The organism is Streptomyces griseus (genome assembly GCF_900460065.1).
Classification (GTDB): Bacteria; Actinomycetota; Actinomycetes; order Streptomycetales; family Streptomycetaceae; genus Streptomyces; species Streptomyces griseus.
Genome location: NZ_UAVD01000033.1, coordinates 113,293 through 170,483, shown reverse-complemented (window position 1 = coordinate 170,483; position 57,191 = coordinate 113,293). Strand labels below are relative to the sequence as shown.

At 73.1% G+C, this 57,191-nt stretch carries 45 protein-coding genes and 2 pseudogenes (2 of these 47 only partly in view); 24 read left to right on the top strand and 23 right to left on the bottom strand.

The annotated features are described in order from the left end of the window. The 7 genes and pseudogenes from DTB53_RS25100 to DTB53_RS25075 all read right to left on the bottom strand — a co-directional run. Window positions 1–1,185, bottom strand: partial view of an NADP-dependent succinic semialdehyde dehydrogenase gene (locus tag DTB53_RS25100; RefSeq protein WP_003971080.1) — the 5' portion only. It extends 228 nt beyond the left edge of the window; the window shows 1,185 of its 1,413 coding nt (coding positions 1–1,185); the start codon lies at window positions 1,183–1,185; its stop codon lies beyond the left edge, outside the window. Window positions 1,186–1,343: 158 nt separating this feature from the next. Beyond that, window positions 1,344–1,802: an ATP-binding protein gene (locus DTB53_RS25095; RefSeq protein ID WP_012382193.1), complete on the bottom strand. Its 459-nt coding sequence runs from the start codon at window positions 1,800–1,802 to the stop codon at window positions 1,344–1,346. A 207-nt stretch (window positions 1,803–2,009) separates the two neighbouring features. Beyond that, window positions 2,010–2,894: pseudogene (locus tag DTB53_RS38130) on the bottom strand (xanthine dehydrogenase family protein molybdopterin-binding subunit); the annotation flags it as partial. Between the two features lie 96 nt (window positions 2,895–2,990). Next, window positions 2,991–4,109: pseudogene (locus tag DTB53_RS38125) on the bottom strand (xanthine dehydrogenase family protein molybdopterin-binding subunit); the annotation flags it as partial. Between the two features lie 151 nt (window positions 4,110–4,260). Then, window positions 4,261–5,262: an FAD binding domain-containing protein gene (locus DTB53_RS25085; RefSeq protein WP_012382191.1), complete on the bottom strand. Its 1,002-nt coding sequence runs from the start codon at window positions 5,260–5,262 to the stop codon at window positions 4,261–4,263. Continuing rightward, entirely contained in the window at window positions 5,259–5,828 is a 570-nt protein-coding gene (locus DTB53_RS25080) for a 2Fe-2S iron-sulfur cluster-binding protein (RefSeq protein ID WP_012382190.1), read from the bottom strand. The genes DTB53_RS25085 and DTB53_RS25080 overlap by 4 nt, the downstream gene beginning before the upstream one ends. A gap of 60 nt (window positions 5,829–5,888) precedes the next feature. Further along, window positions 5,889–6,278, bottom strand: a complete 390-nt coding sequence (locus DTB53_RS25075; protein ID WP_012382189.1) for a hypothetical protein — start codon at window positions 6,276–6,278, stop codon at window positions 5,889–5,891. A 229-nt stretch (window positions 6,279–6,507) separates the two neighbouring features. On the opposite strand from DTB53_RS25075, the gene DTB53_RS25070 reads away from it, so the two are divergent. Together DTB53_RS25070 and DTB53_RS25065 are read left to right on the top strand one after the other, a co-directional pair. Then, window positions 6,508–6,849 (top strand): DUF6479 family protein, encoded by a 342-nt coding sequence (locus DTB53_RS25070; protein ID WP_012382188.1) that lies wholly within the window; start codon window positions 6,508–6,510, stop codon window positions 6,847–6,849. Between the two features lie 97 nt (window positions 6,850–6,946). Next, entirely contained in the window at window positions 6,947–7,759 is an 813-nt protein-coding gene (locus DTB53_RS25065; RefSeq protein ID WP_003971073.1) for a VOC family protein, read from the top strand. A gap of 6 nt (window positions 7,760–7,765) precedes the next feature. Here the strand turns inward: DTB53_RS25065 and DTB53_RS25060 are convergent, their stop codons facing one another. Then, entirely contained in the window at window positions 7,766–8,308 is a 543-nt protein-coding gene (locus DTB53_RS25060) for a DUF6328 family protein (protein ID WP_012382187.1), read from the bottom strand. Between the two features lie 206 nt (window positions 8,309–8,514). On the opposite strand from DTB53_RS25060, the gene DTB53_RS25055 reads away from it, so the two are divergent. Further along, window positions 8,515–8,895 (top strand): VOC family protein, encoded by a 381-nt coding sequence (locus DTB53_RS25055; RefSeq protein ID WP_003971071.1) that lies wholly within the window; start codon window positions 8,515–8,517, stop codon window positions 8,893–8,895. Window positions 8,896–8,971: 76 nt separating this feature from the next. On the opposite strand, the gene DTB53_RS25050 is transcribed toward DTB53_RS25055, so the two are convergent. After that, window positions 8,972–9,469, bottom strand: coding sequence for a GNAT family N-acetyltransferase (locus DTB53_RS25050; RefSeq protein ID WP_012382186.1), 498 nt, complete (start codon window positions 9,467–9,469; stop codon window positions 8,972–8,974). 30 nt (window positions 9,470–9,499) lie between these two features. Next, window positions 9,500–9,904, bottom strand: a complete 405-nt coding sequence (locus DTB53_RS25045) for a DnaJ family domain-containing protein (protein ID WP_012382185.1) — start codon at window positions 9,902–9,904, stop codon at window positions 9,500–9,502. Between the two features lie 218 nt (window positions 9,905–10,122). On the opposite strand from DTB53_RS25045, the gene DTB53_RS25040 reads away from it, so the two are divergent. Together DTB53_RS25040 and DTB53_RS25035 are read left to right on the top strand one after the other, a co-directional pair. After that, window positions 10,123–10,701 (top strand): hypothetical protein, encoded by a 579-nt coding sequence (locus DTB53_RS25040; protein WP_003971068.1) that lies wholly within the window; start codon window positions 10,123–10,125, stop codon window positions 10,699–10,701. Beyond that, window positions 10,698–11,234, top strand: coding sequence for a hypothetical protein (locus DTB53_RS25035; RefSeq protein ID WP_012382184.1), 537 nt, complete (start codon window positions 10,698–10,700; stop codon window positions 11,232–11,234). The genes DTB53_RS25040 and DTB53_RS25035 overlap by 4 nt, the downstream gene beginning before the upstream one ends. Before the next feature lie 130 nt (window positions 11,235–11,364). On the opposite strand, the gene DTB53_RS25030 is transcribed toward DTB53_RS25035, so the two are convergent. Both DTB53_RS25030 and DTB53_RS25025 read right to left on the bottom strand, forming a co-directional pair. Then, entirely contained in the window at window positions 11,365–12,162 is a 798-nt protein-coding gene (locus DTB53_RS25030) for a tyrosine-protein phosphatase (protein WP_012382183.1), read from the bottom strand. A 122-nt stretch (window positions 12,163–12,284) separates the two neighbouring features. After that, the gene (locus tag DTB53_RS25025; protein ID WP_012382182.1) at window positions 12,285–12,803 is read right to left on the bottom strand and encodes a DUF6325 family protein; all 519 of its coding nucleotides are present in this window, start codon (window positions 12,801–12,803) and stop codon (window positions 12,285–12,287) included. A gap of 268 nt (window positions 12,804–13,071) precedes the next feature. Between DTB53_RS25025 and DTB53_RS25020 the strand changes: the two genes are divergently transcribed. The 3 genes from DTB53_RS25020 to meaB are packed head-to-tail and all read left to right on the top strand — an operon-like array spanning window position 13,072 to window position 18,209. Next, window positions 13,072–14,934, top strand: a complete 1,863-nt coding sequence (locus tag DTB53_RS25020) for a methylmalonyl-CoA mutase family protein (protein ID WP_012382181.1) — start codon at window positions 13,072–13,074, stop codon at window positions 14,932–14,934. Continuing rightward, window positions 14,934–17,159, top strand: a complete 2,226-nt coding sequence (gene scpA, locus DTB53_RS25015) for a methylmalonyl-CoA mutase (RefSeq protein ID WP_003971063.1) — start codon at window positions 14,934–14,936, stop codon at window positions 17,157–17,159. Before DTB53_RS25020 ends, scpA begins: the two co-directional genes overlap by 1 nt. Window positions 17,160–17,171: 12 nt before the next feature. Next, the gene (gene meaB / locus DTB53_RS25010) at window positions 17,172–18,209 is read left to right on the top strand and encodes a methylmalonyl Co-A mutase-associated GTPase MeaB (protein WP_012382179.1); all 1,038 of its coding nucleotides are present in this window, start codon (window positions 17,172–17,174) and stop codon (window positions 18,207–18,209) included. Window positions 18,210–18,377: 168 nt separating this feature from the next. On the opposite strand, the gene DTB53_RS25005 is transcribed toward meaB, so the two are convergent. Both DTB53_RS25005 and DTB53_RS25000 read right to left on the bottom strand, forming a co-directional pair. Then, complete coding sequence (locus tag DTB53_RS25005) at window positions 18,378–19,037, bottom strand: MSMEG_1061 family FMN-dependent PPOX-type flavoprotein (RefSeq protein ID WP_012382178.1); 660 nt, start codon at window positions 19,035–19,037, stop codon at window positions 18,378–18,380. A gap of 56 nt (window positions 19,038–19,093) precedes the next feature. Then, window positions 19,094–19,885 (bottom strand): ABC transporter ATP-binding protein, encoded by a 792-nt coding sequence (locus DTB53_RS25000; RefSeq protein WP_012382177.1) that lies wholly within the window; start codon window positions 19,883–19,885, stop codon window positions 19,094–19,096. A 149-nt stretch (window positions 19,886–20,034) separates the two neighbouring features. Here DTB53_RS25000 and DTB53_RS24995 point away from each other — a divergent pair, with 149 nt between their 5' ends. Then, a complete protein-coding gene (locus tag DTB53_RS24995) occupies window positions 20,035–21,042 on the top strand; it encodes an ABC transporter substrate-binding protein (protein WP_012382176.1) in 1,008 nt (335 codons plus the stop codon). A gap of 73 nt (window positions 21,043–21,115) precedes the next feature. On the opposite strand, the gene DTB53_RS24990 is transcribed toward DTB53_RS24995, so the two are convergent. Then, window positions 21,116–22,309 (bottom strand): M20 family metallopeptidase, encoded by a 1,194-nt coding sequence (locus tag DTB53_RS24990; protein ID WP_012382175.1) that lies wholly within the window; start codon window positions 22,307–22,309, stop codon window positions 21,116–21,118. Window positions 22,310–22,446: 137 nt separating this feature from the next. Between DTB53_RS24990 and DTB53_RS24985 the strand changes: the two genes are divergently transcribed. From DTB53_RS24985 to DTB53_RS24975, 3 genes are read left to right on the top strand one after another with little or no spacing between them, the layout of a single operon-like run. Beyond that, the gene (locus tag DTB53_RS24985; RefSeq protein WP_012382174.1) at window positions 22,447–29,775 is read left to right on the top strand and encodes a non-ribosomal peptide synthetase; all 7,329 of its coding nucleotides are present in this window, start codon (window positions 22,447–22,449) and stop codon (window positions 29,773–29,775) included. 5 nt (window positions 29,776–29,780) lie between these two features. Continuing rightward, window positions 29,781–29,984 carry an MbtH family protein gene (locus DTB53_RS24980; protein WP_012382173.1) on the top strand — a complete coding sequence of 68 codons (204 nt, stop codon included), beginning with the start codon at window positions 29,781–29,783 and terminating at the stop codon, window positions 29,982–29,984. Beyond that, window positions 29,981–31,447 carry a DHA2 family efflux MFS transporter permease subunit gene (locus tag DTB53_RS24975; RefSeq protein WP_012382172.1) on the top strand — a complete coding sequence of 489 codons (1,467 nt, stop codon included), beginning with the start codon at window positions 29,981–29,983 and terminating at the stop codon, window positions 31,445–31,447. Before DTB53_RS24980 ends, DTB53_RS24975 begins: the two co-directional genes overlap by 4 nt. A 91-nt stretch (window positions 31,448–31,538) precedes the next feature. Here DTB53_RS24975 and fes read toward each other — a convergent pair whose 3' ends face one another. Beyond that, window positions 31,539–32,822 (bottom strand): enterochelin esterase, encoded by a 1,284-nt coding sequence (gene fes / locus DTB53_RS24970; RefSeq protein ID WP_012382171.1) that lies wholly within the window; start codon window positions 32,820–32,822, stop codon window positions 31,539–31,541. Window positions 32,823–32,836: 14 nt separating this feature from the next. Beyond that, the gene (fhuB, locus tag DTB53_RS24965; RefSeq protein WP_106431738.1) at window positions 32,837–35,197 is read right to left on the bottom strand and encodes a Fe(3+)-hydroxamate ABC transporter permease FhuB; all 2,361 of its coding nucleotides are present in this window, start codon (window positions 35,195–35,197) and stop codon (window positions 32,837–32,839) included. Between the two features lie 99 nt (window positions 35,198–35,296). Between fhuB and dhbA the strand changes: the two genes are divergently transcribed. The 6 genes from dhbA (at window position 35,297) to rho (ending at window position 41,474) form a co-directional block, all read left to right on the top strand. After that, window positions 35,297–36,127: a 2,3-dihydro-2,3-dihydroxybenzoate dehydrogenase gene (gene dhbA / locus DTB53_RS24960; RefSeq protein ID WP_012382169.1), complete on the top strand. Its 831-nt coding sequence runs from the start codon at window positions 35,297–35,299 to the stop codon at window positions 36,125–36,127. An 85-nt stretch (window positions 36,128–36,212) separates the two neighbouring features. Beyond that, window positions 36,213–37,418 carry an isochorismate synthase DhbC gene (dhbC, locus tag DTB53_RS24955; protein WP_012382168.1) on the top strand — a complete coding sequence of 402 codons (1,206 nt, stop codon included), beginning with the start codon at window positions 36,213–36,215 and terminating at the stop codon, window positions 37,416–37,418. Then, window positions 37,415–39,052: a (2,3-dihydroxybenzoyl)adenylate synthase gene (locus DTB53_RS24950; protein WP_012382167.1), complete on the top strand. Its 1,638-nt coding sequence runs from the start codon at window positions 37,415–37,417 to the stop codon at window positions 39,050–39,052. The genes dhbC and DTB53_RS24950 overlap by 4 nt, the downstream gene beginning before the upstream one ends. A 29-nt stretch (window positions 39,053–39,081) precedes the next feature. Beyond that, entirely contained in the window at window positions 39,082–39,714 is a 633-nt protein-coding gene (locus DTB53_RS24945) for an isochorismatase family protein (protein WP_012382166.1), read from the top strand. Between the two features lie 5 nt (window positions 39,715–39,719). Further along, window positions 39,720–39,950 (top strand): phosphopantetheine-binding protein, encoded by a 231-nt coding sequence (locus tag DTB53_RS24940; protein ID WP_003971048.1) that lies wholly within the window; start codon window positions 39,720–39,722, stop codon window positions 39,948–39,950. Between the two features lie 384 nt (window positions 39,951–40,334). After that, window positions 40,335–41,474, top strand: a complete 1,140-nt coding sequence (gene rho, locus DTB53_RS24935) for a transcription termination factor Rho (RefSeq protein WP_003971047.1) — start codon at window positions 40,335–40,337, stop codon at window positions 41,472–41,474. Window positions 41,475–41,515: 41 nt separating this feature from the next. On the opposite strand, the gene pgm is transcribed toward rho, so the two are convergent. Beyond that, window positions 41,516–43,159: a phosphoglucomutase (alpha-D-glucose-1,6-bisphosphate-dependent) gene (gene pgm / locus DTB53_RS24930; protein WP_012382164.1), complete on the bottom strand. Its 1,644-nt coding sequence runs from the start codon at window positions 43,157–43,159 to the stop codon at window positions 41,516–41,518. Window positions 43,160–43,376: 217 nt separating this feature from the next. After that, window positions 43,377–44,444 carry a chitinase gene (locus DTB53_RS24925; RefSeq protein WP_012382163.1) on the bottom strand — a complete coding sequence of 356 codons (1,068 nt, stop codon included), beginning with the start codon at window positions 44,442–44,444 and terminating at the stop codon, window positions 43,377–43,379. A gap of 511 nt (window positions 44,445–44,955) precedes the next feature. On the opposite strand from DTB53_RS24925, the gene DTB53_RS24920 reads away from it, so the two are divergent. Further along, window positions 44,956–45,504, top strand: coding sequence for a hypothetical protein (locus tag DTB53_RS24920; protein WP_012382162.1), 549 nt, complete (start codon window positions 44,956–44,958; stop codon window positions 45,502–45,504). 34 nt (window positions 45,505–45,538) lie between these two features. Here the strand turns inward: DTB53_RS24920 and DTB53_RS24915 are convergent, their stop codons facing one another. Continuing rightward, window positions 45,539–45,982, bottom strand: coding sequence for a hypothetical protein (locus DTB53_RS24915; protein WP_012382161.1), 444 nt, complete (start codon window positions 45,980–45,982; stop codon window positions 45,539–45,541). Window positions 45,983–46,294: 312 nt separating this feature from the next. On the opposite strand from DTB53_RS24915, the gene DTB53_RS24910 reads away from it, so the two are divergent. Next, window positions 46,295–47,248 carry a DUF3048 domain-containing protein gene (locus DTB53_RS24910; RefSeq protein ID WP_012382160.1) on the top strand — a complete coding sequence of 318 codons (954 nt, stop codon included), beginning with the start codon at window positions 46,295–46,297 and terminating at the stop codon, window positions 47,246–47,248. 92 nt (window positions 47,249–47,340) lie between these two features. Here the strand turns inward: DTB53_RS24910 and DTB53_RS24905 are convergent, their stop codons facing one another. Next, the gene (locus tag DTB53_RS24905; RefSeq protein WP_003971041.1) at window positions 47,341–49,077 is read right to left on the bottom strand and encodes a discoidin domain-containing protein; all 1,737 of its coding nucleotides are present in this window, start codon (window positions 49,075–49,077) and stop codon (window positions 47,341–47,343) included. Window positions 49,078–49,425: 348 nt separating this feature from the next. On the opposite strand from DTB53_RS24905, the gene DTB53_RS24900 reads away from it, so the two are divergent. Continuing rightward, entirely contained in the window at window positions 49,426–51,615 is a 2,190-nt protein-coding gene (locus DTB53_RS24900; RefSeq protein ID WP_012382159.1) for a discoidin domain-containing protein, read from the top strand. Between the two features lie 174 nt (window positions 51,616–51,789). Here DTB53_RS24900 and eno read toward each other — a convergent pair whose 3' ends face one another. Further along, window positions 51,790–53,094 carry a phosphopyruvate hydratase gene (gene eno, locus DTB53_RS24895; RefSeq protein ID WP_012382158.1) on the bottom strand — a complete coding sequence of 435 codons (1,305 nt, stop codon included), beginning with the start codon at window positions 53,092–53,094 and terminating at the stop codon, window positions 51,790–51,792. Between the two features lie 214 nt (window positions 53,095–53,308). Here eno and DTB53_RS24890 point away from each other — a divergent pair, with 214 nt between their 5' ends. The 3 genes from DTB53_RS24890 (at window position 53,309) to DTB53_RS24880 (ending at window position 55,579) form a co-directional block, all read left to right on the top strand. After that, window positions 53,309–53,731 carry a MarR family winged helix-turn-helix transcriptional regulator gene (locus DTB53_RS24890; protein ID WP_012382157.1) on the top strand — a complete coding sequence of 141 codons (423 nt, stop codon included), beginning with the start codon at window positions 53,309–53,311 and terminating at the stop codon, window positions 53,729–53,731. A 98-nt stretch (window positions 53,732–53,829) separates the two neighbouring features. After that, window positions 53,830–54,357 (top strand): DinB family protein, encoded by a 528-nt coding sequence (locus DTB53_RS24885; RefSeq protein ID WP_042497784.1) that lies wholly within the window; start codon window positions 53,830–53,832, stop codon window positions 54,355–54,357. A 112-nt stretch (window positions 54,358–54,469) separates the two neighbouring features. Beyond that, a complete protein-coding gene (locus tag DTB53_RS24880) occupies window positions 54,470–55,579 on the top strand; it encodes an alpha/beta hydrolase-fold protein (RefSeq protein ID WP_012382155.1) in 1,110 nt (369 codons plus the stop codon). Between the two features lie 51 nt (window positions 55,580–55,630). Here the strand turns inward: DTB53_RS24880 and DTB53_RS24875 are convergent, their stop codons facing one another. Then, window positions 55,631–57,191, bottom strand: the 3' portion of a protein-coding gene (locus tag DTB53_RS24875; protein WP_012382154.1) for an ABC transporter ATP-binding protein. Its footprint extends 140 nt past the window's final position; the window shows 1,561 of its 1,701 coding nt (coding positions 141–1,701); its start codon lies off the right edge, out of view; the stop codon is at window positions 55,631–55,633.

Sequence of the window (57,191 nt, the reverse complement as noted above, 5' to 3'; positions counted from 1 at the left end):
GGTGTCGTTGGCCAGGTGGATCGCCTCGTCGAGGTCGGCGACCCGGTAGAGGGTGGCGACCGGGCCGAAGGTCTCCTCGCGGTGGACGCGCATGGCGGTGGTGACGGAGGCGAGGACGGTGGGCTCGTAGAACCAGCCGTTCTCCAGGCCGCCGCCGAGCTTGTCGGGGCGGCGTCCGCCGCACAGTGCCTCGGCCCCGCGCCCGAGGGCGTCGTCGACGAGTTCCTCCAGGTCGGTGCGGCCCTGTTCGCTGGAGAGCGGTCCGATGTCGGTGCCCTCCTCCAGCGGGTCGCCGACGGTCAGGGCGCGCATGCCCGCGGTGAAGCGCTCGGCGAACGCGTCATAGACGTCGGCGTGCACGATGAAGCGCTTGGCGGCGATGCAGGACTGGCCGTTGTTCTGGACGCGGGCGGTGACGGCGGTGGCGGCGGCCTTCGCCACGTCGGCCGAGGGCAGGACCAGGTAGGGGTCGCTGCCGCCGAGTTCCAGCACGGTCTTCTTGATCTCGTCGCCCGCGGTGGCGGCGACGGCACGGCCGGCGGGTTCGCTGCCGGTGAGGGTGGCGGCGGCGACGCGCGGGTCGCGGAGGACCGCCTCTACGGCGCCCGATCCGATCAGGAGGGTACGGAAGCAGCCGGCGGGGAAACCCGCGCGGTGGAAGAGGTCTTCCAGGTAGAGGGCGGTCTGGGGCACGTTCGACGCGTGCTTGAGAAGTCCGACGTTGCCCGCCATCAGGGCGGGTGCGGCGAAGCGCACCACCTGCCAGAGCGGGAAGTTCCACGGCATCACGGCGAGGACGACGCCGAGCGGGCGGTAGCGGACCAGCGCGCGGGAGGCGCCGGAGTCCCGCGCGTCGTCGGGGTCCGGGTGTTCGTCGGCGAGCAGCCCCTCGGCGCGGTCGGCGTACCAGCGCATCGCCTTCGCGCACTTGGCGGCCTCCGCGCGGGCGGCCGTGACGGGTTTGCCCATCTCGAGGGTCATCGTGCGGGCGATGGCGTCGCGGTCCTCGTCGAGGAGGTCGGCGGCCCGGTTCAGCCAGGCGGCCCGCTGTTCGAAGGGGGTGGTGCGGTACTGGCGGAAGGTCTCCGCGGCGGCGGCGATCCTGCGTTCGGTCTCGTCCTCGCCGAGGGCGTCGAAAGACCTGATCAGTTCGCCGTTCGCGGGGTTGACCGTCGCGATGGGCATGGCAGTGGCCTCCTTGCATGGGTACTCCGACCGTGCCGCGCCGCACCGGTCCGTGCGACGTGGCTCCCCCTCCCCCGCGCGTACCCGGCCTGCGCGGATCATGCGTGCCGGGGCACGTTCCGCGTCGGCCGGGGTTCGCTGTCCGCCCTGCGGGGCGGTTACACGAGCGCCACCCGGGGAGCGCGGCGGGCGGTGCGGACGCCGGGCAGCGGGGCGTTGGGGAGCAGGCCCGCGGGCAGCGGCGCCTCGGCGTAGCGGGTGAACCAGACCACCTTGCCGTCCGTGGTCCGGCAGGTGCCCCAGCTGTCGCTCAGGGCCATGACCCGGCTCAGCCCGCCGCCGGCCGGCAGCAGCCGGGGCATCCGGGAACTGCCGTCCGCGACGGAGGCGGTCACGTGCCGCCCGGTCCAGCGGAGTTCGAGGAGACAGGTGTCGCCGTCGCCGACATGCCGGTGGACGTTGGTCAGGAGCTCGTCCAGGGCCCGGCACACCGGCCGGACGTGCAGGTCGAGACTCCAGTGACGAAGGTGCGCGGCGACGATCCGCCGCACCTGGGAAACGCGCTCTGCCGACACCTGCAGTTCGACCGAGTAGTGCCGGTCGAGTGGAACGGTCATCGTCGAGGCTCCTCACCACGAGGCCCACGCGCCTTCACCCCGTCGTACTTTCACCCCGTCGTACGAGCGACCCCCGGACACGGATCGTGAGCACTGATCACTTCTGGGTCACTCATCAGGGTGCGCCGGGTACGCCGGACGCGCAACAGCTGGCCCTTCCTTGCTGGTGGGAGAGGTGTCCGGGCGCGGTGTCCGGGCGCCGGTGGGTCACAGCAGGTAGGGCAGCAAGGTGTCCGGGGTGAGGGGCAGTTCGCGCAGCCGGGCGCCGGTGGCGTGGCGGACCGCGTTGCCGATGGCGGCGGCGGTGCCGACGATCCCGATCTCGCCGATGCCCTTGCTGCCCATCGGGTTGAGGTGGCGGTCGTCCTCCTCGATCCAGTGGGCCTGGATGTCGGCGGTGTCGGCGCAGACGGGCACGTGGTAGGAGGCGAGGTCCTTGGCGGTGAAGTCGCCGAAGGCGGGGTCGATGCCGCAGCCCTCGGTGAGGGCCATGCCGATGCCCATCACCATGCCGCCGGTGAACTGCGAGCGGGCGGTGCGCGCGTTGAGGATCCGCCCGGCGGCGTACACGCCGAGCAGTCTGCGGACGCGCACCTCGCCGGTGACGGCGTCGACGGCGGTCTCGGCGAAGTGCGCGCCGAAGGCGTGCCGGGCGTACGGGGGCTCCTCGGCGGTCTCCTGCTCGGTGTCGGCGGTGGCGGTGATCCCCTCGGCGGGGAGCGGCCCGGACTGCTCGGCGAGGCGGGCGGCGAGGTCGGCGGCGGCCTTGTGCACGGCCCAGCCCCAGGAGGCGGTGCCGGAGGAGCCGCCGGCCAGCGGGGCGGCGGGCAGGTCGGTGGAGCCGATGTCGACCTGGACGGCCTCCGGGGCGACGCCGAGCGCGTCGGCGGCGATCTGGGCCAGGACGGTGCGGGCCCCGGTGCCGATGTCGGTGGCGTTGACCCGGATGCGCAGGGCGCCGTCCGGGGCGGCGTGGGCAGTCGCCGTGGACCGGGAGACGAGGACGGGGTACGTCGCCGAGGCCACGCCCGTACCGATGAGCCAGCGGCCCTCCTGGCGGGCGGCGGGGCGGGGGTCGCGGTCGTGCCAGCCGAACCGGGCCGCACCGTCGCGCAGACAGGCGGCGAGGCCGCGGCTGCTGAAGGGGAGACCGCTGTCAGGTTCGGTCTCCGGTTCGTTGCGCAGCCTCAGCTCCACGGGGTCCAGGCCGAGCGCGGAGGCCAGTTCGTCCATGGCGGACTCCAGGGCGTACATCCCGGAGGCCTCCCCCGGGGCGCGCATCCAGGAAGGGCTGGGGACGTCGAGGGCGACCACCCGGTGGCCGGTGCGGCTGTTCGGCGAGGCGTACATGACGCGGGCGGGCACGGCGGCCTGCTCGACGAACTCCTTCACGGTGGAGGTCTGGGTGACCACCTCGTGGCTGACGGCGGTGAGCACGCCGTCGAGGTCCGCGCCGAGCCGGACTCGCTGGATCGTGGGGGCGCGGTGTCCGACGACCTCGGGGAGCTGGGCCCTGGGGAGGACGAGCTTGACGGGACGTCCGGTGTGCCGGGCGGCCATGGCGGCCAGAATCCCCTGGGGGCGGGTGGTGCCCTTCGAGCCGAAGCCCCCGCCGACGTGCTCGGAGACCACGGTGACCGCGTCCGGGGCCAGGCCGAAGGCCTGGGCCAGGCTCTCGCGGACCTTGGTGGAGCCCTGGCTGGAGTCGTGGACGGTGAGGCGCCCCTCGGCCCACACGGCGGTGGCGGCGTGCGGCTCCATGGGGTGGTTGTGCAGCGCGCCCATCCGGTATGTGGCGTCGATCTGGACGGGCGAAGCGGCCAGGGCCCGTTCGGCGTCGCCGCGGACCCGGACGGCGGGTGCGCCGGCGTTGGCCTCCTCGGGTGTGTAGAGGCCGGGGTGGTCGTCGGTGAGGGTCACGTCGTGCTCGTCGCGCGCGTACTCGACGTGGAGCTCCCCGGCCCCTGTCCGGGCGGCCTCCAGGGACTCCGCGATGACGAGGGCGATCGGCCAGCCGTGGTGCGGGACCCGGTCGTCCTGGAGCACGGCGAGGATCGGGTCGTCGGGCTCCTGGAGGCGAGGCGCGTTGTCGTGGGTGAGGACGGTGTGGACGCCGGGTACGGCGAGGGCGTCGACGGCCCGTACGGCGGTGACGCGTCCGGCCGCGACGGCGGCCGGGACGGTCCAGGCGTACAGGCAGCCGGAGGGCGCGCGGTCGGCCGCGTAGCGGGCGGTGCCGGTGACCTTCTCCCGGGCCTCTCTGCGGACGACGGGCGCACCGGGGAACTGCGGGGCTTGCGTGGTCATGGCGGGGATCCTCGGGGGTCGTTGGTGCGGGAGGGCGGCCGGTGTCCGCGGGGCAGCCGGGACGGCGAGGTCATCCGGTCCGGACGGGGGCGGCCCGCCCGGACCGGGCTCAGGGGGACGGCGGGGGGCGGCGTCGGCGGAGACCGCCGGGTCAGCCGGTCCGGGTCGGCTGCCGCTCGGTGAGTTCGCCGAGCACGTCGAGGGCGAGGCGACGGGCGAGGTCCACCTTGAACGCGTTGTCGCGCAGCGGACGCGCCTCGGCGAGCTCGGCGATCAGGGCGTGCTGGAAGGCGGCGGGGGTGGCCGGGGCGTCGCGCAGTTCGGCCTCGGCCCTGCGGGCTCGCCACGGCCGGTGGGCGACACCGCCGAACGCGAGCGTGACGTGTTCCACCCGTCCGGCCGCCACCCGGAGCGTGGCGGCGACGGAGACGAGCGCGAAGGCGAAACTGGCGCGGTCGCGGGCCTTGCGGTAGCGGGAGGCGGCCCCGGGCGCGGGCGGCGGGAGCACCACCTCGGTGATCAGTTCGCCAGGCCGGATCACGGTGTCCTGGTCGGGGTTCTCCCCCGGCAGGCGGTGGAACTCGGTGAGGGGGACGGCCCGTTCGCCCTCGGGCCCCAGGAGCACCACGGTGGCGTCGAGCGCGGCCAGCGCCACGGCCATGTCGGACGGGTTGGTGGCCACGCACTCCGGTGAGTGCCCGAGGATCGCGAGGTCGCGGTGGGTGCCCGCGCGTGCGGGGCAGCCGGAGCCGGGGAGCCGTTTGTTGCAGGGCTTGGAGACGTCCTGGAAGTAGCGGCACCGGGTGCGCTGGAGCAGGTTGCCGCCGGTGGTGGCGGAGTTGCGGAGTTGTCCGGAGGCCCCGGCCAGCAGCGCCTGGGACAGCACGGGATAGCGCTCCGTCACCTCGGGGTGGGCGGCCAGGTCGCTGTTGCGCACGGTGGCGCCGATGCCCAGGCCGCCGTCGGCCGTCCGGGTCACACGGTCCAGCGGCAGCCCGGAGACGTCGACGAGGACCCGGGGCGTCTCCACGCCGAGTTTCATCAGGTCCACCAGGTTGGTGCCGCCGCCGAGGAAACGGGCGCCGGCGCCCTCGGCGCACAGCCGGACGGCCTCGTCGGTGGAGGCGGGGCGCACATAGCCGAACGGTTTCACTCGATCACGTCCTCGATGGCTTCGACGATCCGGGGGTAGGCCCCGCACCGGCAGAGGTTGCCGCTCATCCGCTCGCGGATCTCGTCCGCGTCGAGCGCGACGGGACCGGCCGGTCCGGCGGCGGTGTCCGGTCCGGTGACGTGCGAGGGGTGTCCGTCGGCGGCCTCGCGGAGCATGCCCACGGCCGAGCAGATCTGGCCCGGGGTGCAGAAGCCGCACTGGAGGGCGTCCCGCTCGACGAACGCCCGCTGCACCGGGTGCAGGCTCTCGCCGTCGGCGAGCCCCTCCACGGTGGTGATCGTGGCGCCGTCCTGGGCTACGGCGAGCAGCAGGCAGCTGTTGACCCGCCGCCCGTCGACGAGGACCGTGCAGGCCCCGCACTGGCCGTGGTCGCAGCCCTTCTTGGCCCCGGTGAGCTCGAAGCTCTCCCGCAGCGTCTCCAGGACCGTGGTGCGGTGGTCGACGGTCAGGGTCGTCGGATCACCGTTGACGTGCAGGGTCACGGTGGAGTGTTCGTCGACGACCGGTTCCGGTTCGAGGTCGGCCCCCAGAGCAAGGGAATCCATGCGCGCGCCTTTCGCTTCGCCGCGGGGTGGGTCACCCCGGTCGTGGTGTCGTCCGTGCCGTCAGCGGCTCTCCAGCCGCAGCCTGACCTCCTGCTCCTGGTCTCCGGCGGCCGTGCCGACGACGCTCACCGCGAAGGCGCCGGCGAGGTGGGTCCGCAGCCGGTCGACGGCCCGGTAGCCGCCCTGGGCCTCCACCGTGACCGGTTCGGTGAGGCGGGCCGGGGTGGCGGCCGCCCGCGGTTGCGACACGTCCACGGTGGTGACCCAGACGGTCGGGCGGGGGCCCGAGGCCCGCACGGGGGTCTCGCCCATCGGGTGGTCCGAGGCGAAGGCGGTGGCGAGCACGTCGAACACGGTCCGCGCGTCCCGTGAGTCGCAGCGGCTGAGCGAGACCACCACCTCCCGGTCCGCCGGATGATCCTCGCCGCTCTGTTCGGGGGTGCTGTTCACCGTGACTCCTTCCGCTGACGTGCCGGCCCTGGGGACCACTCCAGGCTGACCCCGCGTCCGGCCGACGGCGACACGGGAAGCGTCGAAAAGAGGGCTTGGGCTCCCGGAGGACGGGCAGGAGGGCGGTCCTGACCCACGGTCTTGAAACGCGTTTCCCCTGAGATACCCATAAAACATGAATTGCTGTGAATAGCTGACTGATGCCCTTCTCCCGGGGTATGCGCATTGCATGGATGTTCAGAACGCAGTCAACGCGGCCGAGGTGTCGGCCGGGGTCCCGCACGCGGCGAGTTCGGGGGCCCTCGGGGCCGTCCTGCCCATCGTGGCGCTGGCCGTCGTCGCCCTGCTGATCGGCGGCTTCATCCTCAGCAAGCGCAAGCACGACGCCGAGCCACCGCCGCCCCGGCCCGAGGAGCAGCCTCAGAAGCCGGAGGGGCGCACCCACGTCGAACAGCACGACCCGCACGCCTCCGACCGGTTCCCCGCGGACGGCCACGCCCTGTCCCCGTACGAGCTCAAGGACCACGGCAACGGTCCGCTGCCGCCCGACGAGGAGCAGCCGCGCGGCTGACCGGGCCCGCGTTGCGGGACCGGGCGGGCCGGTCAAGGCTGGGTGCTGGACCGCAGCGGCCGGGCAGGACGCCGCTCCCCGAGGAAGGCAGTGGACCATGACCGGAAGCGACCCCCGTACGGCCTCCTCGGCGGCGCCCCTGACGGGGCCGGCCGCACCGTGCTGGGTCACCCTCATGACGCGGCAGCGGGAGGCCGCCGAGCGGTTCTACTCCCAGGTCCTGGGCTGGTCGTTCCGCCCCGGCCGCCTCGGCTCCGACTTCTCGGTCGCCTACCGCGGCCAGGTCCCGGTGGCCGGCCTCTTCGCCGTCTCCTCGGCGTTCCAGGTCGCGGTGGCCTGGACGCCGTACTTCGCGGTGGAGGACGCGAACGTGGCCGCCGCCCGGGTCCGGGAGCGCAGCGGGACCGTGGCCGTGGGCCCGCTGACGCTCGGCAAGGGGCGCGGGGTGCTGGCCTCGGACCGCGACGGGGCGGCCTTCGGCCTGTGGGAGCGCACCGAACCCTCCACGTCGCCACCGGCCCCCGACGACCACGCGCACTCCTGGCTGCGCCTGCGGACCCGGAACGCCTTCGACGCGGCGATCTTCTACGGCGAGGTGCTCGACTGGGCCAGCGGGCGGCCGGGGAGCTGCGAGGTCGCGTACGAGGGCGAGGAGGTCATCGTGCGGTGCGGGGGCCATCCGCTGGCCCGGATCAGCTCCGGGGCCGTCGAGGCCGCGGCCGACCCGCTGGTGCGCCCGCACTGGCAGGTCCAGTTCCCGGTGGCGGACCTGGCGGCGACGGTCTCCGCGGCCGGGCGGCACGGCGGCTCCCTCGTCGAGGAGCGCACCGGCTTCGGGGGCACCGAGGTCACCCTGCGGGATCCGGACGGCGCGCTGTTCGCGGTGACCGACGTGCGCAGCCCCGCCTGACCCGTCTCAGGCGGCGCCGCTCCCCCGGCCGGACGGCTTCCCCCCTCGCTCGTCCCCGGTGTCCCGTCCGCCGGAGCGCCCCCGGGCCAGGGCCCACACCGGGAAGACGAACCAGCAGGCGACGAACCACAGGGCCATCCCGCCGACCAGCCACAGGGCCGTCTCGTTGTGCAGGGCCACGCGAAGGATCAGCAGCAGCGTCGAGCACATGGTGCAGAAGAGGAGCACCAGGCCGAGGACGGTCATCCGGGAGGCCCAGATCACCGTCTCGGGCTTCATCCGGCGGCCGGTCAGCAGCCGGTGGTACGAGACGGGGCCGATGAGCGCGGCGGCGGTGGCGGAGCCCAGCATCACGGTCACCACATAGATGTCCCGGTCGATGTCCCCCAGGTCCTCGAACCGCGACTGGAAGACCACCGCGAGCAGGAAGCCGAACAGGATCTGCACTCCGGTCTGGGCGACGCGCAGTTCCTGGAGGAGTTCGGACCACTGTCGGTCGGCCCGCTCCTCATGGGTCTCCTCCCGGCCTCTGCCCCGGGGCTCCGTCATCGGTGTTCTCCTCGTCTCGACCCGACCGGGCGCTAGACACACGTTCGATCCGGGACTACAAGTGCCCCGGCGGCACGGGGGCATTCCGAACACGCTCGACCTGGCCGCGTGGCACGCCTAGGATCACCGCAAGGCATCGCGCGTCGGTCACCGGCCGGGTGAGGCGTGGAGGTAGCCCGTGAGATGCCCGTTGGAGGCATTCCACCGTGTCAGTCGAGTTGAACCACACCATCGTCCATTGCAAGGACAATCGCGCGTCCGCCGAATTCTTCGCGGATCTGCTGGATCTGACGGTCGGCGAGGAGTGGGGGCCGTTCATTCCGGTCGTCCTCGCGAACAACGTCACGCTGGATTTCGCGACGATTCCCGCCGCTTCGATCACTCCGCAGCACTACGCCTTCCTCATCTCGGAGGCGGAGTTCGACGTCGCTTTCGCGAGGATCCAGGCCCTGGGGATCGATTTCTTCGCCGATCCCCATCAGAGGATTCCCGGGGAGATCAACCACAACGACGGCGGACGGGGCGTGTACTTCCCCGATCCGAGCGGCCATGGCATGGAGCTGATCACCCGCCCGTACGGCGGCTGACCGACCCCTGAGGCACCCCGTACCGGAGCCCGGCCGCGCACCGCTGCCGGGCTCCGGTCATGACCGGCGGGACGCCTCAGCCGATGCGGAGGAGAAGCTCGGGGCGATCCCACATCACGCTCGGGGGGTCGGCACGCACCGTGCCGACGGCTTCGGCGCCGATGCTCCGGTAGAAGCCCTCGGCGGGCGGGTGGGAGACGATCCGGACGCTCGTGACCCCGGCGATCTCGGCCTCCTCGCGCAGATGGGCGGCGAGTCGTCGGCCGACGCCGAGCCCCTGGGCCGAGTCGGCGACGAACATCAGGTCCAGTTCCGGCGGGTCGAGGAGCAGCGCGTAGAAGCCGAGGATCCGGCCCGTACCGCCGTCCTCGGCGACGAAGACCCGGTGTGCCTCGATGTAGTCCGGCCCGACCCGGTAGCCCTCGACCATCGGGGCGTACGGACCCTCGTACGCGCCCGAGGTGCGTACGAGCCGGGTCAGCCGTCCGGCGTCGCCCGCCGCGGCCCGGCGGACCGTCACGTCGGCACGCCGCGGGGCCCGCCCGCGCCGCCGTCCCGCCCCGCCTGATCCCATGCGACGAGTATGCGGCACCGGGTGGCGGCTTCAGGCCGGGTGGCGCTCCTCGCGCCAGCGGCGGACGGTCCCGTCCACGTCGAAGGGGGTCAGCCGCAGCGGCGGCCCCTCGGGAGGCCTGCGGATCGCCCGCTCGATCTTCTCGTTCACCTCGGTCAGGATGCGCCGCACCTCGGACTCGGTGCGGGCCGCGGCCACCGCGGCGGGGACGTCCTCCGCCTCTTTGCGCAGGGCCAGCGCGGGCGGCAGCATCGACACGCCCTCCCGCTGCATCTTCTGCTTGATCCACCAGGCGTCGTCGTACGGGCGTTCAAGGCCGGCGATCGGCTTGCCGAAGCCCGGGAGCGCGGAGAAGTCGCCGCGTTGCTCCGCCTCGTGGATCTGCCGGTCGACCCAGGACTCGAAACTGACTCCCGGTGGTTTGCGCTCCGTCATCGCACACCCCTCCGACCTGCCGCGGATCCGACGCCTTCACCCTACAGGGGGCGCCGCCCGGAGCCCTTCCGGCGGAGACCGCTGCCTCGAACGGGAATCCGGGGGTACACGACCTCCTGTGCATCGCCCGGCGGTCGGCCGGGCTCGGACCGAGAGGGGTTGACCACTGTGCGACAGCAGAGCTGTGTACCGGCCGATGAGCGTCGGGGGAGGTAGCCATGACGACAGCGATCATCATCATCGCCGTGGTCGCCGTGGCGGCCGTCGCCGCGTTCTTCCTCCTGCGTGGACGTACGGCCGGCGGCAGGGGACTGCGCGGCCGCTTCGGGCCGGAGTACGACCGTGTGGTCGCCCGGCACGGCGGGGACACCGCGGCGGCCGAGCAGGAGCTCGGCGAGCGGGTGAAGCGGCACGGGCACCTCGACGTGCGCCCGCTGACCGAGGAGGCGCGCGCACGGTACGCCGCCCGCTGGGCGAGCGCCCAGGAGCTGTTCGTGGAATCGCCGGAGCGGTCGCTCACCGAAGCCGACGCGCTGCTGGCCGATCTGTCGCGCGAGCGCGGCTTCCCGGGCGGCGAGGACTTCCGGGACCGTACGGACGCGATCTCCGTGCACCACGCCGCGCACGTCGACGGCTACCGCCGGGTGCACGCCGCCCGTCGCGGTGATGTGAGCACCGAGGAGATGCGGGAGGCACTGGTCGAGGCCCGCGGTCTCTTCGACGTCCTCCTCGCGGACGGTTCGTCGGGGCATGAGCACAGCAACAGCCATCTGGTGAAGGGACGCGGTACATCATGACGCGGACGCCGAACGGAACGTCGGATCTGCCCGAGGGCGCGGGCCCCATCGACACGGGTACGCCCGTGAGGGGCCCGGGCAAGCCGGTGACGGCTCCGAGGACGGTCACGGGCGAGGAGCCGGCCGGCCCCACCGGGGCGGACCCCCGTACCGTCCCCGGTCCCGGCCCCGGGGTCTCGGAACACCCGGGTCACGCGGTTCCCCCGGCCGGACCGGACACCGGCACGGGGCCGGCCGAGAACGGCCCGCACCCCGGCGGGCCGCTGTTCGCCCCCGAGGAGCGGGAGGCGTACGCCGCCCGGATCCAGCAGGCGGTGACCGGCTTCGTGGAGGACCCGCAGCGGGCGGTGCGGGAGGCCGACGCCACCTTCGACGAGGTCGTCGCGAGCCTCGGGACCCTGTTGGAGGAGCGCGGACGGCGCCTGCGCGCGGGGAAGGACGGGAGCGGCCCCGCCACCGGCGCGGAGACCGAGGATCTGCGGATCGCCCTCCAGCACTACCGCGACCTGACCGAACGCCTCGTGCGCCTGTAGTCGGGGCCGCTCCGGCAGGTCGAAAGGCGGCCGGTCCGGCCAAGGAGATCCCCTTGGCCGGACCGGCCGCCTTTCCGTGTGCCCGGCACCGCGTCGCCGGCCGTGCCCCCGGCCTCGCGCGCCGGCCCGATCAGCCCCGGATCACCAGGCCGTCGCGCAGCCGCTCCAGTACGGCGTCGGGTACGCGCAGCCCGTCGCGCACATAGCCGTCGAGGCCGCCCCAGCGTTCGTCCATCGCGTCGAGGGCCACATCCAGGTAGCGGGGGCGGACTTCGACGATCGCCGCGGCGACGGCGGGGTCGCCGCCACCGTCCAGGAACTTCGCCACGTCGGGGGCGAAGGCGGCCCGTACCGCGGGATTGACCGCGAGGAAGTCCGACCGCACGGTCGCGCGGGCCGCCCCCAGGAGCATCAGCAGGACGGCCGCCGCCCAGCCGGTACGGTCCTTGCCCGCCGTGCAGTGGAAGATCACCGGGCGCGCACCGGGGTCGGCGGCCGTCTCCAGGAAGGCCCGGTAGGCGGCCGCCGCGCCGGGCGAGAGGACCATCTTCCGGTAGGTCTCGGCGAACAGCTCCTCGGCCCTGCCGCCCCCCAGCGCCCGTTCCGCCGCCATCGGGTCGGCGAGCAGGGACCGCAGTCGGGCGGGCGCCACACCCGGGTGGTCGCCGAGCACGTCGGCGACGAAGAGGCGGGCCCGGTCCGGCAGCCGGTCCGGGGCCCACCGGCGTTCGTCGGCGGTGCGCAGGTCCACGACGGTGCGGATGCCGAGCGCGGACACCGCGCGGTCGTTCGCCGGGTCGAGCCCGCTCAGCTGACCCGAGCGGAACAGGACGCCCTGCCGCACCCGGCGGTCACGGCCCAGGGCGATACCGCCCAGGTCGCGCAGATTGACAACGGTGGCGGCCGGAACGGTCCGGGCGGTCTGCACGATGAACTGCCTCTTTCCCCGATGAATTCCAGGAGTTCCACATATCAGGATCAACGTCGTATGCAGCAAGGAAAGCGCCACCGGAGTACGCCGGGCGGCGCCCGGGGGGCGTCGGCCGGACGTCAGTCCGACAGGAGCCTCGTCTTCTGCTCCACGAACTCGGCCTCGGTGAGGACGTCCCGCCTCCACAGTTCGGCGAGCCGCTCCAGCCGGGTGATGATGTCGTCCCCCGCGACCTCCCGGTCACCGGACGCACCGGCCCCGAGGCGCTCATGCGCGACGAACACGCCGCCGGCCTCGCGGGCCGTCCGGGCGAGCGGCGTGGTCCACAGGTCCTCCCTGACGACGATCGCCACGACATCGCCCGCGGGCACTCCCCGGTCCAGCCGTTCGACGTCCTCCACGTCCAGGACCGCGGCCGCCCCGCCCTCCGCCGTATCAGCGGGAACCACTCCCTCGGGGTCCAGTTCCCGCAGGTCCACCGGGGCCAGCGCACCGTCCCCGGCCCTGCGCACGAAGGCCAGATCGCCCGCCCGTACCGCTCCTGACGACACGGCCTCGGCGAGCACGGGGGCGACCTCCCCGGTGAAACGACTGCCCGGGAAGGCGATGACGAGGTACTCCACAGGTCCGACGGCCACGGTCGCGTCCTCTCCGTGTCCCGGCGGCCACGGGGGGCGCCGGGGTGGATACGGCATTCCAGGGATGACATAAAAAATCAGGAAACTTCGCACATAATATGCATCACTGTCCCGATTCATCCCGATGTCGACCACCGTCGTGTTGCCGCCGCCCGCCCGCCACGCCGACTATGCGACCGTATGTAACGGATCAAGTACCTGAACGAGAGGGCAAGGTCACAGCATGCGCCCCTGCTGCTGGTTCGGCGCACTGCCCTAGCATCTGACCATGACGGTCCAGCCTGCTGACGGGCTCTCTCCCACCGCCGCGTTTCCCGACCCTTCCCACGACCAGTGGCAGACCCTCGTAGAGGGCGTACTGCGCAAGTCGGGCAAGGAAGTCTCGGGCTCGGCCGCCGAGGAAGCGCTGTCCACCACACTGGAGGACGGGCTCACCACCCGCCCCCTCTACACCGCGCAAGACGAGACGCCGGACACCGGCTTTCCCGGCTTCGCCCCGTTCACCCGGGGCAGCAGGGCCGAGGGGAACGCGGCAGGCGGCTGGGACGTGCGCCAACGCCACACCCTGACCGACCCCGTCCGGCTCAACGAGGCCCTGCTCGGCGATCTGGAGAACGGCGTCACCTCCCTCTGGCTCACCGTGGGCGGCCCCGCGGGCGTCCCCGTCGACGGGCTCGCCCGGGCGCTGGAGGGCGTGTACCTCGACCTCGCGCCCCTCGCCGTCGACGCTCCGGCGGACCTGGACGCCGCCGCGACGGAGCTGCTGCGGCTGTACGGGGAACGCGGCGTCGCGAAGAGCGAGGCGCGCGGCACACTGGGGGCCGACCCGCTCGGCCACGAGGCCAGGACCGGTGTAGCGGCCGACCTCTCCCCCGCCGTGCGCTGGGCGCGGGTGTGCGACGCGGACTACCCGGGCATCCGGGCCATCGCCGTGGACGCGCTGCCGTACCACGAGGCGGGCGGATCGGCCGGCGAGGAGCTGGGGCTCTCCCTGGCCACCGGCGTCGCCTACCTCCGGGCTCTCACCGATGCCGGGATGAGCGTGGAAGCGGCCTGCGGGCAGCTGGAGTTCCGTTACGCGGCCACCGCCGACCAGTTCCTGACCATCGCCAAGCTGCGCGCGGCCCGCCGGCTGTGGGCACGGGTCGCCGAGGCCTCCGGGGCCCCCGCCGCCGGATCCCAGCGGCAGCACGCCGTCAGTTCGCCGGTGATGATGACGCGCCGCGACCCGTGGGTGAACATGCTGCGCACCACGCTCGCCACGCTGGGCGCGGGGGTGGGCGGCGCGGACTCCGTGACCGTGCTGCCGTTCGACCACGCGCTGGGCCTGCCGGACGCGTTCGCGCGGCGGATCGCCCGCAACACCTCGACGATCCTCATGGAGGAGTCGCACCTGGCCCGGGTCATCGACCCGGCGGGCGGCTCCTGGTACGTGGAACGGCTGACCGATGAACTCGCCGCGGCCGCCTGGGCGTTCTTCCAGGAAACCGAGCGGGCCGGCGGTCTGCCCGGGGCCCTGCGCTCCGGGACGGTCGCGGAACGGCTCGCCGCCACCTGGGCGACGCGCAGCGCAAAGCTGGCCCGTCGCAAGGAACCGATCACCGGGGTGAGCGAGTTCCCGATGCCCGGCGAGCGGCCGGTGGAGCGCGAGCCCGCGCCCGACGCGTACGCGGGCGCCCCGGGCGGATTGCCCCGGGTCCGGCGCGACGAGGCGTTCGAGGCGCTGCGCGCCCGCTCCGACGCACACCTCGCGGCGACCGGGAGCCGCCCGAAGGTCTTCGTCGCGGCGCTCGGTCCGGCCGCCGCGCACACCGCGCGGGTCTCCTTCGCCGTCAACCTCTTCGGGGCGGGCGGGATCGAGGCGGTCCACGATCCGGTGACGGTGGACGCGGACACCGCCGCCGGCGCGCTGACCGCCTCCGGGGCGACGGTCGCCGTCCTGTGCTCGTCGGACGCGCTGTACGCCGAGCAGGCGCAGCAGGTGGCCGGTGCGCTGAAGTCGGCGGGCGCTGCGCGGGTGTTCCTCGCGGGGCGCCCCGGCGAGTACCCCGATGTCGACGCCCATGTCTTCGCCGGCTGCGACGCGGTCGCCGTTCTCACCTCCGTACTCGACCGCATGGGAGTGGCGTGATGCCCACATCGCCCACGGACCGGAAACCCTCCGTCCCCGACTTCTCCGACGTGCCGCTCACCGCGGCCGCACCGCCCGCCGGCTCCGCCGAGGAGTGGCAGGCCGCCGTGACGAAGGCCGCCGACGGCGCCGGGGCTCCCCTCTGGGAGACGCCCGAGGGGATCACGGTCAAGCCGCTCTACACCGGTGAGGACCTGGAGGGCCTGGACGCGCTGCACTCGTATCCGGGGATCGCCCCGTATCTGCGCGGGCCCTACCCGACGATGTACGTCAACCAGCCCTGGACGATCCGTCAGTACGCCGGTTTCTCCACGGCCGAGGAGTCCAACGCCTTCTACCGGCGCAACCTCGCGGCCGGCCAGAAGGGGCTGTCGGTCGCCTTCGACCTGCCCACCCACCGGGGTTACGACAGCGACCACCCGCGGGTGACCGGTGACGTCGGCATGGCCGGGGTGGCGATCGACTCGATCTACGACATGCGCCAGTTGTTCGACGGCATTCCGCTGGACCGGATGTCGGTGTCGATGACGATGAACGGCGCGGTGCTCCCCGTGCTGGCGCTGTACATCGTGGCGGCGGAGGAACAGGGCGTGCCGCCCGAGAAGCTGGCCGGGACCATTCAGAACGACATTCTGAAGGAGTTCATGGTCCGCAACACCTACATCTATCCGCCGTCGCCCTCGATGCGGATCATCTCCGACATCTTCGCGTTCACCTCGCAGAAGATGCCGCGCTACAACTCCATCTCGATCTCCGGATACCACATCCAGGAGGCCGGGGCGACGGCCGATCTGGAACTGGCGTACACGCTCGCCGACGGGGTGGAGTACCTGCGCGCCGGGCGGGAGGCGGGCCTGGACGTCGACGCCTTCGCGCCGCGCCTGTCGTTCTTCTGGGCGATCGGGATGAACTTCTTCATGGAGGTCGCCAAGTTGCGGGCGGCCCGGCTCCTGTGGGCCCGGCTGGTGAGGCAGTTCGACCCGAAGAACCCCAAGTCGCTCTCCCTGCGCACCCATTCGCAGACCTCGGGCTGGTCGCTGACCGCGCAGGACGTGTTCAACAACGTGACGCGCACGTGTGTGGAGGCGATGGCCGCGACACAGGGGCACACCCAGTCGCTTCACACCAACGCGCTGGACGAGGCGTTGGCGCTGCCCACCGACTTCTCGGCGCGGATCGCCCGCAACACGCAGCTCCTGCTCCAGCAGGAGTCCGGCACCTGCCGGGTCATCGACCCGTGGGGCGGCAGCGCGTACGTGGAGAAGCTGACGCGGGACCTCGCGGAGCGCGCCTGGCAGCACATCGAGGAGGTCGAGGCGGCCGGTGGGATGGCGAAGGCCATCGACGCGGGCATCCCCAAGCTCCGGGTGGAGGAGGCCGCCGCGCGGACGCAGGCGCGGATCGACTCCGGGCGGCAGCCGGTGATCGGGGTGAACAAGTACCGGGTGGAGACCGACGAGGAGATCGACGTCCTCAAGGTCGACAACTCCTCCGTGCGCACCCAGCAGATCGAGAAGCTGCGCCGGCTGCGCGAGGAGCGCGACGAGGTGGCGTGCCAGGAGGCGCTGCGCGCCCTGACGGCCGCCGCCGAGCGTGACCCGGGCCCGGGCCTGGAGGGCAATCTGCTGGCGCTGGCGGTCGACGCGGCGCGGGCGATGGCCACGGTCGGGGAGATCTCGGACGCGCTGGAGAAGGTGTACGGGCGGCACGCCGGGCAGATCCGTACGATCTCCGGTGTGTACCGCAAAGAGGCAGGAGAGTCCCCTTCGGTGGACCGCACCCGCGCACTGGTCGACGCCTTCGAGGAGGCGGAGGGCCGCCGTCCGCGCATCCTCGTCGCCAAGATGGGGCAGGACGGGCACGACCGGGGCCAGAAGGTGATCGCCACGGCCTTCGCCGACCTGGGCTTCGACGTGGACGTCGGCCCGCTGTTCCAGACGCCGGGCGAGGTGGCGCGCCAGGCCGTCGAGGCCGACGTGCACATCGTGGGCGTCTCCTCGCTCGCGGCCGGACACCTCACGCTCGTGCCCGCGCTGCGCGAGGAGCTGGCCGCCGAGGGGCGCGAGGACATCATGATCGTGGTGGGCGGGGTGATTCCGCCGCAGGACGTCGAGGCGCTGCACGAGGCGGGCGCCGCCTCGGTCTTCCCGCCGGGGACGGTGATCCCGGACGCGGCACACGACCTGGTGACGCGGCTCGGCGCGTCGCTCGGCCACGAGCTGTGAGCCGCTGACCGGATGGCCGCGAAGATCGACATCGACGGTTATGTGCGGGGAGTGCTCGACGGGAAGCGTGCGTTCGTGGCGCGCGCGATCACGCTCGTCGAGTCGACGCGAGCCGAACACCGGGTGCTGGCACAGCAGTTGCTGAGTCGACTGCTGCCGCACGCCGGGGCGGCCCGGCGGATCGGGATCAGCGGGGTGCCCGGCGTGGGCAAGTCCACGTTCATCGACGCGCTCGGCACGATGCTCACGGGGCTCGGGCACCGGGTGGCGGTGCTGGCGGTCGACCCGTCCTCCAGCCGTACGGGCGGCTCCATCCTGGGCGACAAGACCCGGATGGAGCGCCTCGCGGTGGACCCGGCCGCCTTCGTCCGCCCCTCCCCCACGGCGGGCACGCTGGGCGGGGTGGCGAAGGCGACCCGGGAGTCCATCGTCGTGATGGAGGCGGCGGGCTACGACGTGGTGCTGGTGGAGACGGTGGGCGTCGGGCAGTCGGAGACGGCGGTGGCCAACATGGTCGACACGTTCCTGCTGCTGACGCTGGCCCGTACCGGCGACCAGTTGCAGGGCATCAAGAAGGGCGTCCTGGAACTGGCCGACGCCATCGCGGTCAACAAGGCCGACGGCCCGCACGAGCGGGACGCCCGCTCGGCCGCGCGCGAACTGGCGGGCGCGCTGCGGCTGATGCATCCGGCGGACGCGGCCTGGACGCCCCCGGTGCTCACGTGCAGTGCGCGGGAGTCGAGCGGCCTCGACACCCTGTGGGAGCGGCTGGAGCAGCACCGGACGCTCCTGGAGTCGACCGGCCGGCTCGCGGCCAAGCGCCGCGACCAGCAGGTGGACTGGACGTGGGCGATGGTCCGCGACGACCTGCTGGACAGTCTGCACAGCCACCCGGCGGTGCGGAAGCTCGCACCCGAACTCGAACAGCGGGTCCGGGAGGGCACGTTGACGGCGACGCTGGCCGCCGAGGAGATCCTCGGGGTGTTCCGCGGGGGCGAGTCCCACGGGGCCGGAGCAGGTCACGGCGGCGTCGCGGAGGGACCCGGCTGAGGCCGTCGCCGTCGCCCGCCGGGGCGGCGCGCGGTGAGGCCCCGTCCCACGACGGGGCCTCGGCCTGTTTCGGACGCCGCCCGCCCCCTCCGCCTGCCGCCCCCTTCCCCCGTCGAATCCGCGTGCCGGACCGGGGCGGCTTCCGCCTCCGGGGGTCGGGCCGATCTCCTACTCGTACCGGTATTTCAGCGACTCCGCCTCGTTCCGCTCGATGTCGGCGATCGTCAGGTGCGGCATTCTCAGCTGGGCCAGCGTCACCTCGGCCGAGGTCGGCTGGGCGTCCGCGGGCAACCACTGCTCCGGTTTCCAGGCCCCGGCGCGCATCAGCGACTTGGGGCAGTGCGGGTAGACCTCGTCGATCCCCACCACCAGCGCGCTGACCGGCGGCTTCCCCACGGCGGTCAGCTGGGAGAGGAGCTCCGGGCGGGTGGAGACGCAGGCCCGGCCGTTCACCCTGAGCGTCGTCGTCCGTCCCGGGACGAGGAACAGCAGCCCGGCCCGTCCGGTGGCGATGACGTTCTGCAGGGTGTCCAGGCGCTTGTTGCCGGTCGCGTCCGGAATCGCCACGGTCCGGGAGTCCAGGACGCTCACGAACCCGGCGGGGCCCCCGCGCGGGGAGACGTCGCAGTTCCCCCCGGCGTCCACGCTGGAGATCAGGACCAGCGACGAGCAGGCGATCAACCGCCGCGCCTGATCGGTTAGTTCGGTCATCTGCTTGCGCAGGGCCGCGTCGCTCGGGAGCGCGTACGCCCGGCGCAACGCCTCCTGGTCCGAAACCGCGTCGCTACGGAGCGAGTCGAAGGCGCTGCCGGCCGGTGTCGTCGTCATGCCCCGACCCTAACGACCCGGCCCCGGCACACGGCGGACGGGAGGCCCCGGGCGGCTCAGGCGCCGGCGACCGGCACGCGGACGGTCGGTACGACGACGGGGGCCCCGTCGGAGGTCGCGGTGAGGATCTCCGCCTCGACGCCGTAGAGCTCCCGGACCAGTGCGGTGTCCACGGTCTCGCGGGGCGGACCCGAGGCGACGATCCGTCCGTCGCGCATGGCGACCAGGAGGTCGGCGTACCGTGCGGCGGCGGCGAGGTCGTGGAGCACCATCACGATGGTGCGGCCCTGCGCGGCGACTTCGCGCACCAGGTCCAGGACCTCCACGGCGTGGCCGATGTCGAGGGCGCTGGTGGGCTCGTCGAGGAGGACGACGGGGGTCTCCTGGGCGAGGGACATGGCGAGCCAGCAGCGCTGGCGCTGGCCGCCGGAGAGCTGGTCGAGCCGGCGGCCGGCCAGGGCGGCCGTGCCGGTGGCCTCCAGGGCACGGGTGACCGCGCGCTCGTCCTCCCGCGACCACTGGCGGAACAGCCCCTGGTGGGGGTGGCGTCCGTACCGTACGAGTCCGGCGACGGTGACCGCCTCCGGCGCCTGCGGGGCCTGGGGCAGCAGGGCGATGCGGTGGGCGGCGTCGCGCTGCCGCAGCTGCCAGACGTCGGCGTCGCCGACGAACACCCGGCCGGAGCGGGGCTGGTGGAGGCGGGCCATGCAACGCAGGAGAGTCGATTTGCCGCACCCGTTGGGGCCGACGACCGCCACGACCTGCCCGGAGGGGACCGTCAGGTCGACCTGGTCCACGGCGGTATGACCGGTGTATCCAGCGCTGAGCTGTTCGACACGGATTTGCACGAGGACCGGCCTTTCCGAAGGACTTGGGCATCCCTTTGCCCAATGCCGCTAAAGTAAGGCTAACCTTAGCTCGCTCACGAGCCGACGGCCGCGCCCCCGTGACCGTACGGCCGTCACCGCTTCATGTCCCGTTGAACCCGGAGCCCTTGATGATCCTGCACCACCGCCCCACCCGTACCGCCGCCCGAAGAGCGGCGCGCGCCGTCGCCACGCTCGGCGCCGCCGCCCTGCTCCTGACGGCCTGCGGAACGGACTCAGACTCGGGCAAGTCCTCCGGGGACAAGGCCGGAAAGGCGGACAGCGCCTCCTCCGCGACCCGCACGGTCAAGGACGCCACCGGCAAGGCGGTGGAGATACCGGCGGAGCCGAAGCGCATCGTCACCCTGACCCAGGAAGACCTCGACGCGGTGCTGGCGTTGGACATCAAGCCGGTCGGCATCACCAACGGCCAGGGCCTCGACAAGCCGCCCGCCTACCTCGCCGACAAGGTCGAGGGCATCGACGTGGTGGGCAATCTGCTCCAGCCGGTCATGGACAAGGTCGTCGCCGCCAAGCCCGACCTGATCCTCGCCGGTGACATGCAGGACGAGCAGGTGCTGAAGCAGCTGCGGGAGATCACCCCGGCCACCCTGGTGACGATGGCGCCGACCGACGACTGGAAGCTGTTCTTCCGGGGTGTCGGCAACGCCGTCAACAAGCTGGACGACGCCAACGAGTTCATCTCCGGCCACGAGGCCTCCGCCAAGGCCGCCGGCGACAAGCTCGGCGCGAACAAGGGCGCCGAGGTCTCGATCGTCCGCTGGAACCCGGACGGGCCGAGCTGGATGGAGAACAAGCAGTTCGCCAGCGGCGTCGCCCTGGAGATGGGGCTGAAGCGGCCGGCCTCCCAGAACAAGGACGGCAACGCGCACACGCCGTCGCTGAGCCTGGAGAAGATCAACGAGATCGACGGCGACTGGCTGTTCCTTTCGACGCTGACCTCGGACGGCGAGAAGGCGCTCAAGGACGTCCAGTCCAAGCCCGCCTACAAGGAGCTGGGCGCCGTCAAGGACGGCCACGCGGTGACCGTCGACGGCTCGGTGTGGTCCACCCGGGGCGGCCCGCTCGCGGCGGACGTCGTCCTCGCCGACTACGTCAAGGCGCTCTCGGCCGAGTGACCTCCGCGTGACGGCAGCGCTGTGCGGCCCGGACCGGGAGCTCCCGGTCCGGGCCGCACAGCGTGGGTCGCGCTCAGATCCTGGCGGCGGCGAAGTCGGCGGCCGTCCACGCCATGCCCACCGCCCCGTCCAGCAGGGCCTGTTCGGCCGCCGGGGAGACCGCCGCCTCGGCGAACGCCGCCTCGTGCGGGCCGCAGGCGCCCCCGCTGATGTCGAGCACCGGGTGGATGGACGGCACCACGTGCGAGACGTTGCCCATGTCGGTGCAGGCGAACGGCGGGCGCTCGACCGGTTCGGCGCGGCCCAGCTCGCGGGCGTTGGCCCCCCAGAGCCGGATCAGCTCCGGGTCGCCCCGGAAGTCGAGGTAGTCCGGCTCGGGCCGCTCCAGGGTCACTTCGCAGCCGGTGGCGAGCGCCCCGGCGCGGAAGCAGTCCTCGACCCGCTGGCGAAGCTCACGCAGGTCCTCGGCGGCCAGCGCCCGTATCTCGTACGTGGCGGTGGCCCGGTCGGGTATCGCGTTGGGCGCGGTGCCGGCCGCGGTGGTGATGCCGTGCACCCGCCACTGCGGGGGCAGCTGCTGGCGCAGGAGGCCCAGGGCGACCTGGGCGACGGTCAGCGCGTCGGCGGCGTTGCGGCCCTCCTGCGGGTTGAGGCTGGGGTGGGCGGCGCGGCCGGTGTAGACGACGTCGAGGGTGCCGAGCGCGAAGGAGCGGAAGTCGGCCATCTCGAAGGGGCAGGGGTGCACCATCATCGCGGCGTCGACCCCGTCGAACGCGCCGGCCTCCAGCAGCAGCGCCTTGCCCGCGCCCCGCTCCTCCGCGGGCGTGCCGATGACCCGGACGGTCAGGCCCAGTTCGTCCGCGTGGGGAGCGAGACCGAGGGCAGCGCCGACGCCGGCCGCGGCGATGAGGTTGTGCCCGCAGGCGTGTCCCAGTTCCGGCAGGGCGTCGTACTCGCAGGCGATGGCCACGGTGACGGGGCCGGAGCCGATCGTGGCGCGGAACGCCGTGTCCAGGCCGTGGGCGGGTGCGGTGACCTCGAAGCCGTGGGCGGCGAGGAGTCCGTGACAGAGCGCGGCGGACCGGTGTTCCTCGAACGCGGTCTCGGGTTCGGCGTGCAGACGCCGGCTCAGGTCGAGCAGGGCCGGGGCGCTGCTGACGACCGCCTCCCGCACGGCGGCCCTGAGGGCACGGAACCGCTCGTCGGCCGCCTCGTCGGCCCGTGTCCCGGGGCGCGTCTCGGGGGGTGGGGCCGGGGGGACGGTCATGGGGCTCTCCTTGCGTTCGGGACCGCCCGGGGCGGTCGCCTGCACTGTCGGAAATAGGTTAACTTAGCCTTACCTAAGTGTGCGCCGAGAGCCCGTGGGCCCGGTGTCCGTTGTCCTTCAGGGGAGTCGTCACACACATGCATGAGCGTCCGAACCGCCCGATCAGCCCCTCGGCAGCGCACTCCGGCAGCGCCCCCTCCCCGGGACTCCCCCTTCTGACCGCCCAGTCGGGCATCTACTACGCGCACCAACTGGCCCCCGACAGCGCCGAGCTGAACACGGCGGACTGCGTGGAGATCGACGGGCCGCTGGACGCGGGTCTGTTCGTGGAGGCCCTGAGACGGGCGGTGGGCGAGGCGGAGACCCTCGCCCTGCGCGTGTCCGAGTCCGACGGCGTACCCGTGCAGCGGATCGCGCCCGGGGGCGAACCCCTGGTGCACTGTCTGGAGTTGACGGAGGACCGGGCCGGGGCGTGGATGCGGGAGGACCTGGCCCGGCCGGTGGACCTGGGCGCCGACGGCGCGCTGATGACGCAGGCCCTGATCCGGGTCGGCGAGGGGCGCCACCGGTGGTACCAGCGCGTGCACCACATAGCCGTCGACGCCTACGCGCTGTCCCTCGTCCGGCAGCGCGTCGCCGAGCTCTACCGGGCGCTGGTGGCCGGATTCCCCCTGCCCGAGGGCCGGTTCGCACCGCTGAGCGAGCTGACCGCGCAGGAGGCCGCCTATCTGGCCGGGGAGGAGTACGCGGCGGACCGGGTCTTCTGGGCCGGGCGCACGGCGGGCTCCTCCGCCACCGCCCTCCCCCGCTCCTCCGCCCCCTCGAACGCTCCGCACGACGGCCCGCTCCATCGGACCGTCGACCTGCCCGCCGAAGCCCTGGAGCGGCTGTCCTCGGCGGCGCGAGCGGCGAGGGCGACCTGGGCCGAACTGGTGGTGGCCGCGACCGCCGGTCATCTGCACCGGCTCACCGGCTCCGAGGACGTCGTGCTGGGTCTGCCGCTGACCAACCGACGGGGGCCCTCGGCCCTGCGGACCCCGGCCATGACCGTGAACGTGCTGCCCCTGCGGATCGGTGTGCGCCCGGGCGACACCGGAGCCGAACTGCTGCGCCGCGTGGTGCTGGAGATCCGCGAGGTCCGCCGCCACCAGCGCTATCCGCAGGCCGACCTGCGCCGCGACCTGGCCCTGGAGTCGGCCGACGTCCCGCTGACCGGCCCGATGGTCAACGTCAGGCCGTTCGACGACGCGCTGGACTTCGCCGGGGCCACGGGCACCGTGCGCAATCTCGCCGCCGGACCGGTGGAGGGCCTCGCGGTCGGCGCGGCCCCCGGCCCGGGCGGAGGCCTGCGGCTCACTCTGGACGCCGACCCCGCGGCGTACGGGCCGGAGGACCTCGCCGCCCACGAGGACACCTGGCTGCGCTATCTGGACGGCCTGACCGAACTGCTGCTGACCGATCCGGCGCGGCCGATCGGCACCCTGGACCTGCTCTCCGGCGACCAGGTGGCCGAGGCCGTGGCGCACGGCCGTTCCGAGCCCGCGGCCCCGCTCACCCTCCCCCGGTCCTTCACCGCGCAGGCGGCCCGGACACCGGAGGCCGTCGCCGTGCGCTCCACGGTGGCCGGCACCTTCCGGGGGGCGTCCGATACGGACACGGGAACCGGGGGAGCCGCCGTCGGACCCGGGGCCCGGCTCACCTTCGCCGAGTTGGACGCCGCCTCCGACCGCCTGGCCCATCTGCTGGCCGGCGTCGGCGCTCCCGCACCGGCCGGGGGGAGCCGCGGCACGGTGGCGCTGGCGCTGCCCCGGACCGCCGACATGGTCGTCGCGCTGCTGGCCGTGCTGAAGGCGGGCCTGGTCTGCCAGCCGCTGGACCTCGGCCACCCCGCCGCCCGGACGCTGGCCGTTCTGGAGGACGCGCGCCCGCTGCGCGTGATCGGCACGGCGGAGACGCTCGCCGCGCTGCCCCGTCACGGGCTGCGGACGGTCCCTCTCGACGCACCCGCCACGGCCGACGCCCTGGCCGCCTGCCCCGTCGGGCCGCCGTCCGCCGGGCCCGCTCTCGGCGACCCCGCGTATCTCATCCACACCTCCGGTTCGACGGGCCGCCCCAAGGGCGTCCTCGTCGGCCACGCCTCGCTCGCCAACCTCTGCGCCGGGCACGGCACGGACCACATCGCGCCGGCCGTGGCACGGACCGGCCGGGAGCGTCTGCGGGTCGCGCACAGCGCCTCGTTCGCCTTCGACGCGTCCTGGGACCCGCTGCTGTGGATGGTCCACGGGCACGAACTGCATCTGCTGGACGACGCCGCCTACCGCGACCCGGCGGCCCTCACCGCGTACGTCGACGCGCACCGGGTCGACTATCTCGATGTCACCCCCTCCTATGCCGAAGCGCTGCTCGCCGAAGGACTGCTGGACGAGGGCCGCCACCACCCGGCCCACCTCGTGGTCGGCGGGGAGACCGTCCCCCCGGCCCTGTGGGAGCGGCTGACCGAGGCGGCGGCCGTCCACCCGGTCAACCTCTACGGGCCGACGGAGACGACGGTCGACGCCTACTACTGGGTGCCGGGGGAGACGGCCGCCCGGCCCGACGGCCGCCCCGTGCGCGGCTCACGCGTCTACGTCCTGGACTCCTCCCTCCGCCCCGTGCCCGCCGGTGTGACGGGTGAGCTGTATGTGGCGGGGGCCTGCCTGGCCCTCGGCTATCCGGGCCGCCCCGACCTGAGCGCGGAGCGGTTCGTCGCGGATCCGTTCGGCGCGGTGAACGGCGAGCCCGGGAGCCGCATGTACCGGACCGGCGACCTGGTGCGCCGGCGCGCCGACCACACGCTGGAGTTCCTGGGCCGCAGCGACGACCAGGTGAAGATCCGTGGCTTCCGCATCGAACTCGGGGAGATCCAGGCCCGGCTGGCCGCCCACCCGCGGGTCGCGGCTGCCGCCGTCATCGCCCGCGACAGCGGTCACGGCGTGCGGCTGCTGGCCTACGCCGTACCGGCCAAGGGCACCGCCACGCCGCCCGCACCGGGCGAGCTGCGCGACCACCTGGCCGCCGCACTGCCCGCGCACATGGTCCCCGCGACCGTGACGCTGCTGGAGGCGCTGCCCCGTACCGCCAACGACAAGCTGGACCACCGGGCGCTGCCCGACCCCGAACCCCTCTCCCCCGCCGCCGGGGCGGAGGGCACCGGCGAGAGCACCCCGCACACCGAGATCGTGCGAGGCCTCTACGCCGACGTGCTCGGTATCGCGGAGCCCCCGGCCGCCGACGCGGGCTTCCTGGACCTCGGCGGGCACTCCCTGCTCGCCGCCCGGCTCGCCGCACGCGTCCGCGAGCACTTCGCCGTCCCGTTCTCCATCGCCGACGTCTTCCGCCACACCACCCCGGCGGCGCTCGCCGCGCAGGTCCGCGCCCGCAGCGGAGCGGCCATCGCTTCCGCACCGCTCTCCCCCGTTCCGCGCACGGGTCCCCTCCCCCTCTCCCCGGCCCAGCAGCGGCTGTGGTTCCTCCACCGCCTCGAAGGCCCCAGCCCGACCTACAACATCCCGCTCGTGCTCAGCGTCAACGGCCCTCTGGACCGGGAAGCGCTCCAGCTGGCCCTGGCTGATCTGGTGGAGCGCCACGAGACGCTGAGAACGGTGTATCCGCCCACGGACAACGGGTTCGGAGCCGACGGGGACGGCACCCCTCACCAGCTGATTCTTCCTCCGGGCCATGAGTCGGCCCGGCCGGTGCTGCATCTCGCGCAGCCGGGCAGCGATCTCACCGAGGCCGTGCGCCACTGCTTCGACCTCGCCGCGGAGCCGCCGCTGCGCACGGTCCTCTTCAGCGACGGGCCCGACCACCACACCCTGCTCCTGCTGCTCCACCACATCGCGGGCGACGGAGCTTCCACCACTCCCCTGGCCCGCGACCTGGCCACCGCCTACACCGGGCGCCTCGCGGACCGCGTACCCGAGTTCGCGCCGCTGAGCGGCCAGTACGTGGACCACGCGGCGCGGCTCCAGCTGCTCCTGGGCACCCCGGCCGAGCCGACCGCGCTCGCCGAGGCCCAGCTCGCCCACTGGCGCGAGGCGCTCGCGGGGCTGCCGGACCAGTTGGAGCTGCCCGCCGACCGGCCCCGGCCGCCGGTCGCCACCTCGGCCGGCGACACCGTCCCCTTCGCCCTGGACGCCACGGCGCACGAAGCGCTGCGCCGGCTCGCGCGGGCGCACGGGGCGACCGTGTTCATGACCGTGCAGGCGGGGCTCGCCGCGCTGCTGACCCGGCACGGCTGCGGCACCGACATCCCCCTCGGCACCCCCGTGGCGGGCCGCGACGACGACGCCACGGCCGGGCTGGTCGGCTTCTTCACCAACACCGTGGTCCTGCGGACCGACACCTCCGGCGACCCGGCCTTCGGTGAGCTGCTGGACCGGGTGCGGGCGACGACGCTCGCCGCGTACGAGCACGACGCGCTGCCCTTCGACCACCTGGTCGAGGCGCTGAACCCGCCGCGTTCGCTGGCCCGGCATCCGCTGTTCCAGACGATGCTGGCCTGGCAGTCGCTCGCCGACGGGCCCGTTCCCCTCGGACCGGAGACCACCGCGCGGCTGACCGCCGTGCCGTCCGGCACCGCGAAGTTCGACCTGACCCTCAACGCGGGCGAGCTGCCCGGCGGCGGGATCGGGGGCTTCCTGGAGTTCCGCACCGACCTCTTCGACCGGTCGACCGCCCAGGCCCTCGCGGACCGGCTGTCGCGGCTGCTCGCCGCGGCGGCCGAGCAGCCCGGAACACCGCTCGGTCTGCTTCCGGTGCTCGGCGACGAGGAGGTCCACCGCGCCGTGGTCGGGGCGAACGGCGTCGACGGCGACCGGCCGGTGCCGCTCACCCTCGCCGAGGTCTACGCGGTCGCGGCGCGCCGTCATCCGGAGCGGACGGCGGTGAGCTGCGGGGGCGTGTCGCTGACGTACGCCGAACTGTCCTCCCGGGCCCAGTCGCTGGCCCGGCTGCTGGCGGCCCGGCGGATCGGTCCGGGTTCGATCGTGGCGCTCGCGCTGCCGCGCTCCACGGACCTGGTGGCGGGGCTGCTCGCGGTGTCGCTGGCGGGCGCGGCGTATCTGCCGATGGACCCGGACTACCCCGCGGACCGGCTGGCGTACATGCTGGACGACGCCCGGCCGGCCGCGCTGATCACCGACGCGGCGACAGCGGAGCGGCTGCCCGCGCACGAGCTCCCGCTGATCACCGTGGACGAGGCTGCGGGCTACCCGGACGGGCCCCTCGGCCAGTCGGACCGCACCCGCCCGCTCAGCCCCGGGGACCCGGCGTACGTCATCTACACCTCGGGGTCCACGGGCCGGCCCAAGGGCGTCGTGGTCACCCACCACAACGTGACGCGGCTGCTGACGGCGACCGAGCACTGGTTCGCCTTCGGGCCCCACGACGTGTGGACGCTGTTCCACTCCTACGCGTTCGACTTCTCGGTGTGGGAGCTGTGGGGAGCCCTGCTGTACGGCGGCCGGGTCGTCGTCGTCCCGTACGCGACCAGCCGTGACCCGCACGCGTTCCTGCGGCTGCTGGCGGACGAGCGGGTGACCGTCCTCAACCAGACGCCGTCCGCCTTCTACCAGCTGGCCGCCGCCGACCGGGAGGCCCCGGGACACGATCTGGCGCTGCGGTACGTGGTGTTCGGCGGCGAGGCGCTGGAGCTGGGGCGGCTCGCGGACTGGTACACGCGCCACCCGGAGAACGCGCCGACGCTGGTCAACATGTACGGCATCACCGAGACCACGGTCCATGTCTCCTACCTGGCGCTGGACCGGGAGACCGCAGCCCGCGCGATCTCCAGCACCATCGGCGGGAACATCCCCGACCTGCGCGTCTACGTCCTGGACGACCGGCTCCAGCCGGTGCCGCCGGGGGTGACCGGTGAGATGTACGTCGCCGGTGAGGGGGTGGCGCTCGGCTATCTGGGCCGACCCGACCTGACGGCGGGGCGGTTCGTCGCGGACCCGTTCGCGCACCTCTTCGGGGAGAGCGGGAAGCGGATGTACCGCTCGGGTGACCTCGCCCGGCGGCGCGCGGACGGGACGCTGGAGTACTTCGGCCGGGGCGACCAGCAGGTCAAGATCCGCGGGTTCCGCATCGAACCGGGCGAGATCGAGGCCGTGCTGGCCGCGCATCCGGAGGTCGCCGATGTGGCGGTCGTGGTCCGTGAGGACCAGCCCGGCGACAAGCGGCTGGTCGGCTATGCCGTCCCCGCGCCCGGCGCGGACCCGGTCCCGGCCGCGCTGCGCGAGCACGCCGCCGCCACCCTGCCGGCGCACATGGTGCCCTCGGCGGTGGTGGTGCTGGACCGGCTGCCGCTGACGGGCAACGGCAAGCTGGACCGCAAGGCGCTGCCCGCTCCGGGCGCGTCGGTGGGCGCCGCAGGTCGCGCGCCGCGCACGGTCCGCGAGGAGCAGCTCTGCTCGGTCTTCGCGGAGGTGCTGGGGCTGCCGTCCGCCGGGGTGGAGGACAACTTCTTCGATCTGGGCGGGCATTCGCTGCTCGCGGTGCGTCTGGCCGGGCGGATCAGGTCGGCGTTCGGCGTCGAGGTGTCCATCGGGACGGTGTTCCAGGCCCCGACCCCCGCCGCGCTGGACACGGCGCTGGACGTCTCCCGCGAGGAGGACCCGCTGGATGTGCTGCTGCCGCTGCGGCCGGCCCGTCCCGGTGACCGCGCCCCCGTCCACTGCGTGCATCCGGCAGGGGGTCTGAGCTGGTGCTACGCCGGCCTGATCCGCAACCTGCCCGCCGATGTGCCGATCTACGGGCTCCAGGCCCAGGGCGTCGGCGAGGCGACGGCGGACGGGCCGCTGCCGACCACGCTGGAGGAGCTGGCCGCGCACTACGCGTCGCGGATCCGGGAGGTCCAGCCCGAGGGCCCCTACCGGCTGCTCGGCTGGTCCACCGGCGGCATCATCGCGCACGCGATCGCAGCGGTGCTGCAAGAGGGCGGCCAGGAGGTCGAGTTGCTGGCGATCCTGGACGCGTACCCCGCCGAGGGCTTCCGCGAGCTGCCGGTGCCCGATCGGGCCGAGGCGCTCGAATCGCTGCTCACGATGGGCGGTTACGGCCCCGAGAGCCTCGGGGACAAGGAGCTGAACACCGCGAACGTGGTGGAGGTGCTGCGCCGCGAGGGCTCCCCGCTGGCCGCGCTGTCCGCCGCGAAGATCGAGGCGCTCGGCGAGGTGTACCTCAACACCAACGACCTCGTACGGGCCTACGACCACCGGGTGTTCCAGGGCGATGTGCTGTTCTTCCGGGCCACGGTGGACACCATCGACGAGACCCTGACGCCCGAGACCTGGACCCCGTACGTGAGCGGGCGGATCGACAACACCGACGTCGCCTGCTCGCACAAGGACATGACCCTGCCCGAGCCGATCGCGCACATCGCGCGCGTGGTCGCCGACCGACTGACCGAGCTGGAGAAGTGACACCGATGAGCGACGCATCCGCCAACCCCTTCGACGCGGAAGGGGAGTTCCTCGTCCTGACCAACGCGGAGGGTCAGCACTCGCTGTGGCCGCTGTTCGCCGCGGTGCCCGAGGGCTGGTCGACGGCTCACGGCCCGCGCGCCCGGCAGGACGCGCTGGACTGGATCACCGCGCACTGGGACGGCCCCGTCGCCGCCGCCGCGCGGTGAGCGGGCTGCTGATCCGGCCCCGGATACGCCCCCGGGTCGCCGTCGTCCTCGTCTACACGGCCGCGATGTGCATGAACGGCCTGGACTCGACGATCGTGAACCCGGCGCTCTACACGATCGCGGGCGACTTCGGGCGTCCGTTGTCGGCGGCGAACACCGTGGAGACGGCTTTCCTGGTCGCGCTCGCGGTGGGGCTGCCGGTGGCGGGGTGGCTGGGCGACCGGTTCGGGACGAAGCGGGTGTTCCTCGGCGCGCTGACCGCGTTCACGGTCGCTTCGGCGGTGTGCGGTCTGGCCCCCGATCTGACGACGCTGGTGGTGGCCCGGGCCGTGCAGGGTCTGGCGGGCGGGTTGTTGACGCCGGTCGGGATGACGCTGCTGTTCCGGGCGTTCCCGCCGCACGAGCGGATGAAGCTGGCCAAGGTGCTGATCGTGCCGACCGCGCTGATGCCCGCGCTCGGTCCGCCGCTGGGCGGTCTGCTCACCGAACACCTCTCCTGGCACTGGCTGTTCTTCGTGAACGTGCCGATCGGGGCGGCGGCCGTGCTGCTGGGCGTCCTCGGTCTGCGGGAGCATGTGGAGGGCCCGGAGGGGAGGTTCGACACGGTCGGCTTCTGGCTGGCGACCCCGGCGCTGGGGCTGCTGACGTACGCGCTGGGCTTCGGTCCCTCGCAGGGCTGGACGAGGCCCGCCGTCGCCGTGAGCGCGGTGCTGGGGGCCGTCCTGCTGGTGGCGGGCGTCGTGCACCAGACGCGGGCGAAGACGCCGCTGCTCAAGCTGCGGCTGCTCGCCGACCGGGTGTACGGGTCGGCCTCGGCGCTCGCCGGGGTGACCGCGGCGGGGCTGATGGGCGTGCTGTTCGTCTTCCCGCTGCTCTACCAGGCGAGCCTGGGCGCTTCGGCACTGGACGCCGGGCTGAGCGTGTTCCCGGAGGCGGTGGGGCTGATGCTGGCCTCGCAGGTGGTGGACCGGCTGCTGCCGCGGCTCGGCCCCCGGCTGCTGACCGTGCCGGCGCTGCTGGTCGCGGCGGCGGTCTTCGGCGGGCTCGCGGTGCCCGGCGTGGCGGAGAACGCGTGGAGTGTCCGCGGGCTGATGTTCCTGATCGGTCTGGTGCTGGGGACGGCGGTGCTGACCGTGCAGATCTCCGGCTTCGAGTCGATCGCGCCCCCGGACATGGGGCAGGCGATGGGCCTGTTCCAGATCGTCCGGACGCTCGGCGGCGCGTTGGGCATCGCCGCCTGTGCGGCGGTGATCGGCGGCGGCCACGTGACGGAGGCCTCCGCCGACCCGGGCCCGTACCGTACGGCGGTCTGGGTGACGGCGGGGCTCGTCGCGGTCGGCGCGCTGATCGCGCTGCGGCTGCCGCGCGAGGCCCCGCAGCCGCCGCCGTTCGACGACGAGGACGCTCCTGAGCCGCCCGGTGAGGGCCTGGCGGCTCAGGAGGCCCCGGTCGCGAAGGGCTGAGCGGGCATATGCGTGAGGGGCGGTCGGCATCCGGAGGGGGGATGCCACCCGCCCCTCACGCGTGCTCGGGATGCGGAGTTGCGTCGTCGTCTCAGCCTTCGCCGAGCAGGTCGGCCAGCCCGTCCGCGAGGCCGCCGCGCCAGCAGGCGTAGTCGTGGCCGCCGTTGAACTCCCGGTAGCGGACGTCGTATCCGCGAGCCCTCAGCACATTGCGGAGTCGGCGGTTCTCCTGGAGGAGCATCCACTCCTGGAGGCCGACCTCCAGATGGAGGGTCACCGGTCGGCGCTCGGCCCGGGCGTACTGCCCGGTGAGCCACTCACTGCCGCGTTCGTCGTCGGGCCACCAGAAGGAGCCGGACTGGGAGAGGGCGAGGCCGAAGCGGTCGGGGCGCTGGAAGGCGGCGAAGGCGGCGGTGAGGCCGCCCGCGCTCTGTCCGGCGACGACGGTCCGGGCGGCGTCGGCCCCGGCCCCGTACTCCCGCTCGGCCCAGGGCAGCAGGGTGTCGGCCAGCCAGTCGACGAACGGGGCGCTGCACGCGAGGTCTTCCATGCGCCGGCCCATGGTGTCGACGAGGACCGCCGCGGTGGGCGGGAGATCCCCGTCGGCGTGCAGGTTGTCGAGCAGGTCGCCGACGCCGAGGACCGGCCCCCACATCTCGCCGTCGAGCAGCACGGCGAGCGCGTACGGGCCGCCGTCCGGGCGGTGGCCGGGCGGCAGGTGGACGGTGATCCGGCGGCCGTCGACCTCCGCGTCGAGCGTGCGGCCCCGGTCCACGTCGTCGCGCCGCCGGATGCGTGACTGCGGCGGGGCATCGGGGAGTTCGAGTACGGAAGCGGGGTTGCGGCCGTCCCGGGAGGGCAGCGGGGCGCGGTCGTTGAACGGGTCGGGCTCGGCGTGGTCGAGGACCCGGAGCCAGGCGGCCCGGTCGGCGCGCAGCGCGTCCTCGCGGGTTCCTTCGGTGGCGTGGAACTGGTACGAGGCACGGTGGTCGGCGCGCAGCCGGTGGCTGATCGCCCAGACGCCGGTGCCCGCGACCCGTTCCATCAGGTGCGGGGCGAGGTCGCCCGCGTGCCGGTCCTTGTCGGTGACCGTGTGGAGGAGGGCCAGGACATGGGTGGCGGGGCGCTCGAGGTCCTCACGGCGGACGAAGGTGACGAGCCGGTGGCCGGGGTCGCCCTCGGGGTCGGGCTCGACGAGCGGGGCGCCGGTGGCACGCACATGGCGCCAGAACGCCTCCTCGGCGTCGGGACTGCCCGCGGTCACGTTCTCGACGAGCGTGCGCAGGAGAGGGCTTCGCACGGGGTGCGCCTCGGTTCCGGTCGGTCCCGCGGGTGCGGGAGGGGCGGGTGGGTCGTGGTGCTGCGAGCTGGTCATGTGCGGTCGGTCCTTCAGACGCGGGTGGCGGCGGAGCGGCCGAGCAGCACCCAGAGCAGGAACGGTCCGCCGAGGACCGTGGTGACGATGCCGACGGGCAGTTCGGCGCCGTCGAGGGCGATGCGGCCGAGGGTGTCGGCGGCGACCACGAGGACGGCGCCGGTGAGCATCGAGCCGACGAGCGGTACCCGCAGGGGGCCGGCGAGCCGGGAGGCGATGACCGGGGAGGCCAGCGCCACGAAGCCGACGGGGCCGCAGATGCCGACCGCGAGGCCCGCGAGGGCGACGGCGAGGAGCAGGGAGAGGGCCCGGACCCGGCCGGGGGCGGAGCCGAGCGAGGATGCGGTCGCGTCGTCGAAGCGCAGGACGCCCAGGTGGCGGGCGACGACGAGGGCGACCGGGACCAGGACCGCGAGGCCGATGAGGACGGGGACGGCGACGGAGTAGCTGCGGCCGTTGAGGCTGCCCGAGGTCCACACGTACAGCGAACCGGCGGAGGAGAGGGACCTGCGGGACAGGACGACCTGGGTGATCGCGGAGGCCAGCGCGGACATGGCGAGGCCGACGACGAGGACGCGGTAGCCGCGTTGGCCGAGACCGCCGGAGACGGTGGTGACGACGATGACGGCGGCGAGGGCGCCGAGCGGTCCGGCCCACCAGGCGCCGAAGGAGCCGGTGGCGCTGAGGGTGACGGAGAGCAGGACGGCGGCCGTGGCCCCGTCGTTGACGCCGAGGAGTTCGGGGGTGGCCAGACGGTTGCGGGCCAGGGTCTGGGTGAGGCAGCCGGCCAGGCCGAGGGCCGCTCCGGCGGTGAGTCCGGCGACGATGCGGCCGAGGCGGAACTTCTGCACGAGCAGGACGTCGAAGCGGTCGCCCTGGCCGAGCACCGCCCGGAAGGTGCGGCCGACGCCCATCTCGCTCTGGCCCGCGTACGCGGAGAGGACGACGGCGAGCAGGAGGGCCCCGGCCAGGGCGAGGGCGGCCAGGGCGGCGCGGCGCGTGACGAGGAGGGACAGGGGGCCGCGGCGCAGGACGAGGGTGTCGGCGGGGCGGACCCGCAGGGTCTTGGCCTTCCGGGTGCGGCGGGCCGGGCGGGGCACGGTGATCCGGAGGCGGCGGGGGCGGTCGGGGGCGCGTTCCTCGGTGGCCGGTTCCGTCATGCCCATCGAGGCCAGCTGCTTGGAGCGGACGATGGCGATGAGGACGGGGGCCCCGATGAGGGCGACGATGACGGAGACGGGCGCCTCGAAGGGGCGGGAGACCACGCGGGCGGCGATGTCGGAGACCGTCAGGACGCAGGCGCCGATGAGCCCGGCGAGCAGGATGCGGGCGGCGAGCCGGGTGCCGGCGAGGGCGCGGGCGAGGAAGCCGGCGAGCAGGCCGAGGAAGGAGATGGGGCCGGCGAGCGCCACGGCGGCGGCGGTCAGGAGGGTGACGCCGATGGCGACGACCGTACGGATCACCGGGGGCCGGTGGCCGAGGCTGCGGGCCAGGTCGTCGCCGAGGGCGAGGGCGGAGAGCGGGCGGGCGACCAGGAGGGCGACGAGGAAGCCGAGGGCGAGCACGGGGGCGAGACGGCCGAGTTCACCGAAGCCCTCGACCCCGGCGAGGGAGCCGAGGACCCAGAAGCGGAATCTGTCGTAGGTCTCGGCGGAGTTGACGACGATGACGCTGGTGAGCCCGCCGAAGGTGGCGCCGAGGGCCGCTCCGGCGAGGACCAGGCGCATGGGCGAGCCGCCGCCGCGTCTTCCGGAGATGAGGAGGACAAGGCCGCTGGCGACCACCGCGCCGACGAACGCGCAGACGAGGTAGGCGTAACCGGAATCGAAACCGAGGAGCGCGATGCCGGCGACGACGCCGAGCGAGGCGCCCGCGTTGACGCCGAGCAGCCCGGTCTCGGCCAGCGGGTTGCGGGTGACCGCCTGGAGCAGGCACCCGGCGACGCCGAGGGCGGCTCCGACGAGCAGCGCGGTGAGGGTGCGCGGCAGGCGCAGGTCGCCGACGACGAGGGAGAGCCGGGCGTTGTCGCGCGCGCCGTCCCGGCCGAGCAGATAGTCCAGGACGCCGCCCGGGCCGACCTCGCCCGCGCCGATCGAGAGGGAGAGCGCGGTCAACAGCAGGACGGCGAGGGCCAGTCCGGCGAGGGCCGCTGCCACGGTCCGTCGTCGCGGGTCGGCCGTGGAGCGGGGGTCCTCGGTCACGGCGGCGGGCTGTCCGGTTTCCGAGGGTGTTCCGTTCTCGGTTCCCGGGGATGCTTCCTCGCGTCCGGTGGGCACGGTGTCCGCCGTCGGGTCGGCTGCGCCTCCCTCCAACTGAGCGGTCGGGGAGTCATGTTCGGGAGCCGAGGCCGTGGTCCCCGTGTGCGGCGTTTGCATAAGGTGAGGCTAGCCTAAGTAGATATCGACGGCTCGACACCTTCTGGGCGGTCGGATCAATTTAGGTTACCCTTACCTAACACCCGGAGGAGGTTGCTCATGCCTGAGCACATACCGGGCAGAAGCGGCGAGTTCACCGGCCGCACTGCTCTGGTCACCGGTGCCGCACAAGGCATCGGCGCGGCAGTCGCCGACCTGCTCGCCACCCTCGGCGCCCGCGTGGCCGCCACCGATCGCGCCCGGCCGGGCGTCGAGGCGCTCGCCGCCGAATGGTCCCTGGCCCAGGAGAAAACGCCCGACGGCGAACGTTCGGAGGGCAGTCTGACCCCGTACGTGATGGATGTCACCGACCGCGGTTCGGTGGAGAGCACCGTGGCCGCGATCGAGCGCCGACTCGGCCCGGTCGACGTCCTGGTGAACGTGGCGGGCATCCTGCGCACCGGCCCGGCCGCCGTGCTCTCCGCACAGGACTGGGCGGACACGTTCGCGGTGAACACCACCGGCGTCTACCACGTCTCCCAGGCCGTCGCCCCGCTCATGGCGGCCCGCGGTTCCGGCGCGGTCGTCACCGTCGGCTCCAACGCCGCCGGGATCCCCCGCACCGGCATGGCCGCCTACGCCGCCTCCAAGGCGGCGGCGGCCATGTTCACCAAGTGTCTGGGGCTCGAACTGGCCGGCAGCGGCGTGCGCTGCAACGTCGTCGCACCCGGCTCCACCGACACGCCGATGCAACGCGCGCTGTGGACCGGCCCGGGCGCCGAACAGCGCGTCATCGACGGAGACCCCTCGACCTACCGCACCGGCATCCCGCTCGGCCGGATCGCCGACCCCGGGGACATCGCGGAGACGGTGGCGTTCCTCGCCTCCGACCGTGCCCGCCACATCACCATGCAGGAGCTGTACGTCGACGGCGGCGCGACCCTGCGCTGACCGGCCCGACCGCTCTCTCCCCTTTTCCTCACCTCCCGTCCAACCCCCCTCACCCGCTGACGGGACCATCGAGAATGGAGTCCCCGTGTCGACGGCATCCCAGGTCGCCACGCACACCGCCCCGGCCGATCCGGCCCATCCGGCCGTTGGAGCGGCCACTTCGCTGCTGGACGCCTACACACCGGGCGACCATTTTCTCGCCACTCCCCGACGCACCCTGCTGGCACGGGGCCCCGGACACCGGGTCCCCCATGACGAAAGACCGTTGACCGCCCGGGTGGACGCCACGCTGGCCGCGGCGGTGGCGACCGGCCAGGAGTCGCCGTTGGTCATGGGCGCCATCCCCTTCGACCACACCGCACCGGCCGCCCTGCACGTCCCGGAGTCGGTGCGCTGCGCGCCACCGCTCACCTCCGACCCGCTCATCGCCCTGCCCGCGAGCGCGCCCGCCGCGGGCGACTGGCGGATACGCCCCGTGCCCGAACCGGAAACCTACGGCAAGGGCGTCGCGGCGGCCGTGGAGCGCATGTGGCGCGGCGAGTTCAGCAAGGTCGTGCTGGCCCGCACCCTGGAACTCACCGCGAAGGGCCCGCTCGACCTGCCCGCGATGCTCCAGCGCCTCGCCCGCCGCGACCCCGCCGGCTACACCTTCGCGCTGCCGACGGGCCCCGGACGCACCCTCATCGGCGCCAGCCCCGAACTGCTCGTCTCCCGCCACGGGAAGCAGGTCGTCGCCAATCCGCTCGCCGGGTCGACCCCCCGCAGCGCCGACCTCGCCGAGGACGTGCGCCGCGCGGCCACGCTGCTGGAATCCGCCAAGGACCTCCACGAGCACGCCGTCGTCGTCGACGCCGTCCACCAGGCGCTCGCCCCCTACTGCACGGACCTGACCGTCCCGGCCCGCCCCACACTCATCCGCACCGCCACCATGTGGCACCTGTCCACCACGGTCACCGGCACCCTCGCCTCCCCCGACGCCTCGGCGCTGGAGCTGGCCTGCGCCCTGCACCCGACCCCCGCCGTGTGCGGCACCCCGACCTCGACGGCCCGTCAGGTCATCGCGGAGACCGAACCGTTCGACCGCGGCTTCTTCACCGGCATGGTCGGCTGGGGCAACGCCGACGGCGACGGCGAATGGGTCGTCACGATCCGCTGCGCCGACGCCGAGGAGCGCACGCTGCGGCTGTACGCGGGGGCGGGCATCGTCGCCGCCTCCGAGCCCGAGGCGGAGGCGGCCGAGACCGCGGCCAAGTTCCGCACCTTCCTGAGCGCCGTGGGAGCCGAACTGTGAGTACGGACGCGGCGCCCACCTGGCCCGCCGAGTTCGCGGAGAGGTACCGGGCGGCCGGCTGGTGGCGCGGGGAGACCTTCGGGGAGATGCTGCGGCAGCGCGCCGAGGCCCACCCGGACCGGGTCGCGATCGTCGACCCGGTGGCGGGAAGCCGGTGGACGTACGCCGACCTCGACCGGCGCGCCGACCGGCTGGCGGCGGGATTCCTCGCCCGCGACATCGCCAAGGGCGACAAGGTGGTGGTGCAACTCCCCAACATCGCCGAGTTCTTCGAGGTGATCTTCGCGCTGTTCCGGATCGGCGCGCTGCCCGTCTTCGCGCTGCCCGCGCACCGCGAGAGCGAGATCACCTACTTCTGCGAGTTCACCGAGGCCGTGGCGTACGTCGTCGCGGCCGAGCACGGCGGCTACGACTACCGGGAACTGGCGTCGAAGACCCGGGCCAATGTGAGCACCCTGCGCCATGTGTTCGTCGCCCAGGGGGATCCCGGCGAGTTCGAGGCGCTGTCCGAGGTCGCCGAGGAGCCGGTCGGCTACGGCGGACCGCGCCCGGACGACCTGGCCTTCCTCCAGCTCTCCGGCGGCAGCACCGGCGTGCCGAAGCTGATCCCGCGCACCCACGACGACTACATCTACTCCCTGTGGGGCTCCAACGAGATCTGCGCCGTCGACGAGCGGAGCGTGTACCTGTGCGTCCTGCCGGCGGCCCACAACTTCCCTCTCTCCTCCCCCGGTTCGCTCGGCACGCTGTACGCCGGCGGTCGTGTGGTGCTGTGCCCGGGGCCGTCGCCCGAGGTGGCGTTCCCGCTGATCGAGCGCGAGGGCGTCACCATCACCGGGCTCGTCCCGCCGCTGGCCCTGCTGTGGACGGAGGCGGCGCCGGGCACCGCGCACGACATCAGCAGCCTGGACGTCCTGCTGGTGGGCGGGGCCAAGTTCAGCGAGGAGGCGGCCCGCCGGGTCCGGCCCGCGCTCGGCTGCACGCTCCAGCAGGTCTTCGGCATGGCCGAGGGACTGGTCAACTACACCCGGCTGGACGACCCCGTCGAGACCATCGTCACCACCCAGGGACGGCCCATCTCGCCCGACGACGAGATCCTGGTCGTGGACGACGACGACCGGGAGGTGGCCCCGGGCGGGACCGGCCATCTGCTGACCCGGGGCCCGTACACCATCCGCGGCTACTGGAACGCCCCCGAGCACAACGCCCGTTCCTTCACGGAGGACGGCTTCTACCGCACCGGCGACATCGTGCGGGTCACCGCCACCGGGCACATCGTCGTGGAGGGACGCGCCAAGGACCAGATCAACCGGGGCGGCGAGAAGATCGCCGCCGAGGAGGTCGAGAACCACATCCTCGCCCACCCGGCCGTGCACGACGCCAACGTGGTGGCCGAGCCCGACCCGTATCTGGGCGAACGCGTCTGCGCCTACGTGATCCTGCGCTCGGGCGCGGGCCCGCTCAAGGCGGTGGCCGTCAAACGGTTCGTACGCGAACGGGGCCTGGCCGCCTACAAGGTGCCCGACCGGGTCGAGTTCGTCGACGCCTTCCCGCAGACCGGAGTGGGCAAGGTCTCCAAGAAGGACCTGCGCAACGCCGCGGCCCGCACCACGCCCACCGCCCCGTCCCACTGAACGACTCCCCGAACGGAACCCTCTCCACCATGGCTCTGCCCGCCATCGCCCCTTACCCCATGCCGGCCGCCGGCGAGCTGCCCGCCAACCGGGTCGACTGGACCGTCGATCCCGCACGTGCGGTCCTCCTCGTCCACGACCTGCAGAACCACTTCCTGTCGGCCTACGACCGCCGGGCCGCTCCCGTGCCCGAACTCCTCGCCCATGTCGCCGAGTTGAAGAAGGACGCGGCACGGCTCGGGGTGCCGGTCCTCTACACCGCGCAGCCCGGCGGCCAGAGCGCCGAGGAGCGCGGCCTCCAGCAGGACTTCTGGGGGCCCGGGCTCCCGGCCGACGAGCACCTTGCGGCCATCGCGGACGAGGTCGCGCCCGGCACGGGCGACACCGTCCTCACCAAGTGGAAGTACAGCGGGTTCGTCCGCACCGATCTGCTGGAGCGCCTGCGCGAGCAGGGGCGGGACCAGATCGTCATCACCGGCGTCTACGCCCACATCGGCGTGCTCATGACCGCGTGCGACGCGTGGATGCAGGACATCCAGGCGTTCGTGGTGGCCGACGCGGTGGCGGACTTCTCGGCCGAGGACCACGCCATGGCACTGCGCTGGGCGGCGGGCAAGTGCGCCGTCGTCACGACCGCCCGGACCGTCTTCGAAGGGAAGTGACCGCCGTGGCGCTCACGCTCGAACAGCTCCGTGCCGACGTCGCCGACGTCCTGGGCGAGGATCCCCAGGAGATCCCCCTCGACGAGAACCTCGTCGACTACGGCCTCGACTCCGTCCGCCTGATGGCGCTGGCCGCCGCCTGGCGCCGCGACCACGGCATCGAGGTGGCCTTCGCCGACCTCGCCGAGCAGCCCGCACTGGAGTCCTGGGCCCCGCTCCTGGGCGTGACCGGCTGACACCGCGGCCCCGCCGCCGTCACCGAGGGCGGTGGGAACCCCGATAACGGGGTTCCCACCGCCCTCGGCGCGCGTCCGGCGTCGGGCGGGAGGCACCTCCGAGAAGCCCGCGCCCGACGTACCGGCACGTGTTCCGCCACTCCCCCGGCGCACCGTGGTACAGTGCGATCAGCACGTGTGTATGCCCTTCTCATCGGGCACCGGTGCTGATTCCTCCCCACAGCTGTCGCGCCCGTCCTTTCCGACCGGCGATCCAGCTTCTTCCCAGCGTTTTCGCTGTCTCTCCGGCCCAGGGCTTCCGTGCCCCGGTGCGTGGCGTGATGTTCCGCCGCACCCCAGGAAGGCCGGTCCCCTCATTCGCCTGTCCGCGGAAGGACCCCTCCCATGACCACCACTCTCGAACGCCCCACCGCCCCTGAGCAGCGCCCCGTCCGGGTCGCCGGCCTCCTCGACCCCGCCGACGACGGCCACGGCATGCTCCGTGTCCGCGGCGGCCACCCCTCCCCCGACGACATCCAGGTGTCGTCCGCTCTGATCCGCCGCCTCGGGCTGCGCAAGGGCGATGCCGTCGAGGGCGGCTGCGACCGGCCGCGCGTCCTGGCCTCGGTCGACCGGGTCAACGGACGCGACCCGGAAGACCTGCGGGGCCGTGCCCGCTTCCGTGATCTGACGCCCGTCCACCCGCGCGAGCGGCTGCGCCTGGAGACACCGCGCGGCGGGCCCGCGCCGCGCATCGTCGATCTCGTCTCCCCCGTCGGCAAGGGCCAGCGCGGCCTCATCGTCGCACCGCCCCGTACGGGCAAGACGGTGCTGCTTCAGCAAGTGGCCGCCGCCGTCGCCACCAACCATCCCGAGGCGCACCTGATGGTGGTGCTGCTCGACGAACGGCCCGAGGAGGTCACGGACATGCGCCGCTCGGTACGCGGCGAGGTGTACGCGTCGACCTTCGACCGGCCCGCGCGGGAGCACATCGCCCTGGCCGAACTCGCCGTCGAGCGTGGCCGGCGCCTCGTCGAGCAGGGCCGGGACGTGGTGATCCTGCTGGACTCCCTCACCCGCCTGTGCCGGGCCCACAACAACGCGGCCCGCGCGGGGGGCCGGACCCTCAGCGGCGGCGTCGACGCGGCGGCCCTGGCCGGCCCCAAGAAGCTGTTCGGGGCGGCCCGTTGCGCCGAGGAGGGCGGTTCGCTCACCATCCTGGCGACGGCTCTCGTGGAGACGGGTTCACGGGCCGACGACTTCTTCTTCGAGGAGTTGAAGGGCACCGGCAACATGGAGCTGCGCCTGGACCGCTCCGCCGCCGAAGCGCGGATCTTCCCCGCCGTCGATGTCGCCCGCTCCGGCACCCGTCGCGAGGAACTCCTGTTCGGTGAAGGGGAGTTGGCGGCGGTGAGGGCCCTGCGCCGCGCCCTGGGCACGCGGGACGGCCAAGGCGCCCTCCAGGTGCTGCTGGACAGGGTCCGGCGCACCCCGGACAACGCGGCCTTCCTGCGGCAGGTGCAGCCGACGGTGCCGGGCGCCTGAGCGCCGGCACCGGTCGGCGTGCCGGATGCCGGCGGCGGGGCTCAGGCGTCGCCGAGCGCTTCGGAGACCAGCGCCCTGGCCTCCTCCTGGACCTGGGCGAGGTGGCCGGGGCCCTGGAAGCTCTCCGCGTACACCTTGTAGACGTCCTCGGTGCCCGAGGGGCGGGCGGCGAACCAGGCGCTGTCGGTGCAGACCTTGAGGCCGCCGATCGGGGCGCCGTTGCCGGGGGCCTCGGTGAGGACGGCGGTGACGGGCTCGCCCGCGAGGGTGTCGGCCTTGACCTGCTGGGGGGAGAGCTTCGCCAGCACGGCCTTCTCCTCACGGGTGGCGGGGGCGTCGACGCGGGCGTAGGCCGGGTCGCCGAAGCGGTCGGTGAGGCGGGCATAGTGCTCGGAGGGGGTGGAGCCGGTGACGGCGGTGATCTCGGAGGCGAGGAGGGCCAGCAGGATGCCGTCCTTGTCGGTGGTCCAGACCCGGCCGTCGCGGCGCAGGAAGGAGGCCCCGGCGGACTCCTCGCCGCCGAAGCCGAGGCTGCCGTCGTAGAGGCCGTCGACGAACCACTTGAAGCCGACCGGGACCTCCACCAGGGTGCGGCCGAGGTCCTGGGCGACCCGGTCGATCATGGACGAGGAGACCAGGGTCTTGCCGATGCCGGTCCCGGCGGCCCAGCCGTCGCGGTGGGTGTAGAGGTAGTCGATGGCGACGGCCAGGTAGTGGTTGGGGTTCATCAGTCCGCCGTCGGGGGTGACGATGCCGTGCCGGTCGGCGTCGGCGTCGTTGCCGGTGGCGATGGCGTACGCGTCGCGCTGGGCGATCAGCGAGGCCATGGCGTGCGGGGACGAGCAGTCCATGCGGATCTTGCCGTCCCAGTCCAGCGTCATGAACCGCCAGGTCGGGTCGGCGAGCGGGTTGACGACGGTGAGGTCGATCCGGTGCCGTTCCGCGATCCGCCCCCAGTAGGCGACGGACGCGCCGCCGAGCGGGTCGGCGCCGATGCGGATCCCCGCGTCGCGTACGGCGTCGAGGTCGAGGACGGAGGGCAGGTCGTCGACGTAGGCGGTGAGGAAGTCGTGGCGGCGGGTGGTGTCGGCGGCCAGGGCCTGGGCGTACGGCATCCGGCGGACCACGCCGAGTCCGGCCTCGATCAGGGCGTTGGCCCGGTCCTGGATCCAGGAGGTGGCGTCGGAGGCGGCGGGCCCCCCGTTCGGCGGGTTGTACTTGAAGCCGCCGTCGGCGGGCGGGTTGTGCGAGGGGGTGACCACGATGCCGTCGGCCAGGTGCTCGGTGCGGTCCCGGTTGTACGTGAGGATGGCGTGCGAGACGGCGGGGGTCGGGGTGTAGCCGTCCTCGCTGTCGATGAGGGCGGTGACCCCGTTGGCGGCGAGCACCTCCAGGGCGGTGGCCCGGGCGGGTTCGGACAGCGCGTGGGTGTCCGCGCCGAGGAACAGGGGTCCGTCGGTGCCCTGGCGGGCGCGGTAGTCGCAGATCGCCTGGGTGGTGGCGGCGATGTGGTCCTCGTTGAACGCGGCGGCGAACGCGGAGCCGCGGTGGCCGGAGGTCCCGAAGGCCACCCGCTGGGCGGGCTCGGCCGGATCGGGGTGGAGGGCGTAGTAGGCCGTCACCAGCCGTGCCACGTCGACCAGATCTGCGGGTTGCGCCGGGTGACCGGCCCGTTCGTGCACCATCGGGGCTCCTCGTACGTCTTCGTCGTCGACCGGCCCGCGGGGAGACGGACCCGGCGCACCGGGGAAACGATCTCCCCCGGTCCGTACCCGATTCTGCTCTCCCGGCCGCCCAGGTGCGCGACCGGTTCGCGCCTTCCTCGTGTCGCTCCCCGGCCGGAGCAGCGCCGCGCCCCCGGTCCGGAGCGGACCGGGGGCGCGGAATCGTCGGGGTGGGGGCTCAACGGCCCTGGAGGGACTTCACGTTGTCGCCGAAGGTCCAGCCCCTGGAGCCGTCCCAGTTCAGGGACCAGGTCATCAGCCCCTTGAGGGAGCCCTTGTAGTGGTTCCAGGCCTGCGAGACGAGCCCGGTGGACATGTGGCCGCCGCCGGCGCCGGGCTGTGCGGGAAGGCCGGGGACCTGCTTGTCGTAGGGCACCTTGATGGTGGTGCCCTGGATGACCAGTCCCTTGTTCAGGCAGTCGGTCTGGGCGGTGAAGCCCGCGACGGTGCCGGCGGAGTAGGAGTCGCCGGAGCAGCCGTACATGCTGCCGTTGTAGTACTGCATGTTCAGCCACCACAGGCGGCCGTTGTCGGCGTACTTCTTGATGATGGGCAGGTAGGAGCCCCAGATCGAGCCGTAGACGACGCTGCCGCCGGTGACGTACGCCGTCTCGGGGGCCATGGTGAGGCCGAAGTTCGGCGGCATCGCGGCGAGGACGCCGTCGATGATGCGGATGAGGTTGGACTGCGAGGCGGAGAGCTGGTTGATGTTGCCGCTGCCGACGAGGCCGGTCTCGATGTCGATGTCGATGCCGTCGAAGTTGTACTTCTTCAGGATCGGGACGATCGTCTGGACGAACCGGTCGGCCACCGCGCTGGAGCTGAGGTCGATCCCGGCCGCGGCTCCGCCGATCGACATGAGGGTGGTGAGGCCGGAGGCCTTGGCCTGACACATCTCGGCGGGGGTGGCGACCTTGACGGTGTTGTCCATGCCGTCCTCCCAGAGGACGGTGCCGTCGGAGCGGATGACGGGGAAGGCCGCGTTGATGACGTTGTAGCCGTGCTGGGTGATGCGGGAGTCGGTGATCGGGATCCACCCGAGCGGCGGGTGCACGCCGTTGGCCGCCCCGTCCCAGTTCTCCCAGTACCCCTGGAGCACCTTGCCGGTGGGCTTCGACTTGACCGCGCAGGTCTCGACGGCCGCGGTGCCCGTCTCCGCGGCCTTCGGCGGCGCGGCTCCGACGAGCATCGGTACGACGAGCGCCGCGGCCAGGCCGAGGCCCAGCAGTCGTGAGGTACGACCCATGATCCGTACGTCCTTCCAGCCCGGGTCCGCCGCCGACGGGGCGAAAGGTTCGCCCCGCCCCGCCCTGTGTCGTGACCCTGCCAAACCGTAGAATGGTCCAGACCTTCGGTCAAGAGGTCTGGACCAGACGGCCCGTCAGGGCCGGTGCCGAGCGCACCGCGACGGGGCGGGAAGCGGCACGGTCAACCGCTCCCGCCCCGTCCGGTCACCGGCCGCGGCCCCTCGGCCGCGACCGGGACCCGGGCGATCCCGGCGGTCGCCGCGTCCTCCATGCGGCCGTTCAGGCAACGGGCCCTGGCCGCGCAGCCTTCACCCTGGGCTGCACCCCGCTGTACGTGTCCGCTCCGAATCACCGGCGGGGTCGGCCCCACGAACTCCGTCCTCGTCACGCCGGCGGGCCCCGCGGTGCTCACCACCTTCCGCCGGGCGGCCCGGAAGGCCCGCTTCCGGGCCCCTGGCGGGGATAGATTCGGGGCCGCAGGGACCGTGATCGCCTCCGGGGGGAAGAAGCATGGACTGGGGCACGCTCGTCGCGACGGTGAGCGGCGGTTTCCTCGCCATATCGGGCACCTTGCTCGCCGACCGCCTGCGCCAACGCCACGAGAGGGACCGCGGGGCCCAGGAGCGGCGGCGCGCGGTGTACATCGAGTTCATCGCAGCCGTCGGGAGATGCCACACCCGGCTGCGCGGCATAGCCCAGGCGCAGGATCCGGCCGTCGATCCGGACCTGGCCGCCCGTGCGGCGTTCGACGAAGCCGCCGTCCACGAGGTCCGCGAGCGGTTCTTCATCGACGCCTCCGCCGACGTGGCGGGCGCCGGACAGGCGATGTTCCAGCAGCTGCGCGCCGTCCAGCGCGTCGTGGGCACGGGCGCCACACACACCTCGCAGGCCTTCCACGACGCGTACCACCCCTACCTCGACAGGGTGTGGGCCTACCGGACGGCGGTGCGGGGCGAACTGAAGGACCGGGCCTTCTCGCCCGCGTCCTTCGGGTGGGACGCCTGGGACGGCAGGGAACGGTGCCCGGTGTGCCGGGGGGAGCTCACCGCGGGAGCCTGAGGGGGACCGGCCCGCCGCACGCCCCCCGGTGCCGTCACCTGGTGCCCGGGCCCTGCTCGGGCGGTGTGTGTACGCCGTCGTGGATCGAATGGGCCATGATCACGGGTCCGTTGTAGGTGCCGTCGTGGATCGTGTTGTGGTTGACCGAGACGGTGGTGCCGGCGGAGTGCGCGGGAGCCAGCTCGTCGAGCAGGCCGCGCAGCTCCTCCGCTGCCCCGGGGTTGTCCCGCAGGGCCCGGCGGAGCCTGACCCGCCACTCGGCGGTGACGTCGGCGGCACCGTCCTCGTCACCGTTGCGGCGTGCCGCGAGCAGTTCCTCGCGGGACTCCTCCAGCTCCGCGTCGACGACGTCGACGTCCTCGCCCCGCGCCAGGAACCGGGCCATCCGACCGCGCGCCTGCGTCCAGGCCTCCGTCACCATCAGCCCCACGAAGGCGGTCGCCCCCGACGCCGCCAGTGCCGTCAACTCCGCTTCCACCGGACCCCCTCCGCCGCACCTGTCGTGCCGTTCCGGGCGCAGTGCCCGTCGCTCCTGCAACCGTAGAGAGCGAACCACTCCCGCGGAAGCGGAATCAGGGGCACGGTACGGGGCGTTTCCGGCCGGGTCGGCCGGTCCGTGCGGGGGCGCGGATGCGCTGCGCCGTCGTTCGGGGCCGTTCGGGGCCGTTTCCGCTCGGGACCGGCGGTCGCGCAACCATGCCGACGCCGGATGCGTGATGATGGAGGAGGGGCCGCGGCACGACGGCGTTGCGCCGACACCGCCGGCCGACGCCCCGGAAGGGCGGTCGCCATGTCCGCAGCCGGAGTCAGGACCTCGGCCGCAGCGCTGTTCACCGCGCTCCTGCTGGCCGTCACCGCCGCGTGCACGGGCGGGGACGGGACGTCCCCCACGCCCCGCGGCAGCTCTCCGTCCGGTGGCCGGGCCGCCGTACTCGCCGTGAAGATCGACAATGTGGCGCCCGCGCGGCCGCACACCGGTCTGGAGCGGGCCGACATCGTCTACGTCGAGCAGGTGGAGGCCGGCCTGAGCCGGATACTCGCCGTGTACTCCTCCGCCCTGCCACCGGTCATCGGTCCGGTGCGCAGCGCGCGGGAGACCGATCTCGAACTGCTGCGGCAGTTCGACCGGCCGGCCCTGGCCTTCTCCGGCGCCCAGAGCCGGCTGCTGCCGGTCATCGACCGGGCGCCGCTGGACCCGGTGCCGCCGTCGAAGGCGCCGGGCGCGTACTTCCGGGGCCCGGACCGTCCCGCGCCGCACAATCTCTATCTGCGCCCGCAGCGGATCCCGTTCGAGGCCTCCGGGGTGAACGCCGTCGGGGAGCTGGGGCTCAGGGTCGGCGCGCCGCCCTCCGGCGGGGAGCGGGAGGGCAGCCGCACGGTTCGCTACCCGTCCGCGTCGGTGACGTTCACCTGGTCCGCCGAACGCGAGCGCTGGCTCGTCTCCCTGGACGGCTCCCCCGCCCGCACCACCGAGGGCGACCGGCTCGGAGCCGGGACGGTCGTGGTCCAGTCCGTGACCGTACGGCCCTCGGACTTCCGTGACCGGTCCGGGAACACCAGTCCTTTCACCGAGACCGTGGGATCGGGGGACGCGGTCGTCCTGCGGGACGGCCGGGCGTACGAGGCCCGGTGGACGCGGAGCGCGACCGACGCGGACACGGTGTACACCACCCCCGACGGGCAGCGCGTCGATCTCGCCGAAGGGCCGCTGTGGATCCTGTACGCGCCGCGCGGGGGCGCCTGAGCGACGGCCGGCGGAAGGGCGTCCGGGCATGGGGTCGCCCCCACCGCCCGGACGCCCGGGGCCCGCGGTCCTCCCGCGGGACCTCGACCTCCCTACTGCCAGACCTTGATGTAGTCGACGCTCATCTTCTGCGGGAAGCGCGTGGTGGCGTCGGGCGGGCCGGGCCAGTCACCGCCGACCGCGTTGTTGAGGATGAGGAAGAAGTCGTGGTCGAACACCCAGGGTCCGCGGGTGCGCTCCAGCTGCTCCTTGTCGACCGTGTGCGTGACCTGGCCGTCGACGCGGAACGTCATGCCCTTGCTGTTCCAGTCCACGGCGAAGGTGTGGAAGTCGTCGGCGAAGTTCGCACCGCCCGGCAGGGAGTACGGTGCTCCGTACCCGGCCGCGCCGTTGTACGCGGGTGCGTGCAGGGTGGAGTAGGTGGTGTTCGGCTCCTTGCCGACGTGCTCCATGATGTCGATCTCACCCGTGTAGGGCCACGGACGCCCCTGGTCGAAGTAGTCCGCGCCCAGCATCCAGAACGCGGGCCAGAGCCCCTGCGTGCCGGAGACCTTGATGCGCGCCTCGACCCGGCCGTAGGTGAACTGGAACTTCCCGTAGGTGTTGAGCCGCGCCGAGGTGTACTGGCACGTGGTGCTGCCGCTCAGCGGGTCGGGCGGGCAGGCGGAGCCGGGCGTCGGCTCCCGGCGGGCCTCCAGGACGAGGCTGCCGTTGCCGTCCTGGGCCGCGTTCTTGTTGTCGGTGTAGTACTCCAGCTCGTTGTTGGGTCCGGTGCCGGTCTCCGGAACCCACTTGGCCGGGTCCGGCGCCGCGCCGGCGGGGCCGTTGAACTCGTCGCTGAAGACCAGTCGGTCGTACGTGGGGTCCGCGGGCAGCGGGGGCGCGGGGACCGGCGCTCCGCCGGTGCCCCAGACCTGGAACTCCCAGAGCGAGTAGCCGTACTCACCGCTGCGCTGGGTGGCGTACAGGCGTACGTGCCGGCCGGTGCCGCTGACGTCGAGCGTCTCCTTGAATCCCGTGCCCGACGCCGTCTCGTGGATGGTCGTCCAGTCGGTCCCGTTGTCGGAGACCTCGATCCGGTAGGCCCTGGCGTGGGCCGGGTCCCACTGGAGGACGACCCGGTTGATCTCGGCGCGGGCGCCGAGGTCGACCGCGATCCACCCCTGGTCGGTCCAGCCGCCCTCGGGGCTGGTGGCCCAGCGGCTGGCCGGGTCGCGGTCGAACGCCTTGTCCGGGGAGCACTCCCAGCAGGTGCCGTCGTGCTGGGAGGTGGAGGCGGAGCCGGTCTTCCCGTAGGACAGCAGGACGTCGCCGTCGCCGGGGGCGGTGCCGCCGGAGGCCGAGTAGACCTGGAACTCGTGGAGTGAGTAGCCCCAGGCGGTGGCGCGTTCGGTGCCGTGCATCCGGATGTAGCGGCCGGTTCCGGAGACCGTCAGGGTCTCGACGCCGCCGGCGCCGGTCGTGGTGGAGTGGATCGTCGTCCAGTCGGTTCCGTTGCCGGAGACCTCCAGGCGGTAGCCCTTGGCGTACGCGGCCTCCCAGTCGAGTACGACACGCCCGATCGAGGTGCTCGCGCCCAGGTCGACGCGGAGCCACTCGTCGTCGGTGAAACCGCTGGACCAGCGGGTGGCGGGGTCGCCGTCCACGGCGGCCGCCGCGCCGAAGGGGCCTTCGGTGCTGGAGGCGGTGGCCGGCTTTCCCCGGGAGACGAGAACGGGCGCGGCGGCGGCGCGTTCGGGGGCGACGGCCACCGAGAGGGTGAACAGGAGGGCCACGACGGCCATGACCGCCAGGGCGCCGCGCGACCGTGGTGTTCCACGGGCTTCCATGCGAACTCCTTGTGCTGTGAGGGGATGAGGCCGAGAGAGCGCTCCCCCGCAGAGGGGAGACTGACGGGCCCCCGGCGAACCGTCAAGACGTGGGGCGGAGTTGGTTCGACCGACCACAGGACGCCCTCGGGCCGGCCACGCCGCAGCCGCTCAACTACCGCACCGCCTTCAGAAGATGAAACGTCCGGCGGGCCGACAGCCCGACCGCGGCTTTCCTGTGCACAACTCTTGACGTGACGGAAACACGGGAGAATCATTCGGCTACCGAGAGAGCGCTCTCTCTCCTCTCTGGGGAGCGCGCCCGTAGCTGAACCACCCCCGCCCACCTGACCTTTCAGGAGATCAGACATGTCCGTTGCCCTCGTCAGACCCTCGCGGCCTCCCCTGGCCGCATCCCGTCGACGGCGCACGCTGGCCCTCGCGGTCATCACCACCCTGGTCGCGACACTGCTCGCGGCCGTGCAGGCGGCTCCGGCACAGGCCGCACCCGTCCTGCTCTCCCAGGGCAGCACGGTGACCGCCTCCAGCCAGGAGAACGGCGGCACCGCGGCGGGCAACGCCGTCGACGGGAACGGCGGGACCCGCTGGTCCAGCGCGTTCGCCGACCCCCAGTGGATCCGGATCGACCTCGGTTCCCCGGCCACGCTCAGCCGGGTCGAACTCGCCTGGGAGGCCGCGCACGCCAAGAGCTACCGCATCGAGCTCTCGACCAACGGCAACGACTGGACGACCGCCTACAGCACCACCACGTCGGCGGGCGGCAACGAGACCCTCACCGTCTCCGGCGACGCCCGCTACGTGCGGCTGACGGGCACCGAGCGGGCCACCGGATACGGCTACTCGCTCTGGGAGTTCAAGGTCTTCGGCACCCGTGGCGGCGGCGGACCGGAGATTCCGGGCGGCGGCGACCTCGGCCCGAACGTCCATGTCTTCGACCCGTCCACGCCGAACATCCAGGGCAAGGTCGACGAGATCTTCCAGCAGCAGGAGGAAGCCCAGTTCGGCAGCGGCCGGCACGCGCTCCTCTTCAAGCCGGGCACGTACAACAACATCAACGCGCAGATCGGCTTCTACACGCAGATCGCGGGGCTCGGCCTCAACCCGAACGCCACCACGTTCAACGGTGACGTGACGGTCGACGCGGGCTGGTTCAACGGGAACGCGACGCAGAACTTCTGGCGCTCGGCGGAGAACCTGACCCTCAACCCGGTCAACGGCACCAACCGCTGGGCAGTCTCCCAGGCCGCCCCGTTCCGCCGGATGCACGTCAAGGGCGGACTGAACCTCGCCCCCGACGGCTACGGCTGGGCCAGCGGCGGCTACATCGCCGACTCCAAGATCGACGGGACGGTCGGCCCGTACTCCCAGCAGCAGTGGTACACCCGCGACAGCTCGGTCGGCGGCTGGACCAACGCCGTGTGGAACATGACGTTCTCCGGCGTCCAGGGCGCCCCCGCGGCGAGCTACCCGACCCCGCCGTACACCACGCTCGACACCACCCCGATCTCCCGCGAGAAGCCGTTCCTCTACCTCGACGGGAACGAGTACAAGGTCTTTGTCCCCGCGAAGCGCGTCAACGCGCGGGGGGTCTCGTGGGACGGCGGAACCCAGCCGGGCGAGTCCATCCCGCTGAACCGCTTCTACGTCGTCAAACAGGGCGCCACGGCCGCGACGATCAACGCCGCGCTGGCGCAGGGCCTCAACCTGCTGTTCACGCCCGGGGTCTACCACATCGACCAGACCATCAACGTGAACCGGGCGAACACCGTCGTCCTCGGTCTCGGCCTGGCCACGATCATCCCGGACAACGGGGTGACGGCGATGAAGGTCGCCGACGTCGACGGGGTGAAGCTCGCGGGATTCCTCATCGACGCGGGCCCCGTCAACTCGCCGACACTGCTGGAGGTCGGGCCGCAGGGCGCGTCCGCCGACCACTCGGCGAACCCGACCTCGCTCCAGGACGTGTTCGTGCGGATCGGCGGCGCGGGTCCCGGCAAGGCGACCACGAGCATCGTCGTCAACAGCGACGACACGATCATCGACCACACCTGGGTCTGGCGTGCCGACCACGGTGAGGGCTGGGGCTGGGAGACCAACCGGGCCGACTACGGCGTCCGCGTGAACGGCGACGACGTGCTGGCCACCGGCCTGTTCGTCGAGCACTTCAACAAGTACGACGTGGAGTGGTACGGCGAACGCGGACGCACGATCTTCTTCCAGAACGAGAAGGCCTACGACGCCCCGAACCAGGCCGCCATCCAGAACGGCGCGACCAAGGGCTACGCCGCCTACCGCGTCGACGACTCGGTGGAACAGCACGAGGGCTGGGGCATGGGCAGCTACTGCTACTACAACGTCGACCCGACCATCGTGCAGGAACACGGCTTCAAGGCGCCGGTGAAACCCGGCGTGAAGTTCCACAACCTGCTCGTCGTCTCGCTCGGCGGCAACGGCCAGTACCAGCACGTCATCAACAACATCGGCTCGCCGACGTCGGGAACGTCGACGATCCCTTCGACCGTCACCAATTTCCCCTAGTCCAGGGCATTTTCGGCCCGGACCCGGTGACCCGGGAGCGGGGGTTCGGGTCCGGTGTCCGGCGGCCCGGACCCGACCCCCGCGAACGGAGGGCGGCCTCCGGTGGACGCGACTGTCCATCGGGGGCCGCCCGTTCCGGTCGGGGAGGATCCTCTCGGCGGTCCTCCCGTCCGGCTACCGGGAGCGGGACAGCAGCTCGCCGCCCGCGTACCGCGCCGAGCCGCCCAACTCCTCCTCGATGCGCAGAAGCCGGTTGTACTTGGCCGTCCGGTCGGAGCGGGACAGCGAGCCGGTCTTGATCTGGCCGCAGCCGGTCGCGACCGCCAGGTCCGCGATCGTGGTGTCCTCCGTCTCGCCGGAGCGGTGGGACATGACGGCGCTCCAGCCAGCACGCCGGGCGGTGGCGACCGTGGCGAGGGCTTCGGTCAGGGTGCCGATCTGGTTGACCTTCACCAGGACCGAGTTGCCGACGCCGGTCCGGATCCCCTGGCGCACCTGCTCCTCGTCGGTGCAGAACACGTCGTCACCGGTGAGCTGGCAGCGGCCCCCGACCCGGGCGGTCAGCTCGCGCCAGCCGTCCAGGTCGTCCTCCGCCATCGGGTCCTCGACGGAGACGATCGGGTACGCGTCGATCAGCTCGACCAGGTAGTCGACCTGTTCGGAGGGGGTGCGGCGTACGCCCTCGCCCGCGTACGCGTAGGCCCCGTCCCGGAAGAACTCCGACGAGGCCGGGTCCATGATCAGGCCGATGTCCGCTCCGGGTCGGTACCCACTGCGCTCGACGGCGCTCATCACGAAGTCGAGCGCTTCCTCCGCCGTGCGCAGCGCGGGGGCGAAGCCGCCCTCGTCGCCGACGGCCGTGGCGTGTCCGGCGGCGAGCAGGTCGCCTCGCAGGGTGTGGAAGATCTCGGAGCCCATGCGGACGGCTTCCGCGAAGGTCCGTGCGCCCACCGGCGCGATCATGAACTCCTGGAAGTCCAGCGGATTGTCGGCGTGCGCGCCGCCGTTGACGATGTTCATCATCGGCAGCGGGAGAAGGCGGGCGTCGGCCCCGCCGAGGTAGCGGTAGAGCGGCCGGCGGTGGGCGGCCGCGGCCGCCTTCGCTGCCGCTAGGGAGACCCCCAGGATCGCGTTGGCTCCGAGCCGGGACTTGTCGGGTGTGCCGTCGAGCGCGACGAGCGCGGCGTCCAGGCCTGCCTGGTCGTCCGCGTCGCGGCCGGCGACAGCCGCGGCGATCTCCCCGTTGACGTGGGCGACCGCACGGTCGACGCCCTTGCCGTGCCACTGCCCGGCGTCGCCGTCGCGCAGTTCCAGGGCCTCCCGCGCGCCGGTGGACGCGCCGGACGGAACCGCGGCGCGGCCGAGGGACCCGTCGGCGAGGCGGACGTCGGCCTCGACGGTGGGGTTGCCCCGGCTGTCGAGGATCCGGCGGGCGGTGACGGACTGGATGACGGTGGGCTCAACTGCCTTGGGGGCCATGCGAGGTCCTTCCGAAGTCACACGCCGCGGCGCTTCTGCGACAACGCCGGCGCCCGCCGCGACACCCAGAACTCTACAGCAAGGCTGTTCAGACTAGCTGTACAGTTGAGCTGTGCAGATTGACTGCTCAGCCTCGCTGTCCAGTTGTGCTGACCGGGTCCGCTCCGCGGGGCACCCGTGGGAAGCCGCCGCCGATCACGGGTTAAAGTGCCCTATGCCGACCCCGGAACCCGCGACCGTCGCCGCCGACCTGCGCGTCGCCATGGGCAGACTCGCGCGGCGCGTGAAGCAGGAGGACCGGATCCCGCACGGCCAGGTCGCCGTCCTGGGCGTCCTCGACCGGGACGGGGCCATGACCACCAGCGACCTCGCGGCGGACCAGCGTGTGCGCCCCCAGTCGATGGCCCGCGCGGTCGGACTCCTCATGGAACAGGGCCTCGTCGTCCGCAGGGCGCACCCGACGGACGGCCGGAAGTCCCTCGTCGACCTCTCCGACGTGGGGCGGGCGGCGCTGGAGGCGGAGCGCGACCGCCGCGCCGACTGGCTCGCCCGGGCCATCGACCTCGAACTCGACGAGGACGAGCAGCGGACGCTCGCGCGCGGCGCCGCCCTGATGGAACGGCTCGCCGCGTACTAGGTGTTCCGACCCGCCCGCTCGGCGACGCCCGGCCTCGCGGACCCGGACCACGGGAAAAGCGCGTTGTCGGGGGAGTACGGGTGTGTCAGGGTCGCCCGGTGAACGCTTCGCGATGTGACCTTCTCCGCCACCAGTTCGATCTGACCTGGTCGCTGTTCGAGTACCACCTGGAGCGGCTGGACACCGAGGACTTCCTCTGGCAGCCGGCGCCCCTGTGCTGGACGGTGCGGCGGCGGGCCGACGGCCGGTGGATGCCGGACTGGGCCGAGACGGAGCCCGACCCCGTTCCGGTGCCGACGATCGGCTGGCTCAGCTGGCACATCGGCTGGTGGTGGAGCACGACGATCGAGCACTCCTCGGGCCGCGCGCCCCGGGACCGCGAGGACGTCGCGTGGCCGGGTGACGCCGCGGGGGCGATCGGCTGGCTGCGCGAGCTCCGGGAGTCCTGGCTGGTGGTGCTGGACGGCCTCGACGACGCGGTTCTCGACGCCGCCGCCCCGTCCCCCTGGGGCCAGGGGCCGGACCACACCATGGCGCACCTGGCAGCGTGGGTGAACGCCGAGCTGATGAAGAACGTCGCGGAGATCGGCCAGCTGCGCATGGTGCGCGCGGCCTCCTCCCCCTGACCGGCGGTTTCGGGGACCGGATCGCCAACAGCCCTACGGAGCGGCTGGGTTAGGCTCACCTCATCAAGGGAGTCCAGCCCCGCCCCTTCCCCTCTCTCGCAAGGAGACGCCCATGGGTCCGGTGACCGAGAAGAATCCGTTCGCCGCCTTCGGCCTCCCGGGCCGCCCCGGCAGCGACGCGTTCTGGGCGGCGGCCCGTACGCCCGTCTCGGTCCCCGCCGACGGCGGGTGGCGGACCCTCTTCCTGTGGCGTGGTCCCGAGGCGGAGGGCGGCGGCGGTCCCGTGCTCGACTTCGAGAGCTGGTCGCCGCCCGTCCCGTTGCGCCGCTGGGACGGTACGGACTGCTGGTACGCCGAGGTGCGGATGCCCGCGCGGCTCCGGGTGACCTACCGCGTCGTCGTCGGGGACGCGGCCGTCGCCGACCCGTTCAACCCGGTCGGCGCCGGAGCGGACCGTTCCGTCGCCGCGACTCCGGACGCCCCCGCCCAGCCCCACTGGCCCGCTCTCGGCGCGGACGACGTGCTCCCGCTCCCCCGCGCCCGGATCCGCTGGAGCAGCGACCGGCTCGGCGGACGGCGGACGGTGCGCGTCCACCCGGCGGGCGGCGGCGGTCCGCTGGTCCTGCTGCTCGACGGGGACGACTGGCTGCATCTGCACCCGGCCGTGACCGCCTTCGACGCGGCCGTCGCCGCGGGTGACATGCCCCCGGTGACCCTCGTGTTCCTGCCGGCCAAGGACCGCGGGACCGAGTTCGCCTGCCGCCCCGAGCTGTGGGAGGCCGTCCGGGACGAACTGCTGCCGCTGGTCGCCGACTCGGGCGTACCTGCCGACCCGGAGCGGCTGGTGGTCGCCGGACAGAGCCTCGGCGGTCTGAGCGCCCTGTACGCGGCACTGGAGTTCCCGGAGCTGGTCTCGCGGGTCGCCTGCCAGTCGGGGTCCTTCTGGTGGGCGCCCGGCGCGGAGGGGTCGCCGGATCCGCTGGGCGGGGCCCCGGGCGGAGCCGTCGCCGAGCGGCTGCGCCGGGGGGTCGACCTGTCCGGGCTGCGGTGCGCGTTCGACGTGGGCGAGCACGAGCACGCGATGCTGCCGCACTGCGAGCTGACCGAGAAGCTGACCGAACGGGCCGGGGCCACGGTCCGGGTGTCCCGTTCGGCGTCCGGGCACGACCGGGCGGGCTGGCGGCACGCCCTCCTCAGGGACGTCGCCTGGGCGCTGGGCTGAGAGGTTCCCGGGGCGGGCGCCGGGCGCGCACCCCGGGAACCGCCCGGTGGTTCACCTGGCCACGGCCCGGCAGTAGGCCTCGTCGCCGGCCAGGAGATTGCGGTGGGTGTCCTCGGCGGTGATGACCCCCTCGTCGAGGACGAGCACCCGGTCCGCGGCGTCCAGGAGCGCCGGACTGCTGGTGAGCACGAGGGTGGTCCGGCCCTTGCGCAGCTTCGCGACGTTGCGGGCGATGAGCTGTTCGGTCACCGCGTCGACGGCCGTCGTCGGGTCGTGCAGCACCAGCACGTCGGTGTCGGCGGCCAACGCGCGTGCCAGCGAGAGCCGTTGCCGCTGCCCCCCGGAGAGGTTCGCGCCCCGGTCGCGGATCGCGTAGTCGAGTCCCTCGCGGTGGAGGGCGACGACATCGGTGAGCATGGAGGCTTCGACGGCCGCCTCGATGCTCCGGCCGCTGCCCGACGGGTCGATGTTCGTCCGGAGCGTGCCGGCGAAGATCTCCCCGTCGTAGGGATTCACCAGCAGATGCTCGCGGACCGCCTCGATCGACAGGTCCGCGATCCCCCGGCCGCCGACCCGCACCGCCCCCTCGTACGTGTGGGGAGCGACGTTCACCGCGAGGACGGCGGCCAGATCGGCGGCCGCGCGCGGCTGGTACGCCGCGATCGCCACGAACTCCCCTGCCGGAAGCGTGAATCGGACCCCGCGAAGGGTTCCGTGGCGGAGGTCGTCGACCTCCAGGTCACCGCCGGGCCGCGGGCGCTCGGCGCCCGGTTCCGTCACGGGCGGCGCGGTCAGCACGAGGGCCATGCGCTCGGCCGAGGCGCGGGCGATCATCACGTACTTGGGCATCTCCGAGAACATCTTGAGCGGTTCCATGATGAACTGCGCGAGGCCCACGGCCATGACGAGTTCTCCGATGGTGATCCGGCCCTCGAAAGCCAGCCAGCCCGCCGTCAGCGAGACGGCCGCGGCGAGGACCGCGTTGAGCGCGAGCGCGGTGCCGGCGTAGACGCCGTTCACCCGGGCGACGGTGATCGCCTGCCGTTCGGCGTCCGCGCTGACCCTGCGGTAGGAGCCGAAGGCTGCGTGGTTGCCGCCGAAGCCGTGCAGCGGGCGCAGCCCGACGATCAGGTCGGCGACCTTGGCGCCCGCCCGCGCCACCCGGGCCTGCTGCTCCTGCGTACTGGCTCCGATCCGCTTGGACATGACGGCGAGGACCGACAGGATCGCGACGGTCCCCACGATCACCAGCAGGCCCAGCCGGAGGTCCGCGAGACCGAGGGCGACCGCCGCGACCGCGACGGCGACCAGGGAGCTGATCAGCAGGGGCACCACCTCGATGATGTCCGCGGTCTGGTCGGCGTCCTCGGTGGCGATGGTCAGGATCTCGCCGGATTTGAGGTCCACGTCCCTGGCCACCGGCTGGAGTCCGCACGCGGCCACCTGTACCCGCCAGCGGTGCGCCTCGGTGGTGTTGGCCTTCTGCAGCACGCGCATGCCGAACCGCCACGACAGGGACACCGTCGTGATGATCACGGCCAGCGAGCCGATCGAGACGCCGAGCGAGCCGAGGCTGCGGTCCTGCATCGTGTGCTCGACGATCAGTCCGAGA

Bases quoted from the DNA above. Each gene is read 5' to 3' on its own strand.
- DTB53_RS25095 (WP_012382193.1), bottom strand. From the start codon at position 1,802: ATGACCGTTCCACTCGACCGGCACTACTCGGTCGAACTGCAGGTGTCG.
- DTB53_RS25080 (WP_012382190.1), bottom strand. From the start codon at position 5,828: ATGGATTCCCTTGCTCTGGGGGCCGACCTCGAACCGGAACCGGTCGTC.
- DTB53_RS25070 (WP_012382188.1), top strand. From the start codon at position 6,508: ATGGATGTTCAGAACGCAGTCAACGCGGCCGAGGTGTCGGCCGGGGTC.
- DTB53_RS25065 (WP_003971073.1), top strand. From the start codon at position 6,947: ATGACCGGAAGCGACCCCCGTACGGCCTCCTCGGCGGCGCCCCTGACG.
- DTB53_RS25060 (WP_012382187.1), bottom strand. From the start codon at position 8,308: ATGACGGAGCCCCGGGGCAGAGGCCGGGAGGAGACCCATGAGGAGCGG.
- DTB53_RS25050 (WP_012382186.1), bottom strand. From the start codon at position 9,469: ATGGGATCAGGCGGGGCGGGACGGCGGCGCGGGCGGGCCCCGCGGCGT.
- DTB53_RS25045 (WP_012382185.1), bottom strand. From the start codon at position 9,904: ATGACGGAGCGCAAACCACCGGGAGTCAGTTTCGAGTCCTGGGTCGAC.
- DTB53_RS25040 (WP_003971068.1), top strand. From the start codon at position 10,123: ATGACGACAGCGATCATCATCATCGCCGTGGTCGCCGTGGCGGCCGTC.
- DTB53_RS25035 (WP_012382184.1), top strand. From the start codon at position 10,698: ATGACGCGGACGCCGAACGGAACGTCGGATCTGCCCGAGGGCGCGGGC.
- DTB53_RS25020 (WP_012382181.1), top strand. From the start codon at position 13,072: ATGACGGTCCAGCCTGCTGACGGGCTCTCTCCCACCGCCGCGTTTCCC.
- scpA (WP_003971063.1), top strand. From the start codon at position 14,934: ATGCCCACATCGCCCACGGACCGGAAACCCTCCGTCCCCGACTTCTCC.
- meaB (WP_012382179.1), top strand. From the start codon at position 17,172: ATGGCCGCGAAGATCGACATCGACGGTTATGTGCGGGGAGTGCTCGAC.
- DTB53_RS25005 (WP_012382178.1), bottom strand. From the start codon at position 19,037: ATGACGACGACACCGGCCGGCAGCGCCTTCGACTCGCTCCGTAGCGAC.
- DTB53_RS24995 (WP_012382176.1), top strand. From the start codon at position 20,035: ATGATCCTGCACCACCGCCCCACCCGTACCGCCGCCCGAAGAGCGGCG.
- DTB53_RS24990 (WP_012382175.1), bottom strand. From the start codon at position 22,309: ATGACCGTCCCCCCGGCCCCACCCCCCGAGACGCGCCCCGGGACACGG.
- DTB53_RS24985 (WP_012382174.1), top strand. From the start codon at position 22,447: ATGCATGAGCGTCCGAACCGCCCGATCAGCCCCTCGGCAGCGCACTCC.
- DTB53_RS24980 (WP_012382173.1), top strand. From the start codon at position 29,781: ATGAGCGACGCATCCGCCAACCCCTTCGACGCGGAAGGGGAGTTCCTC.
- fes (WP_012382171.1), bottom strand. From the start codon at position 32,822: ATGACCAGCTCGCAGCACCACGACCCACCCGCCCCTCCCGCACCCGCG.
- fhuB (WP_106431738.1), bottom strand. From the start codon at position 35,197: ATGCAAACGCCGCACACGGGGACCACGGCCTCGGCTCCCGAACATGAC.
- dhbA (WP_012382169.1), top strand. From the start codon at position 35,297: ATGCCTGAGCACATACCGGGCAGAAGCGGCGAGTTCACCGGCCGCACT.
- DTB53_RS24945 (WP_012382166.1), top strand. From the start codon at position 39,082: ATGGCTCTGCCCGCCATCGCCCCTTACCCCATGCCGGCCGCCGGCGAG.
- rho (WP_003971047.1), top strand. From the start codon at position 40,335: ATGACCACCACTCTCGAACGCCCCACCGCCCCTGAGCAGCGCCCCGTC.
- pgm (WP_012382164.1), bottom strand. From the start codon at position 43,159: ATGGTGCACGAACGGGCCGGTCACCCGGCGCAACCCGCAGATCTGGTC.
- DTB53_RS24925 (WP_012382163.1), bottom strand. From the start codon at position 44,444: ATGGGTCGTACCTCACGACTGCTGGGCCTCGGCCTGGCCGCGGCGCTC.
- DTB53_RS24920 (WP_012382162.1), top strand. From the start codon at position 44,956: ATGGACTGGGGCACGCTCGTCGCGACGGTGAGCGGCGGTTTCCTCGCC.
- DTB53_RS24910 (WP_012382160.1), top strand. From the start codon at position 46,295: ATGTCCGCAGCCGGAGTCAGGACCTCGGCCGCAGCGCTGTTCACCGCG.
- DTB53_RS24905 (WP_003971041.1), bottom strand. From the start codon at position 49,077: ATGGAAGCCCGTGGAACACCACGGTCGCGCGGCGCCCTGGCGGTCATG.
- DTB53_RS24900 (WP_012382159.1), top strand. From the start codon at position 49,426: ATGTCCGTTGCCCTCGTCAGACCCTCGCGGCCTCCCCTGGCCGCATCC.
- eno (WP_012382158.1), bottom strand. From the start codon at position 53,094: ATGGCCCCCAAGGCAGTTGAGCCCACCGTCATCCAGTCCGTCACCGCC.
- DTB53_RS24890 (WP_012382157.1), top strand. From the start codon at position 53,309: ATGCCGACCCCGGAACCCGCGACCGTCGCCGCCGACCTGCGCGTCGCC.
- DTB53_RS24880 (WP_012382155.1), top strand. From the start codon at position 54,470: ATGGGTCCGGTGACCGAGAAGAATCCGTTCGCCGCCTTCGGCCTCCCG.